46 protein-coding genes (2 of these 46 cut by a window edge) are annotated in these 57,671 nt (G+C 58.8%); 17 read left to right on the top strand and 29 right to left on the bottom strand.

The window, feature by feature from the left end:
• A protein-coding gene (locus HA399_RS06335; protein WP_404326472.1) for a hypothetical protein crosses the window boundary here: on the top strand, window positions 1–2,597 show its 3' portion. It extends 1,441 nt beyond the left edge of the window; the window shows 2,597 of its 4,038 coding nt (coding positions 1,442–4,038); its start codon lies beyond the left edge, outside the window; it ends in the stop codon at window positions 2,595–2,597.
• A gap of 528 nt (window positions 2,598–3,125) precedes the next feature.
• On the opposite strand, the gene HA399_RS06340 is transcribed toward HA399_RS06335, so the two are convergent.
• The 3 genes from HA399_RS06340 to HA399_RS06350 form a co-directional block, all read right to left on the bottom strand.
• Entirely contained in the window at window positions 3,126–3,650 is a 525-nt protein-coding gene (locus tag HA399_RS06340) for a flavin reductase family protein (RefSeq protein WP_404326473.1), read from the bottom strand.
• 272 nt (window positions 3,651–3,922) lie between these two features.
• The gene (locus tag HA399_RS06345) at window positions 3,923–4,957 is read right to left on the bottom strand and encodes a methionine synthase (RefSeq protein ID WP_107335139.1); all 1,035 of its coding nucleotides are present in this window, start codon (window positions 4,955–4,957) and stop codon (window positions 3,923–3,925) included.
• A 97-nt stretch (window positions 4,958–5,054) separates the two neighbouring features.
• Window positions 5,055–6,044, bottom strand: coding sequence for a DUF1852 domain-containing protein (locus HA399_RS06350; protein ID WP_153635466.1), 990 nt, complete (start codon window positions 6,042–6,044; stop codon window positions 5,055–5,057).
• A gap of 686 nt (window positions 6,045–6,730) precedes the next feature.
• Here HA399_RS06350 and HA399_RS06355 point away from each other — a divergent pair.
• Genes HA399_RS06355 through HA399_RS06370 form a run of 4 tightly spaced genes read left to right on the top strand, consistent with a single transcriptional unit; the run spans window position 6,731 to window position 9,784 of the window.
• Window positions 6,731–7,831 carry a hypothetical protein gene (locus HA399_RS06355; protein WP_404326475.1) on the top strand — a complete coding sequence of 367 codons (1,101 nt, stop codon included), beginning with the start codon at window positions 6,731–6,733 and terminating at the stop codon, window positions 7,829–7,831.
• 59 nt (window positions 7,832–7,890) lie between these two features.
• Window positions 7,891–8,400 carry a hypothetical protein gene (locus tag HA399_RS06360; RefSeq protein WP_404326477.1) on the top strand — a complete coding sequence of 170 codons (510 nt, stop codon included), beginning with the start codon at window positions 7,891–7,893 and terminating at the stop codon, window positions 8,398–8,400.
• 47 nt (window positions 8,401–8,447) lie between these two features.
• The gene (locus HA399_RS06365) at window positions 8,448–9,518 is read left to right on the top strand and encodes a hypothetical protein (protein WP_404326478.1); all 1,071 of its coding nucleotides are present in this window, start codon (window positions 8,448–8,450) and stop codon (window positions 9,516–9,518) included.
• A complete protein-coding gene (locus tag HA399_RS06370) occupies window positions 9,503–9,784 on the top strand; it encodes a YkgJ family cysteine cluster protein (RefSeq protein WP_192837962.1) in 282 nt (93 codons plus the stop codon). The genes HA399_RS06365 and HA399_RS06370 overlap by 16 nt, the downstream gene beginning before the upstream one ends.
• Window positions 9,785–9,913: 129 nt before the next feature.
• Here the strand turns inward: HA399_RS06370 and HA399_RS06375 are convergent, their stop codons facing one another.
• Both HA399_RS06375 and HA399_RS06380 read right to left on the bottom strand, forming a co-directional pair.
• On the bottom strand, window positions 9,914–10,036 hold the full coding sequence (locus HA399_RS06375; RefSeq protein WP_404326479.1) for a putative oxygenase MesX: 123 nt from the start codon (window positions 10,034–10,036) through the stop codon (window positions 9,914–9,916).
• A 303-nt stretch (window positions 10,037–10,339) separates the two neighbouring features.
• Window positions 10,340–12,391, bottom strand: coding sequence for a sigma-54-dependent Fis family transcriptional regulator (locus tag HA399_RS06380; protein ID WP_404326480.1), 2,052 nt, complete (start codon window positions 12,389–12,391; stop codon window positions 10,340–10,342).
• Between the two features lie 420 nt (window positions 12,392–12,811).
• Here HA399_RS06380 and HA399_RS06385 point away from each other — a divergent pair, with 420 nt between their 5' ends.
• Entirely contained in the window at window positions 12,812–14,608 is a 1,797-nt protein-coding gene (locus HA399_RS06385) for an NAD(P)-binding domain-containing protein (RefSeq protein WP_404326481.1), read from the top strand.
• Between the two features lie 84 nt (window positions 14,609–14,692).
• Complete coding sequence (locus HA399_RS06390; protein ID WP_404326483.1) at window positions 14,693–15,469, top strand: SDR family NAD(P)-dependent oxidoreductase; 777 nt, start codon at window positions 14,693–14,695, stop codon at window positions 15,467–15,469.
• A 195-nt stretch (window positions 15,470–15,664) separates the two neighbouring features.
• On the opposite strand, the gene HA399_RS06395 is transcribed toward HA399_RS06390, so the two are convergent.
• Window positions 15,665–16,138 (bottom strand): META domain-containing protein, encoded by a 474-nt coding sequence (locus HA399_RS06395; RefSeq protein ID WP_404326484.1) that lies wholly within the window; start codon window positions 16,136–16,138, stop codon window positions 15,665–15,667.
• A gap of 213 nt (window positions 16,139–16,351) precedes the next feature.
• Between HA399_RS06395 and HA399_RS06400 the strand changes: the two genes are divergently transcribed.
• The 6 genes from HA399_RS06400 to HA399_RS06425 all read left to right on the top strand — a co-directional run bounded on the left by HA399_RS06400 (window position 16,352) and on the right by HA399_RS06425 (window position 22,262).
• Complete coding sequence (locus tag HA399_RS06400) at window positions 16,352–17,347, top strand: ion transporter (protein ID WP_024953446.1); 996 nt, start codon at window positions 16,352–16,354, stop codon at window positions 17,345–17,347.
• 214 nt (window positions 17,348–17,561) lie between these two features.
• Window positions 17,562–18,599, top strand: coding sequence for a TauD/TfdA dioxygenase family protein (locus HA399_RS06405; protein ID WP_404326485.1), 1,038 nt, complete (start codon window positions 17,562–17,564; stop codon window positions 18,597–18,599).
• A 288-nt stretch (window positions 18,600–18,887) separates the two neighbouring features.
• On the top strand, window positions 18,888–20,207 hold the full coding sequence (gene egtB, locus HA399_RS06410; RefSeq protein ID WP_404326486.1) for an ergothioneine biosynthesis protein EgtB: 1,320 nt from the start codon (window positions 18,888–18,890) through the stop codon (window positions 20,205–20,207).
• A 78-nt stretch (window positions 20,208–20,285) separates the two neighbouring features.
• Window positions 20,286–20,627 carry a DUF427 domain-containing protein gene (locus HA399_RS06415; RefSeq protein WP_404326487.1) on the top strand — a complete coding sequence of 114 codons (342 nt, stop codon included), beginning with the start codon at window positions 20,286–20,288 and terminating at the stop codon, window positions 20,625–20,627.
• A 111-nt stretch (window positions 20,628–20,738) separates the two neighbouring features.
• Window positions 20,739–21,278, top strand: coding sequence for a DUF4823 domain-containing protein (locus tag HA399_RS06420; protein WP_404326488.1), 540 nt, complete (start codon window positions 20,739–20,741; stop codon window positions 21,276–21,278).
• Between the two features lie 309 nt (window positions 21,279–21,587).
• Window positions 21,588–22,262: an NERD domain-containing protein gene (locus tag HA399_RS06425; RefSeq protein WP_404326489.1), complete on the top strand. Its 675-nt coding sequence runs from the start codon at window positions 21,588–21,590 to the stop codon at window positions 22,260–22,262.
• 424 nt (window positions 22,263–22,686) lie between these two features.
• On the opposite strand, the gene HA399_RS06430 is transcribed toward HA399_RS06425, so the two are convergent.
• The 6 genes from HA399_RS06430 to HA399_RS06455 all read right to left on the bottom strand — a co-directional run bounded on the left by HA399_RS06430 (window position 22,687) and on the right by HA399_RS06455 (window position 32,496).
• Complete coding sequence (locus HA399_RS06430) at window positions 22,687–25,299, bottom strand: hypothetical protein (RefSeq protein WP_404326490.1); 2,613 nt, start codon at window positions 25,297–25,299, stop codon at window positions 22,687–22,689.
• Window positions 25,296–27,893, bottom strand: a complete 2,598-nt coding sequence (locus tag HA399_RS06435) for a hypothetical protein (RefSeq protein ID WP_404326492.1) — start codon at window positions 27,891–27,893, stop codon at window positions 25,296–25,298. Before HA399_RS06435 ends, HA399_RS06430 begins: the two co-directional genes overlap by 4 nt.
• Window positions 27,894–27,919: 26 nt before the next feature.
• Window positions 27,920–28,744, bottom strand: coding sequence for a hypothetical protein (locus HA399_RS06440; protein WP_404326493.1), 825 nt, complete (start codon window positions 28,742–28,744; stop codon window positions 27,920–27,922).
• A gap of 364 nt (window positions 28,745–29,108) precedes the next feature.
• Window positions 29,109–30,056: a site-specific integrase gene (locus HA399_RS06445; protein ID WP_024952250.1), complete on the bottom strand. Its 948-nt coding sequence runs from the start codon at window positions 30,054–30,056 to the stop codon at window positions 29,109–29,111.
• 332 nt (window positions 30,057–30,388) lie between these two features.
• Entirely contained in the window at window positions 30,389–31,954 is a 1,566-nt protein-coding gene (locus tag HA399_RS06450) for a DEAD/DEAH box helicase (protein WP_404326494.1), read from the bottom strand.
• A complete protein-coding gene (locus HA399_RS06455; protein WP_404326496.1) occupies window positions 31,951–32,496 on the bottom strand; it encodes a hypothetical protein in 546 nt (181 codons plus the stop codon). The genes HA399_RS06450 and HA399_RS06455 overlap by 4 nt, the downstream gene beginning before the upstream one ends.
• A gap of 771 nt (window positions 32,497–33,267) precedes the next feature.
• On the opposite strand from HA399_RS06455, the gene HA399_RS06460 reads away from it, so the two are divergent.
• A complete protein-coding gene (locus tag HA399_RS06460; protein ID WP_404326497.1) occupies window positions 33,268–34,167 on the top strand; it encodes a DMT family transporter in 900 nt (299 codons plus the stop codon).
• Here the strand turns inward: HA399_RS06460 and HA399_RS06465 are convergent.
• The 7 genes from HA399_RS06465 to HA399_RS06495 form a co-directional block, all read right to left on the bottom strand.
• Window positions 34,145–34,894 (bottom strand): ABC transporter ATP-binding protein, encoded by a 750-nt coding sequence (locus HA399_RS06465; RefSeq protein ID WP_131431749.1) that lies wholly within the window; start codon window positions 34,892–34,894, stop codon window positions 34,145–34,147. The genes HA399_RS06460 and HA399_RS06465 overlap by 23 nt on opposite strands.
• Window positions 34,888–35,955, bottom strand: a complete 1,068-nt coding sequence (locus HA399_RS06470) for a FecCD family ABC transporter permease (protein ID WP_404326498.1) — start codon at window positions 35,953–35,955, stop codon at window positions 34,888–34,890. Before HA399_RS06470 ends, HA399_RS06465 begins: the two co-directional genes overlap by 7 nt.
• The gene (locus tag HA399_RS06475) at window positions 35,948–37,072 is read right to left on the bottom strand and encodes an ABC transporter substrate-binding protein (RefSeq protein WP_043335820.1); all 1,125 of its coding nucleotides are present in this window, start codon (window positions 37,070–37,072) and stop codon (window positions 35,948–35,950) included. The genes HA399_RS06470 and HA399_RS06475 overlap by 8 nt, the downstream gene beginning before the upstream one ends.
• 496 nt (window positions 37,073–37,568) lie before the next feature.
• Window positions 37,569–38,021 carry a carboxymuconolactone decarboxylase family protein gene (locus HA399_RS06480; RefSeq protein ID WP_404326500.1) on the bottom strand — a complete coding sequence of 151 codons (453 nt, stop codon included), beginning with the start codon at window positions 38,019–38,021 and terminating at the stop codon, window positions 37,569–37,571.
• 363 nt (window positions 38,022–38,384) lie between these two features.
• Window positions 38,385–38,771 (bottom strand): DUF1360 domain-containing protein, encoded by a 387-nt coding sequence (locus HA399_RS06485; RefSeq protein WP_404326502.1) that lies wholly within the window; start codon window positions 38,769–38,771, stop codon window positions 38,385–38,387.
• 72 nt (window positions 38,772–38,843) lie between these two features.
• The gene (locus HA399_RS06490) at window positions 38,844–39,956 is read right to left on the bottom strand and encodes a flavin monoamine oxidase family protein (protein WP_404326504.1); all 1,113 of its coding nucleotides are present in this window, start codon (window positions 39,954–39,956) and stop codon (window positions 38,844–38,846) included.
• The gene (locus HA399_RS06495; protein WP_404326505.1) at window positions 39,953–40,672 is read right to left on the bottom strand and encodes a cupin domain-containing protein; all 720 of its coding nucleotides are present in this window, start codon (window positions 40,670–40,672) and stop codon (window positions 39,953–39,955) included. Before HA399_RS06495 ends, HA399_RS06490 begins: the two co-directional genes overlap by 4 nt.
• Window positions 40,673–40,829: 157 nt before the next feature.
• Here HA399_RS06495 and gcvA point away from each other — a divergent pair, with 157 nt between their 5' ends.
• On the top strand, window positions 40,830–41,771 hold the full coding sequence (gcvA, locus tag HA399_RS06500; protein ID WP_404326506.1) for a transcriptional regulator GcvA: 942 nt from the start codon (window positions 40,830–40,832) through the stop codon (window positions 41,769–41,771).
• 114 nt (window positions 41,772–41,885) lie between these two features.
• On the opposite strand, the gene HA399_RS06505 is transcribed toward gcvA, so the two are convergent.
• Window positions 41,886–42,881 (bottom strand): helix-turn-helix domain-containing protein, encoded by a 996-nt coding sequence (locus HA399_RS06505; RefSeq protein ID WP_404326508.1) that lies wholly within the window; start codon window positions 42,879–42,881, stop codon window positions 41,886–41,888.
• Window positions 42,882–43,172: 291 nt separating this feature from the next.
• Here HA399_RS06505 and HA399_RS06510 point away from each other — a divergent pair, with 291 nt between their 5' ends.
• Entirely contained in the window at window positions 43,173–44,231 is a 1,059-nt protein-coding gene (locus tag HA399_RS06510) for a phosphotransferase enzyme family protein (protein WP_404326509.1), read from the top strand.
• A complete protein-coding gene (locus HA399_RS06515; protein WP_404326510.1) occupies window positions 44,231–45,565 on the top strand; it encodes an aspartate aminotransferase family protein in 1,335 nt (444 codons plus the stop codon). The genes HA399_RS06510 and HA399_RS06515 overlap by 1 nt, the downstream gene beginning before the upstream one ends.
• A gap of 189 nt (window positions 45,566–45,754) precedes the next feature.
• Here the strand turns inward: HA399_RS06515 and HA399_RS06520 are convergent, their stop codons facing one another.
• The 9 genes from HA399_RS06520 to HA399_RS06560 form a co-directional block, all read right to left on the bottom strand.
• On the bottom strand, window positions 45,755–46,747 hold the full coding sequence (locus tag HA399_RS06520) for a nucleoid-associated protein (RefSeq protein ID WP_404326512.1): 993 nt from the start codon (window positions 46,745–46,747) through the stop codon (window positions 45,755–45,757).
• Window positions 46,748–46,827: 80 nt separating this feature from the next.
• Window positions 46,828–47,883, bottom strand: coding sequence for a LacI family DNA-binding transcriptional regulator (locus HA399_RS06525; protein WP_404326513.1), 1,056 nt, complete (start codon window positions 47,881–47,883; stop codon window positions 46,828–46,830).
• Window positions 47,884–48,027: 144 nt separating this feature from the next.
• A complete protein-coding gene (locus tag HA399_RS06530) occupies window positions 48,028–49,746 on the bottom strand; it encodes an alpha-amylase family glycosyl hydrolase (RefSeq protein WP_404326515.1) in 1,719 nt (572 codons plus the stop codon).
• A 136-nt stretch (window positions 49,747–49,882) separates the two neighbouring features.
• Window positions 49,883–51,154 (bottom strand): ABC transporter substrate-binding protein, encoded by a 1,272-nt coding sequence (locus tag HA399_RS06535; RefSeq protein ID WP_404326916.1) that lies wholly within the window; start codon window positions 51,152–51,154, stop codon window positions 49,883–49,885.
• Window positions 51,155–51,279: 125 nt separating this feature from the next.
• Window positions 51,280–52,944, bottom strand: coding sequence for an alpha-amylase family glycosyl hydrolase (locus tag HA399_RS06540; protein WP_404326516.1), 1,665 nt, complete (start codon window positions 52,942–52,944; stop codon window positions 51,280–51,282).
• A 41-nt stretch (window positions 52,945–52,985) separates the two neighbouring features.
• A complete protein-coding gene (locus tag HA399_RS06545) occupies window positions 52,986–54,635 on the bottom strand; it encodes an alpha-amylase family glycosyl hydrolase (protein ID WP_404326518.1) in 1,650 nt (549 codons plus the stop codon).
• 151 nt (window positions 54,636–54,786) lie between these two features.
• A complete protein-coding gene (locus HA399_RS06550) occupies window positions 54,787–55,893 on the bottom strand; it encodes an ABC transporter ATP-binding protein (protein ID WP_248379032.1) in 1,107 nt (368 codons plus the stop codon).
• A gap of 45 nt (window positions 55,894–55,938) precedes the next feature.
• A complete protein-coding gene (locus HA399_RS06555) occupies window positions 55,939–57,579 on the bottom strand; it encodes an alpha-glucosidase (RefSeq protein WP_404326918.1) in 1,641 nt (546 codons plus the stop codon).
• 26 nt (window positions 57,580–57,605) lie between these two features.
• On the bottom strand, window positions 57,606–57,671 hold the 3' end of the coding sequence (locus HA399_RS06560) for a carbohydrate ABC transporter permease (RefSeq protein WP_373456552.1). It continues 792 nt past the right edge of the window; only the last 66 of its 858 coding nucleotides appear in the window; its start codon lies off the right edge, out of view — the gene reads right to left on this strand; its stop codon occupies window positions 57,606–57,608.

Consider the following 57,671-nt stretch of genomic DNA (forward strand, 5'->3'; position numbering starts at 1 on the left):
TCGACGCGACCGATGCGGATTTGCCAATCGAGTTCTTGCAGCACCCGTTGACGCTGAGAATCTTCTGCGAGGTGGCGAACCCTCAGCGCCAGCACCTTGTCGGGGTGGAAGTGCTGCCCAGTTCGCTTACAAGCCTGTTTGAAGCGCACTTCGACAAGGTCGCAGCACGAGTTGCCGAGCTTTCTCCGGCAACGCATCGTATCTATCAGGAGGAGGTGCAAGATGCGCTACTGACGATCGCGGGTCTTCTTTGGGAGCGCAACGCGAGAAGCGTGGAGTTCCAGGCTGCACGGGAGGCAGTTGGAGACGTGGGCCGATGGGATGTCAGTGTCATTCGCGCGCTTGAGTCCGAAGGTGTCCTCGTTCGAACAATTTCTGAAGACGGCGGCCAAGGACTTTCATTTTCATACGATTTGATGGCCGGATATATGATGGCGCGCCACCTGCTGAGCAGGCCGGCCTTGGCGCAGTGGCTGCAAAGCGATGAAGGACGTGCGCAGTTCCAATTCCGTGAACCTGGGTCGCATACCTTCGCCTTTGACGTGTTCAGGGCTCTGGTTGGCCTGTATCCCCAACGCTTTGGCAGGCGTCAGCTTTGGCAAGACTTGTCGGACGAGAAGCTCGTCATGAACGCTCTGTTGTTGACGGCCCAATCAGACCCAAGGCACATAGGGAGGGAAACGGTAGAACGGTTCGCGCGTGCAATGCAAGAGTCGAAACGGTTCGCACAGATTGCATTCGGGAGACTTCGGAGTACCAGGGCAGCACGAGCGCATCCATTTGACATGGACTTCTTGCACGGCGTGCTCTCAGCGATGCCCAATACGCAGCGTGATCTTTTCTGGTCAGAGTGGGTTCGCGAGAAGTCTGAGGAAATTGAAGACGACTGCAAATTCCTAACGGCCAGATGGAAGTCGGGTGCCCTCGACGAGCGAGAAATTCGGCGCGCGCGCTGGGTGATGTGGACGCTGACGTCTACGTCCAGACATCTACGCGACGTGGCCACAAAAACTCTGTACGAATTTTCCATCAAGCGGCCCACGGAGTTTTTCCGGCTGGCAGTAAATGCAATTGCCGTTTCAGACACATACGTCCCCGAACGGATGTTCGCCGCGGCCTATGGTGCGGCGCTGACCACCTGGTCGGATATTAATGCTGTGGAGATGCGTGAGGTATTGCCAAGAGTTGCTCGTGAAATTTATCAAGCGATGTTCGCGCCTGGCGCGACGCATCCTACTTGGCATGCCCTGTACCAGCAGTATTGTCTGGGACTCATCGCCATCGCAAGGATGGTTGATCCGTCTTGCTTGTCTGAGGACGAGGCTGCGCACCTTCTTCCACCATTTAGTCATCTAGCTAACCCGTTTCAGAACATGCGGCACTATGACCCGGCAGTGATCGAGGCTGCGAAGCGTGCGGCGATTCGAATGGACTTTGGCAACTACACGATTGGAACATTGGTTCCAGATCGATCGAACTACGACGACAGTAACCCAGAGTACCAGCGGGTGCTGCTGGCAATCGTTTCGCGAATGCTGGTGCTTGGCTATGACCCCGAGCAGTTCGAAGCTGTCGATCGCCAAATGAACTCCGGCCCACGTATTGGAGGTGATAAGCACAAGGTCGACCGATACGGGAAAAAATACGGTTGGATCGCTTACTTCGAGATGTGGGGGTTCCGTTACGCGCAGGGTCTCCTTGCCGAGTGGCACAGCGCTCGCCCCTCAGATGCGGACATCGATCCGACGTTTCCACTCGAGGCCGCAAACATCGATTTGCAACTACCAGACTTGTTCACCAATCAGCCTACGGGTACTGGTGACTGGATAGTGAACGGTACGCAACCAGACTATCGCGACATCCTCGAAATTGCGGAGATGGATGGCTTGGATGGGTCGTGGGTATTACTTGACGGGTTCCTCAAACACAACGCTCCCGCTGATGACCGCCAGGTCTTCACCTTCCTCCGAAGTGTACTCGTTGACAGCGAAGACGTCGACCGCTTGTGCACGTTGTTCAGTGGTCTTGAATACCCCGGAAATTCCGCCATCCCCGATGAGCCAAGCTACTACTACACTTATGCGGGTGAGATGCCTTTCGCCTCGATTCCTGGACTCCCTGTTTCTGATGAGCAAGAGGGCGACCACGACGAACAAATGGTGTCCGCTAATAGGTGGACAAACAATGGTGTCGCGGTCGACATCCCAGTGCAGAAGTACAGCTGGGAGAGCTACCACAGTGCGTTGAACCAGAGCAGCGGTGTGAGTCTGCCTTCTAAACTGCTTTGTGAGGCTTTGAGTCTCAGGTACCACTCCAACCGATGGGACTTATACGATGCTTCAGGTGTGGCATCTCTTTATCGAGAAGTCGGAGAGTATGGCTCACAGATCAGCGGCTCTTTAAGCTATCTGCGTCGTGACCTTCTTGATAGTTACTTGAGCCAGACCGGAAAGGCATTGGTCTGGCTCATGTGGGGAGAGCGTGGCTTTCATTACCGGTCAGCCGAGGCACGCAACCTGTACGAGTACTATGAGAACCACCAGCATATTCACAAGCGTACTCACGTCTATCAGCCCGCTTCGAGCACTCAATCGTAGGCTAAATCAGGGAGGAGGAGTCGCCATTCTTGGGCGCAGTAGGCGTTTATGCAGTGCGTGGAACTGGCAGCGGATTCAATATTCAGTATGGATGCTCGGTTCGACGGCCTGACTAGGTCGAGGCACGTTAAAATCAGCGCCTAGAATGTCAGCTATCCGGCGAACCATTTTCTGGTACGACCAGAGAATGCAGTAAGTTAATATCGCCGGTGCCAGCCCTCTAACCACATCGGACTTGAGTGTGTAGCACAAGCGGTCAGCATGCCTTTGAGAGAAGCAGTTTTACGCCCTCTCAGAGGTATGCTATTCGAAAGTGGGGAGAGAGCTCTAAAACGGTACACCTCTGGTACACACACCAGCTTCGGATGCTCTCTTCAACTTTCGCTAACCCACTGATTCCAAAGAACTGCACCTTTCGCTCGATTACGGTTGCTTCCCCTTTTATGTCAGTGGATTATTGTTTTAAAAACGAACTCATAACCCCCTGGTCTGATCCTGAAGATTTCAGCCAGCCAATATCTTCCAGTCTTACTTTTCTCCTCCAGCCAAGCCCCCATACTTCCCCTTGAAATACAGCAGTGGCCGCGCCGTCCCCGCAACATCCAGATTCAGTCCCTTCACTTCCCCGATCACGATCAGGTGATCACCTGCAGGATGCTCAGCGTGAATTTTGCAGTCGAGCCAGTGCAGGCTGTCATTGATCACGGGGTTGCCGAGGGGAGAGAGCTGCCAGTCGATGCCTTGCCATTTGTCCGCGCCACGCATGGCGAACTGGTTGGAGACATGGCTTTGCTCACTGGAGAGGATGTTGACGGCAAAGCGCTCTGCCTGGCGGATCTTCGGGTAGCTGAAGGAGCTAGCCTTGACGCTGAAGGAGACCAGCGGCGGGTTCATCGAGACGCTGTAGAACGACTGGCAGGTGAAGCCGATCGGTTCGTCGTCGACCTGGGTAGTGATGATCGTGATGCCGGAGGCGAAGTGGCCGAGGGCTTCACGGAAACTGGCGGGGTCGATGATGGTGTCAGCTTTGGTGTCGGTATTGGAGAGTGGCATGGCAGGTCCTGCAAAAGTGGGGAGGTGGTAATGATCAGCCGTGGGGGAGGGGCTGCAGCGATAGCGCGAGACTGGGGCTTGAGTGACAAGGATGTGAGTGATGAAAAAATGGCCGTCGTGAATCCTTCACGATGGCCATTTTTGTTTGCGGCGGTATCAGCCGCTGCTGCTTTCACTTTCGAGCACTATCGTCGGGCCAACTCGGTTTGGAACTAGCTGGACGCTATCTGTCAGTGCTGTGCCCTAGCCCGCGCTCTGTCTCGGCCAAGCGATCAGCGCTGTGCTTCGAGTTCCTTGCGCACAATGGCGGCGCCAGCGCTGAGTGCCTGCAGCTTGCCGCGGGCCACTTCACGGGAGAGCGGGGCCATGCCGCAGTTGGTGCAGGGATAGAGCTTGTCGGCATCCACGAACTGCAGCGCCTTGCGCAGGGTCTCGGCGACCTCTTCCGGCGTCTCGATGGTGTTGTTGGCGACATCGATGGCACCGACCATCACCTTCTTGCCACGGATCAGCTCGATCAGCTCCATCGGCACATGGGAGTTGTGGCATTCCAGCGAGACGATATCGATGTTGGATTGCTGAAGCTTGGGGAAGGCTTCTTCGTACTGACGCCATTCGGAGCCCAGGGTGTTCTTCCAGTCGGTGTTGGCCTTGATGCCGTAGCCGTAACAGATATGGATGGCGGTCTCGCACTTGAGGCCTTCGATCGCACGCTCCAGCGTGGCGATGCCCCATTCATTCACTTCATCGAAGAACACGTTGAAGGCCGGTTCATCGAACTGGATGATGTCGACGCCTGCCGCTTCAAGTTCCTTGGCTTCCTCGTTGAGGATCTTGGCGAATTCCCAGGCCAGCTTCTCGCGGCTCTTGTAATGGCCATCGAAGAGGGTGTCGACCATGGTCATCGGGCCAGGCAGCGCCCACTTGATCGGTTGATCAGTCTGCGAGCGCAGGAACTTGGCATCTTCGACAAACACCGGCTTCTGGCGGGAGACCGGGCCGACCACGGACGGCACGCTGGCCTCGTAACGATCACGGATCTTGACGGTTTCGCGCTTCTCGAAATCCACGCCATTCAGGTGTTCGATGAAGGTGGTGACGAAGTGCTGACGCGATTGCTCGCCATCGCTGACGATATCGATCCCGGCGTGCTGCTGCTCCTGCAGGGAGACGCGCAGGGCATCCTGCTTGCCCGCGACCAGTGCCTCACCTTCGAGCTTCCAGGGGGACCAGAGGACCTCCGGTTCGGCGAGCCAGGAAGGTTTCGGCAGGCTGCCAGCGGTGGAGGTCGGGAGTAATCTCGTCATGATGAATAACCTTGTCCTTGGAATGGTTCAGATAGCGAATGTCGTTCGTCGATCAGCGCGCGCTGTTTGCGGATTGGTGAGCTGACCGATGATGGAGTTATCGGTTGGCGGACCAGTTGGCGGACCACTGCTCGAGCAGACTCTGGTAAGGCTTGATGAAGCTCTCTTCCACGAACTTGCCTTGCTCGATGGCGAGCTGGCTGCGCTCTTCGCGGTCGTACACGATGCGCGTCAGTGAATGGTCCTGCTGCTTCAGGCTCGCCTGATAGGATTTTCCGGCCACGGAATTGGCGTTGTAGACCTCGGGACGATAGATCTTCTGGAAGGTGTCCATGGTGCTGATGGTGCTGATCAGTTCCAGATTGCTGTAATCGTTGAGCAGGTCGCCGGTGTGGTAGAAGGCCAGCGGCGCAACGCTGCCCGGCGGCATGAAGTAGCGCACCTTCAGGCCCATCTTGCTGAAGTACGCATCGGTCAGGGAATCGTCGTCCTGGCGATATTCCACCCCGAGGATCGGGTGCACGTTCTCGGTCTGCTGATAGGTCTTGGTGGTCGAGACGCTGATGCAGATGATCGGCGGCTTCTTGAAACATTCCTTGTAGGCAGCAGAACCCACGAAGGCCTGGAACAGATTGCCGTGCAGCTCGCCGAATTGCTCCGGCACGCTGAAGGAGTCCTTGCCCTTGTTGTGCTCCAGCAGGCGCACGCTGAAGTCATAATCGCGCACGTAGGACGAGAAGTTGTTGCCGGTCACGCCGTCAATACGCTGATTCGTCTGATGGTCGACGATGGTGGTCTGCAGGATCTCGATGATCGGCAGGGCATTGTCAGAACGCGCGGCATCGAGATTCAGCTCGACGGAGATGATGTCCAGCTCGACGGAGTAACGGTCGCCCTTGGGGTTGTCCCAGTTGGCCAGCGCATTGAATCGGTTGTTGATCATGTTCAGCGTGCTGCGCAGGTTCTGCTGACGGCTCTCACCACGCGCCAGGTTGGCGAAGTTGGTGGTCAGGCGGGTGTTTTCCGCCGGAACGTAGTTCTCGTCGAAGCGCAGACTGTTGATGCTGAAACCGAATTCGTTGCTCATGGCGTTCACCCTGATCCTGAGAGAGAAAATTCACTGTGTCGTCGACATCTTCCCGTGATCTTTCAGGCGTCTCGTGAGCGGGTTGCTCTCTGTGAGAACGCATCCATGCCGGGAGAGGCACGCTGCTCGCCATCACGTTCCGTGTGCTGGCTGTGAAGTGCAGCGTCATGGGAAGTCTTCATCAACGATCTGATGGAGGTGAGTATCTAGTGCCTGGCTTCATGAGACAAACTGGATTTTTTAATGTTCAAGTTGAGAGAGATTCATGATGGTGGCGGGCGTCATGTTGGCCGCTGTGAAAGCCGGCGAAACGAGCGGGGATAGGCGGGCTCAGCTAGCGCGCAACGTGAGCCGCTGAGACGTTGATGCGTCGTGCACCGGAGCGATTGGGTCGTACGCCCTGCAAAGATGCTGCACGGCGAAGGAATCCAAGCTGCGACCAGGATTGTCGTATCAGTAATTCAAGCTAATTCTTATGACAAGAAGTGAAACGAGTGCCTGTATTATGAAAATATGCCTCAAGAATCATCGCTCTCGGTCGATATGCATAGGGTAATACCTAGGTCTTGGCGGATAGCTGCGATATCTGATGTGATCAACTTGTTATATCGATCATAGTCTATATGGCCAAGGTCGCATTGAAATTTGGGAATTAATTTTTATAGCTGATCAATAAGGATATTGTTATGCCACTTCCCTTAATCCTTGCTGGAGCAGCCCTGGCTAGCGCCGCCTACGGCGCGAAGAAAGGCTATGACGGTTATCAGAGTCATTCGGAAGCCGACGAAATCGTTAAGAGTGCCCAGCAGCGCTATGACGAAAAACGAGAAGTGTTTAAGAAACAGGAGAAGACGACAACGGGGGCACTCGAAGCGCTGGGAAAAAAAGAGCTGGAGATTGGCAAGCGTCTAGGTGAGTTCAAGGTTTTGGCTGACAAGCTTCAGCAACAGTTGAATGAGGGTCGAAAGAATAAGCTGAAAGTTAATATTCCCAAGCATAAGCTCCAAGAAATTAGGGAATATAGCTACACAGCCGTTGGCGTGCTGGGAACGATCGCAGGAGCCGGCACCGCCGGTGCTGCTGCCGGGTTTGCAGTCTACGGTGGCGTTATGGCTTTGGGCGCAGCGTCAACGGGCACTGCGATATCCTCTCTGGCAGGGGCTGCCGCCACCAACGCCACCCTGGCGGCCATTGGTGGTGGCTCTTTGGCAACGGGCGGTATGGGCATGGCTGGTGGAACGGCAATTCTTGGGGGCGCAGTAGCTGGCCCTGTATTGGCGATTGCAGGCTGGGCTTATAATAGCCATGGTAAAGAAGCGCTCAGGAATGCTCGCAAGGCCGATGAGGAAGCCAATGAATCCATCAAAAAGCTGGAACGAGCTATTGAGCATCTTAGTCAGACCACGGCTTATGTGCGTAAGATAAAAAGTGCACTCACATTACTTGATGATAAGTTTATTTTGTATTTTGATAAACTTAAAGAAATTGACGGTTATCTGCAGTATATTAAAAGCCATGATCTCGGTGTGGCGAAAGAAATAAGTAAGATGAATGAAGAGATCATGCGTACTATCGAAAATGGCTATGCATTGGCAGCCATTATGGTTGATTTGATCACTACTCCGATATTTAAGGTCAAAGCTGTAGATAGTGGAGTACTCCTGGATGAGAAAGGTGTGCCTGTTATGGAGGCAGATGCAGAGGGCTCTATGATACTCAATCATAGTGAATTGGATAATCAGCTTGAAGAAGCGACATCCAGTGCGGAAGGCATCAAGGAAGCTTGATGTCGCCAGTGGGGAGTGAAAGCTCCCCACTATCACCTTTTCTTTTCATGAGTCTCCCTATGCACACTTCAGCGCAGGATTTTAACTGGGCGAAAGAGCTCGAAAAAACCGTCGTCAATAGTTTGACAACCAGTTTCGGTTTGGACTTTCTTCTGTTTGAGGACAAGATAGGTGGAAACGTCGACACCGTTCATAACGCTCGCCAAGGGGTTTGGGCCACAGACAGAGAAAAGCAGCGCTATCAAAATCGAGAAAAGTATAATAGCGGCTTATATCATAAGGACGCTAGGTTTAAAAAGACCGGGAGTGATGACAAGCTACGACATCAAGCCGGGGGTCTTCACGATCCTTATCGAAATACCACCATGGGGCCGGGAGAGAAGCGTAATCTCGATCATGTGATCAGTGCCCAGGAAGTTCATGATGACCCAGGGCGCACCCTAGCGGAGATGGATGGGGTAAAACTGGCCAATCAGGATAGCAACCCCAATCCACGCAGGAAACAGTCAACAAGTCGAAGAGTGCGACCCCCATCAATGCATACCTGGAAAAGCTACCGAAGCTCATAGAGCGTAAGGAAGAAAAGCGGGAGAGGGATATCCATCGGCTGGAAAGTATGCCAAGAAACACTCCCGAGGAGCGGCACAAAGCTCGAGAACTTGAAGACAGGATTCGTCAGAAGGAAAATGCGATCAAGGAGCTTAAGTCCATTGACTCCGAGGAGATGCGGAAAAGGGACGCGGAAGCCAGAATGCCCTACGAACAGCAGATCAATCGCTCTTATTACACTAGCAGCAAGTTCGTAAAGCAGACCGCTAAGGCATCGGGTATGGCGGGGGTGAAGATGGGCACCCGCCAAATGTTGGGGTTGATAATGGCTGAGGTCTGGTTCGAACTGCGCGAGCAAATTCCAGCCTTGGTAGAGAAGAATAGAGAAAACTTCGATTTTTCATCATTCATCGACAGTATCAACAAGACACTGAAAGGTATCTGGATACGAGTAAAGGCACGCTTCAAGGACTTTCTTACGGCCTTCAAGGATGGCGTCTTCGGCGGCGTATTTGCCAGCCTCACAACCACGCTCTTCAATGTGTTTGCTACAACGCAGCGCATGGCAGTAAAAATCATCCGAGAGGTCTGGGGTCAGTTTGTAAAGGCCTTGAAGTTGCTGATTTTTAACCCCGACCAGTTAGGCTTTGTTGATCTGTGTAAGGCTGTCGTCTCCGTGCTGTCCATTGGGGCTGCTACGGTGGTGGGATCTGTGGCCTATATCCAACTATTGCCGATGTGCAATTTTCCGCTGGGTGCCGAGCTGGCGGCTTTCTGTAGCGCGCTGGTAACTGGCGTCGTCACTTTGGGGCTGAGCTACTTCATGCTCCATAGCGGCATAGCAAAAAAAATATGGGCGTTTGTTGAGTCGATCATGCCGCATGCCGACATGATCGCGAAATTCCAGTCCATCAACGCTGAGCTGGATCAGTATCTTATAGAGCTGAGCAAGCTCGAGTTTAATCTTGATGCAGATGAGCTGGAAGACTTCTCGCAACAGTTAGTAGCTTGTAACAATGAAATTCAGAGGGGGTCGCTCTTACAAGACGAAGTTGATAAGAGAGGTATAGAATTGCCCTACGAGATGGGGAACTCTGAGAGCACGCGGAAATGGTTGGCATCATGCATCAAGGGATAAGCACGTTTCCATGCACCCAATGTGGCCTTTGTTGTCAGCATGTTAATTTGGCGAACGAGACTAAGCCTCTTGATCGGGGAGATGGTACTTGCAAGCATTACAGTGATGCTGATAAGAGATGTAACATTTACGCCGATCGACCTGATATTTGCCGGGTCGATCGGCAGTATGAGTTGCATTATGCTGATCAATATAGTTGGAATGAGTTTGTAGATATTAACTTGGAAATATGTAGTATCTTATGGGAAGTATCTGAAAAAAGTTAATCATTAAGTCGGTGCTGTCTAAGGGGGGAGCACCGGCGTATGTCGTGGTTTTCGTTCAGATGTATTCCCTTTCAGCAAAGATCTGGCATCCCCCGCGACCCACCATGATGTAATCAATGACTCGAAACTCTACTGACGGCTCTCACCACGCGCCAGGTTGGCGAAGTTGGTGGTCAGGCGGGTGCTTTCCTGCGGCGTGGAGTTCTCGGCGAAGTGCAGACTCTTGATGCTGAAACCGAATTCATTGCTCATAGCGTTCACCCTGATCCTGAGAGAGAAAATTGACTGTGTCGTCGATATCTTCCCGTGATCTTTCAGGTGTCTCGTGAGCGGGTTGCTCTCTGTGAGAATGCATCCATGATGTGAGAGGCACGCTGAGCGGGGTGAGGCGGGCTCAGCAAGCACGCAACGTGAGCCGTAGAGACGTTGACGTGAGGAGTGGGAAAGAGGGGTAAGAATAGAAACACACACGCAAGCACCTGACGCTTCAGAGCACGACACCCTCATGCACTCTTCACGTTCTCCATACTCGGCCATGAAGATGCAGCTGGCTCATCATGAGGCGAGTGGCTGGTGATTGGGGGCCACCAGGCCGTGGCGGCGCATGCGGCGGTAGATGGTGGGCCGCGAGACACCGAGTTGGCGGGCGACCTGGCTGACGTTCCAGTCCGTGTGGCGCAACAGCTCGAGCAGTTCGTTGGCGTCCGCATCAGCCCCCGCATCAGCCCCTGCAGACGCGGGGGCTGGAGAGGCCGGGTTCGAGGAAGCACCGGAGGCAAAGGGGGTGGCAGCGGCAAGCGGGCTGGCAGCCCCGCGGGCGCTGCCGGTGTGGGTCTGGCAGACCTCCGGCAGATCATGCAGGGTGATTTCATCGCCTTCCGCGGTAGCCATCGCGAAGGCAATCGCATTGCGCAGTTGGCGTATGTTGCCCGGCCAGTGATGACTCAGCAGCGCACTGATGGCATCGGCGCGCAGGTGGAGTGTCTGGTCGCGTTCGGCCTGCAGCTCCGCATGCAGCTTGCGAATGAGGTAGTGGCGGTCGGCGCGCTCACGCAGTGCAGGTAGCAGGAGTTCGGCGCCGTTGAGTCGGTAGTAGAGGTCTTCGCGGAATTGCCCGCTGGCGATCAGCTCCGTGACATCACGATGCGTGGCAGTGATGACGCGAATATCCACCTTGATGGGCGTCTCGGACCCCAGTGGCGACACCTCCCGTTCGGCGAGCACGCGCAGCAGGCGTGACTGGAGCGGCAACGGCATGTCACCGATCTCATCCAGAAAGAGCGTGCCGCCGTCGGCCTGTTGGATCAGGCCGCGCATGCCCTTGGGCCTTCCTCCCGTGAACGCGCCCGGCAGATAGCCGAAGAGTTCACTTTCAATCAGCGATTCCGGAATGGCGGCGCAGTTCACCGCCACGAAGGGCGCCTTGGCGCGTGGCCCGCTGTCATGCAGTGCTCGCGCCAACACTTCCTTGCCGGTACCCGTCTCGCCACGAATCAGGATGCTCACGTTCTCGTGGCGCATGCGGCGCGCCAGCTTGAGCAGCCGGTGCATGGAAGGGTCATCTCTCGCGAGCTGATCCAGCTCAGGTACCGGGTCTTCCAGCTGACTGACGGTGGGGAGGGCCCGCACCGGATAGCCGCGCGGCTCGATCAGTGTCACGAAGACGATGGCGTCATCCGCCCGCAGACGGAAGGCGCGAATCTGATCCAGGCTGGCGTGCGGAATGCTCAACAGCTCATTGAGCTCCCCATCGAACAGCTGCGTGACGGCGGGCAGGGTGGAGACCGTCCACGGTGGCCAGCGCGCCAGATGCGCATCGATCAGGCGTCGGCCTTCGTGGTTGGCGGCGACCACCTTGCCATCTTCCTGAATGGCAAACAGGCCACGACCATTCAGGTGCACGAATTCCCGCGCCGTGTCGAAGCGCAGGATCAGGCAATCCCGATAGCGATGCAGGAAGTAGGCGTCCTCGATCATGCGGGCGTGCAGGGTGACCAGGGAGAGCGCAAAGGTCTGGCTCTCCTGCGGGCGAGGCGATTTCAGCGCCGAGATGTCGAGGGCAGCGATTACACGGCCCTGGGGGTCGGTGATGGGGGCCGCGGTGCAGGTCAGGTCGATGTGGGTGGCATCGAAGTGCTCACGCTGATGACAGGTGACGGCTGCACCATCGTGCAGACAGGTGCCCGCCGCCGAGGTGCCGGCATAGCGCTCGTTCCAGTCCGACCCAAGATAGAGGCCCGCGCGCCGCAGCTCACTCAATTGATCACGCTGACCCCGGAAATCCACCGCGATGCCGCGTTGATCGGTGAGGATCAGCGCATAGCCATGTTGTGCGATCTGACTATAGAGCCGCTCCACGCCGGCACGCGCCACATGCAGCAGCTCATCCGCCGATTCCTGATGATCGCGCAGCGCCTGCTGGGTGAGAACGCGGACCGGGCGAGGGCGGCTGGGGTCGAGCTGGTATTCCTCCAGACAGCGCTGCCAGGAGCGACGGATGACATCGCGCTGCGCCTCAGGGAAGGCGTCGCGGCCTTCGCCCAGCTGCATCAGGGTCTGGATATGCTGCCGCTTGTCGGGCTGCATCGTTTCGAGTTGGCGGATCATGGCTGCCTCGGCGCTGGCCGTCTCGGGACGGCTCTTTTGATAGTGGCTACGGCTCTTTTGATTGTGGCTATGGCTCTTGTGCCGGTGGCAATCGCGGTTGTCACAACAGCGTCCATAGCGAAAGCGGCGTGTGCTCCTTCAAGCGTATGCGGTGTGGCGGGAGCGTCAATCACCCTGTCCTGCATCCTTGGTCGGGGCGTTACAGGTGTAACGCCCCGTGTCAGGCGTACGGCGTACAGTTGTCACGAGGAAGGGGGAGAGCCCGGCGAGGCGAGGAGGTTGGTGATTCGGTAGTGGCGAATTTTGTCATTCACGACAAGTGCTTACGAGATTTGTCAGTCGTGCATGACGAAGCTGGCATGCTTGATGCCTTGGATGGGAGGCGTGACTACAACATCCAACAACACGCGGAGAGACGCCATGACCGCACGCACGCCAACTCAGATCGCTCAGCAATGGCTCGATGATTTCGAGTCCTCCCTGACTCAGCGCGATATCGCCCGGGTTCTCTCGTTGTTTGGCGAGGAATGCTACTGGCGCGATTTGATCGCCTTCACCTGGAATCTCAAGACGTCGGAGGGCAAGGACGAGATCCAGTCGATGCTCGCGGCGACCCTCGAGCATGTCGCTCCCTCTCGCTGGCAACTGGATGGCGAGGCCAGTGAGGCCGGCGGCATCGTCGAAGCCTGGTTCACCTTCGAGACCGCCGATGCACGCGGCAAGGGCTTGTTGCGCCTGAATGAAGGGCGCTGCTGGACGTTGTTGACCGCCATGCGCGAACTCAAGGAATTTCCCGAGCCGCTGGGCATGCAGCGCCCCAAGGGCGCCGAGCATGGAGCCAACAAGCAGCGTGAGACCTGGCTTGAGTCGCGTCAGCGCGAAGAGGCCGAGCTGGGCTACGAGCGCCAGCCGTATTGCGTGATCATCGGTGGCGGTCAGGGCGGTATCGGTCTGGCCGCGCGGCTCAGACAGATGGATGTGCCGACCATCGTGATCGACAAGAATCCGCGCGCGGGCGATGCCTGGCGCAATCGCTACAAGTCCCTGTGTCTGCATGATCCGGTGTGGTACGACCACATGCCCTACATTCCCTTCCCGGCAAACTGGCCGGTGTTCGCGCCCAAGGACAAGGTCGCGGACTGGCTGGAGATGTACACCAAGATCATGGAGCTCAATTACTGGAACTCCACGGCTTGTGAGAGTGCGCACTTCGATGAGGCGAGCGGCGAATGGGTGGTCGAGGTGGTACGCGACGGCAAGCCCGTGACCCTGCGTCCCAAGCAACTGGTGCTGGCCACGGGCATGTCGGGCATGCCCAACGTGCCGCACTTTCCGGGGGCCGAGACCTTCGAAGGCGAGCAGCAACACTCCAGCCAGCACCCGGGGCCGGATGCCTATCGTGGCAAGAAGGTGGTCGTGGTGGGCGCCAACAATTCCGCTCACGACATCTGCGCCGCGCTGTGGGAGCACGACGCGGATGTGACCATGCTGCAGCGCTCCTCCACGCATGTGGTGAAGTCCAACTCTTTGATGGAAGAGGCGCTGGGTCCGCTCTATTCCGAGCAGGCTTTGCAAAACGGCATCGATCACCACAAGGCGGACCTGATCTTTGCCTCGATTCCCTACCGGATACTGCCTGACTTCCAGCGCCCGATCTTCGAGGCGATCCGCAAGCGTGATGCGGACTACTATCGTCGGCTGGAGGCGGCAGGCTTCCTGCTCGATTTCGGCGATGACGACTCTGGCCTGTTCCTGAAATATCTGCGCCGCGGCTCCGGTTACTACATCGATGTGGGCGCCTGTGATCTGGTCGCCAATGGTGACATCAAGCTGCGCAGTGGCGTTGGCATCGAGTGCATCAATCCGCGCTCGGTCACTCTGACCGACGGCTCGGAGTTGCCCGCTGATCTGATCGTCTATGCCACCGGCTACGGCTCGATGAATGGCTGGGCGGCACGAATCATCTCGCAGGACGTCGCCGACAAGGTCGGCAAATGCTGGGGCATGGGCTCCGATACGCTCAAGGACCCCGGGCCCTGGGAGGGCGAGCTGCGCAACATGTGGAAGCCTACCCAGCAGCAGGCGTTATGGTTCCACGGCGGCAACCTGCACCAGTCCCGCCACTACTCCCAGTATCTGGCGCTGCAGCTCAAGGCGCGGCTCGAGGGTATCCCGACGCCGGTCTACGGCCTTCAGGAAGTCCACCACCTGAGCTGAGGCCAGTGGCGCTGGGCAGTGCTCCAGCGTCATGGCAGCAGCGCAGCTTTTGCAGATTTCAGTGAGAGATTCAGGAGACGACTCATGCAACTGAACGACAAGATTGCACTGGTGACAGGGGGTGGGCGCGGTATTGGCCAGGGGATCGCGCTGGCATTGGCCAAGGCGGGCGCGGATGTCGTGGTGGCGGATCTGGATCTCGCCATCGCCCGCGAGACGGCGGAAAAAGTGGAGGCACTGGGTAGACGGTGTCTGGCGCTACAGGTCGATGTCGCGGATGCGGCGTCCGTGCGGCGCTTGATTGAAGAGGCAGAGGCCGGACTCGGCCCGCTCGATATCGCCGTCAACAATGCCGGCATCATCGGCATCCATTCCATCGATGCGCTGACGGTGGAGGAGTGGGACCGCGTCATGAACGTCAACGCCCGCGGCACCTTCCTGTGCACTCAAGCCGAGGTCGCCGTGATGCGCTCACGCCGCGTCGGGCGGATCATCAACGTGGCCTCGATGGCCGGCAAGGTCGGCTTCCCTGATCTGTCGCACTACTGTGCCTCGAAGTTCGCGGTCATCGGCTTTACCAATGCCGTCGCCAAGGAAGTGGCAGCGGAAGGCATCACCGTCAATGCGATCTGCCCGGGCGTGGTGGGTACCGGCATGTGGCGGGGTGAGAGCGGGCTCTCGGCACGCTGGAGTCAGGAAGGCGAAAGCGAGCCCGCTGCATGGGAGCGCCTGCAGAAGAGCCTGCTGCCCCAGGGAGTCGCCCAGACACCTGAGGACATGGGACAGCTGGTGGTCTACCTCGCCCAGGCCGAACACGTGACAGGGCAGGCCATCGCCGTCGATGGTGGCTTCACGCTGTGAGTCAGCAATGAGCCAGCATTGAGCCAGCATTGAGTCAGCACAGAGAGCAAGGTTGAGCTCAGTGGCTGACGGCAAGGGCTGATCGCATGACACAACGCCGCCTTCCGGCAACGGGAGGCGGCGTTGTGGTGTCTGGTCTGTTGCGCAGAGTATTCAGTCCAGCTTCACCCTGCACTGAGCGGCCAGCGATAGGGATCAGTAGAGGTGAACGGCCTCCAGGCGGGCACGCGACACACCTTGCTCATCGGTCAGCGTCAGTGTCTTGCCTTCTATCTGCCAGCCCGACACGTCATTAAGTGTCGCGAGGAAATCGCGTTCGAGCGTTGCTGCTTCACCGGGGCATGCCATGCGCGTGGTGGCCAGACGGCCGAAGCCGAGTTCTTGCTCATCATGGTGATACTCCCCCATCAGGCGATTGCAGCCGGTGGAGCCTGCCACTCGCGAGCCTTGCGTTTGAGAGTCTGGGCTGTGCAGGACGATGTGGGCTTCACGCTTGCCTTCCATCACGGGTGTCGGCTGCTCATCGAGTGCCACCAGCTTCCAATAGGTGTTCTCCAGCGGCTCATCCACGCCTTGATAATCCTCTGAGGATTGAGCGCCTGCGCAGCCGCCCAAGGTGAGTGCTGCGCTCATCATGGCGGCCCATGTCATCACTTGCGCTTGTTTCATGCGGGTGTCTCCCTCACTAATAGGTTGTCTACGGCGATTTCGGGGCTGTGCTTTCAAGGGCCGTGCTTTTCGGTCTGTGTTTTTCGGGGCTGGGCTCCGGGAGCGCTGGAAGCCCTCGCAGACAGCGACATCGCCAGCGTGGTCATCTGAAGAGTTGTAGGCTGAGTCAGGAAGACGCGTTACGTATTCTGAAACAATCGCCAAGGAGTTGTCATGCCAGCCACCCGCACGCCCTCGTCCGCCAGGGAGCGGATACATCTGTGGTGGGATCTGTTCATCATCGTGCTCGTGATCGCCAATCTGGCATTGCTGCTGTTCGATAGCCTCTTCCTGATTCCCCCGCTGAACACGGCCTTCGAGGCCGTGACACCCGGGTTGCATGCGGCCTATGAGCAGAACATCCACGCCAATTTCCTCTCCATCGACCTGGCGTTCGTCGCCGTCTTCCTGCTCGATGTGCTGGCGGGGTGGGCAGTGGCCATCGCGGAGCGGCGCTACCATCGCTGGTTCTTCTATCCCTTCGTGCACTGGTATGACGTGCTGGGGTGTATCCCGCTGAGCGGCTTCCGCCTGTTGCGTGTATTGCGTGTGATCTCGCTGTTGTTCCGCCTGCAACGTCTCGGCTTGATCGATGTTCGCCGCTGGTACCTCTACGGCGTGGCGGCAAAGTATCTCGATATCCTGCTGGAAGAGCTGACGGACCGTATCTCCCTGCGCATGCTCGACAACGTGCAGCAGCAGTTGCGCGACAGCGATGACCTCTCATCTTCGGTGATCGAGCGTGTCGTGGAGCCTCGCAAGCAGGCCTTGATCCGTGAAATTACCCAGCGCCTCGAGACCATGGCGGGGGATGTCTATACCCAGAATCGCGACGATACCCTGCGCTATGTGCGGGGCCTGGTCAGCCGCACTCTCGCCGAGAGTCCGGAGCTCCAGCGTGTCTCGCGCCTGCCCATGGGCACCCAGCTGACCAAAGGGCTCGAAAGTTCGCTGTCGGATCTGGCCTGTCACCTTGTCGATGAAGCGCTGGTCGGCCTGCGCTCCAAGGAGTTCTCGGCACTGGTGGGGCATCTGGCAGAGAGTGGTTTCGATGCCTGGTCGCGCACTGACCCGAGGACGGAGCAGATCACCGAGCAGGTGCTGATCGACATGCTGGATCTGCTCAAGGAGCGGATCGCCGTGAAGAGTTGGCAGAAGAAATACGAGTGACGTGATGCACCAGCCTCATCCTGATGAGCCACTCGCGGCGTTCGGGATGAGAAGGTTCGATGTTTGGCGCACGGGAATGTGTTTGCGAGAATGCTGATACATTCATCCCACGCTGAGAGTCTGTGAACTGCGGGTGTCGTCACGCAGCGATAGCGCGGCCTGATGACATATCAGCATCTCGCCAGCGTGGGAGCCGCGACAGGAGGACAGTGTCATGGCGAATCCAACACGCACTGAGGTAGCCGAGTCAGCACCGGGCGTTCCGTTCGACCCGGCACAGGTGGCTGTCATCGAGCAATTCGGCGGCAGCATCACTCCGCTGGAGCCGATTGGCGCCGAGGTGAGGGGGATCGATCTGTCCGCTCAGGACGCGCCGCCCGCGCCAGTGCTTGAGGCGCTGGAGCAGATCATGGCCGAGCGCGGCTTCCTGGTCTTCAAGCGCGATACGCCCCTGGAGGCCGATGACTTCCTGCGCGCCAGTTGCTGGTGGGGCGGCAAGGAGCTGCACAGTACCCATGGGATGCATCCGGCCACGCCCGACGGCAACCGGCACATCTTTCGGCTGTCGAACGATCGCCGTCACGGCATCCCCGGCGTCGGGCCGCAGTGGCATAACGACGGCAGCTTCAATACCGATACGTTTTCGCACTCCGGTTACCACATCATCCGCCCGGCCGAGAAAGGCGGCGGTACCTGCTTTGCCCATCAGGGCGCGGCCCATGACGCCTTGTCTGCCGAGCGTCAGGCCTTCTGGCGCCGTCTTGCTTCGGTGAATTCCTCCTCCGGGGCCGTACATCCTGTGGTACACGAACACCCCATCACCGGTCGCAAGTGCATCTGGCTTCATCTGGGCATGACCGGCGCAGTGATCGAGAAGCTACCCGACCAGGAAGCCTTCCGGCTGCTGACCGCCGAAGAGCTGACGCAGCTCTGCCGTGAGTACAACGCCATCCTGAATGCCGGTTTCACCGAGGGTTACGCCCTCGACTTCGAGTACCAGGAAAACGACTGCGTGTTCATCGATAACCTGGCGGTGGCCCATCGGGCCGCGCCCGGCGCGCACTTGCCGGCACAGGAGCAAGGCCTGCGGATCATGCATCGCAGTACCGTGCGCGGCACTCAGGATCTGGCACCTGGTTTTGGCCTGCCGCTGCAGGTGGATATCCATGGCCCCAGCCCGCTGGAGAATGGTGTATGGCAGGGCGGCGGTATCGGCTTTCGTTGGGAAGAGAACATCCCGATGCAGAACTGAGGCTGGCGCGCTCAGGCAAGACACTTGCAGCGGGACGTGCGTTACGGCGAAGTGAAGGCCAGGGCAGATCAGGGCAGATCAGATCAGGGGGAGATCAAGGTGAAGATCTAGTTACAGAGGAAAGACCAGAGCCCTTGAAGAGTTGGCATCAGCCGCACGAGTGATAGGGTGGGGACATCATCCCGGCCAAGCGTTGATGGGGCAGGGGAGGCGTGTCAGCCGTGCTGGCCGCCCGAGCCTGTCCGATCACGTTTCAGGGAGAGAACCAGACTCGCAAAGGAAGCCATCATGTCATCTGCCCATGACACCGTCATCGAAAGACCCGATAGCCTGCATGCCAAGGAGTGGCTACGCGCGTACCAGCGGGTACGCGCCGCCACCGAGGCGATCTGTGCGCCGCTGCACAAGGAAGACTACATGGTGCAGAGCATGGCAGATGTCAGCCCGCCCAAGTGGCACATCGCCCATGTCACCTGGTTCTTCGAAGCCTTCATCCTGAAGCCGTTTCAGCCGGACTATCAGACGCTCGACCCCGCCTACGACCACCTCTTCAACTCCTACTATGAGACACATGGCATACCGTTCCCGCGCGCCGAGCGTGGCACGATCTCGCGCCCGACCGTCGACGATGTCTATCGCTATCGCGCGCACGTCGATCAGGCCATGCAAACGCTGCTTGAGAATCCGCCACGGGAATATCTGCCCGAGATTCTTCGCCGCCTGGAGCTGGGGCTGCCGCATGAGCAGCAGCATCAGGAGCTGCTGTTGATGGACATCAAGCACATCCTGGCGCAGAACCCGCTGTGTCCGGCCTATCGAGATGATCTGACTCCGGGATTGGCACCGACATCTGCGCAGAAAGTGCCGCCGCTCGGCTGGCTGGCCTATCCAGCCGGGATTCGCGAGATCGGTCATGATGCAGCCGAAGGTGGCTTCGCCTACGACAACGAGATGGGCCGTCACCGTCAGTTCGTCGAAGCGTTCCAGATGGCCGATCGTCCGGTGACCAACGGCGAGTTTCTCGCGTTCATGCAGGACGGCGGATACGCCACCCCCGAGCACTGGCTGGCGGATGGTTGGGCGACGGTCAAGGCGGAAGGCTGGCGGGCGCCGCTTTACTGGGTCGAGCGCGACGGCGTCTGGCATCACTACACGCTGGGCGGCCTGGTGCCGGTGGATCTGAGCGCGCCGGTCTGCCACGTCAGCTTCTTCGAGGCCGATGCCTACGCGCAGTGGGCGGGCGCGCGTCTGCCGACTGAAGCCGAGTGGGAAACGGTGGCCCAGGATGTTCCCCTCACGGGTAACTTCGTCGAAAAGGATCATCTGCAGCCAGTCGCGTCAGAGAAAGCCGAAGGCATGCCGAGTCAGATGTTCGGCGATGTCTGGGAGTGGACGGGCAGTGCCTATCGTCCGTATCCGGGCTTTCGCAAGTTGCCGGGCAGCTTGGGCGAGTACAACGGCAAGTTCATGTCCGGTCAGATGGTGCTTCGTGGAGGCTGTTGTGCCACGCCCGCCGACCACATCCGCGCGACCTATCGCAACTTCTTCCCGCCCGAGGCGCGCTGGGCGTTCTCCGGCTTCCGGCTCGCCAAGGATGATGGTGAGTGATGGAGCCTGGTCTTTCATGACGCGCCTCCAAGCACCTTCATCTGCCGCTTCTATCTTCTAACCCGTAAAGGAGTGTTCATGGCCGACCACCCCGAACCGCGTATCACGCTGCACCCGCTATCCTCGCGGGTGCGAATCCTGGTCGGTGAGACAGTGATCGCTGACACCGGCAACGCACTGGAATTGCGCGAGAAGGGCTATCCACCGAGGCTCTACCTGCCGCGCGCCGATGTGGCGATGGCGAAGCTTTCGGTCTCTCACACCGTCACCCATTGTCCCTTCAAGGGCGACAGCACCTATTACTCCTTGCCCGATCTTCCTGATATCGCCTGGAGTTACGACCAGCCCATCGAGGAAATGCAGGCGATCGCTGGGCGACTGGCGTTTGATGGAGGGAAGGTCACGTTGGAGGTGGAGTGATGCCACTCAGGGCACCAGGCTAGCAGCCCTGGCTTGACCCGCTGATCCAAATCACCGCATGTTTAACATGAGCTATAGCTTGATAACTCCAACTCGGACGGAGATGACAAGATGCGAAAAATGATAAGAGCGCTGTCATTATTCTCGGCAATGTTGCTGTTAGCGGCATGTGCGGATAGCCATCAGCTCACGAAGTCGGCTGGTTCACCGACATTTTCCCTGGATTCCTCTGACACTATCTATGTATCAGTGCCAAGAGATGGTGTTTATGGCTCTCAGCGTTATACCGGCTCTGGCATGACGACCGCTCAGATAATTCAAGGCGCGTTTCTCAAGCACGTAGATAGCGTGAATTACGGCAACTCAACGCAGTCAAGAGACGATGCGTGGGAAGCTGCTATGGAGGCTGGCGCTCTCTATCTGGTCTATCCCATTATCTTGCACTGGGAGGATAGGGCCACTGAGTGGTCGGGCAAGCCTGACCGAGTCGAGGTCAAGATGCAGGTGATAGACGTTGCGACGAATACCACGGAAGCCACCGCGATAGCCAAGGGCAAGAGTGGGCTGGCCACCATGGGAGGGGATCATCCTCAGGATCTCTTGCCAGACCCGGTCAATGAATTCGTTTCATCGCTGTTTAATGCCCAATAAGTTAATGAAAACAGTGGCTTGATCGCTGGTCAGTCATTAGAATCCTGCGCTTGCTGCACCGCGCCCAGCCATCGGGCGCGGTCAGTGTTCATCTGCATTGGCCTGCCGCAAGCGCGCCGCAGCCTTATCGCTCTTTCATCACGACTCAGTACTCTCGGTTGGACGAATCACCCCGCTTGATTCCTTTCCGTAAAGGCTGCACCAGGAGTCAAGACAGTGGTTGTCTCTTCGAACATCGCGCCAGTGATGAGTGTACTGCTATGCCTCGTCCTGGCGTCCTTCGTCAGTCGTTACCTCAAGTCCCCCCGCATGAAAGGTCGCATCGGCGAGTGGCGGGTGCGTTGGATGGCACGTCGCCTCGGCAAGCAAGGCTACCGAACGCTGCACAATGTCACCCTCAAGACCACGAACGGCACCACCCAGATCGATCATGTGCTGCTGTCGCGATTCGGCTGCTTCGTGTTGGAAACCAAGAACATGAAGGGCTGGATCTTCGGCAGTGAGCATGAGGCGCACTGGACCCAGCAGTTTCCTCGCCAGTCGTTCAGCTTCCAGAACCCATTGCGTCAGAACTACCGGCACCTCAAGGCGCTGGAGACGACGCTTGGCGTGACTCCCGAGCATCTGCATTCGGTGATCGTCTTCGTCGGCAGCGCCAGGCTCAAAGGTGAGATGCCATCCAACGTGACGCGCGGGACTGACTTCGTTTCCTTCGTACAGTCATTTCAGAACCCCGTCTTCAGCGAGGTGCAGCTCGAGGCCATGCATGAGGCGCTGCTGACGGGGCGTCTGGCCCCGACTCGGGCGACCCAGCGTGCCCATATGCAGCATCTCAAACAGCGCAATGAACCACAGGCGAGGCGTGAATGCCCGAAATGCGGCAGCCGGATGGTGCTGCGCACTGTCAAGGCCGGTGCGCGAGAGGGCCAACAGTTCTGGGGATGCTCGGCCTATCCGGAGTGTCGTGCAACACAGGCGGTGTGATGCTTGGATTTAGGGAACAAGTGCTGCAATTATTCTATGAATCCAGAAAATTATCCCTATAGGGATAATTAGCCAGACATAGCGAAGCTAACCATAAATTTTCCCTGCAGGGAAAATGGTTAGTATGCGAGCTGTGAGCGCTTTGATTTTTCTCTTTAAGGACAATTTGGGGCGATCAGTCTTTCAAAGTATCAAGGAGATCATCGCACCACGCATGAACTGCTAATGCCCCATCCGTGTGTACAGACTCGGACGGCCTACTGCACCTCCTGATTCATTCCGACCGCCGGCCGTGAGATGGCGCAGGTGGACTCAGAGTGCAACACCGCAAGTGATGGAGGGTGATGCATCGGGGTTGGGCTATCTCTAGCCCGTCGACCACCTGCGCTTCGGCTTCGATAGACGACAGCCAGTATTCGAGTATTCAGCGTCGCTTCATCAGCTCTAGAAGTACCTCACCATGTATCTCACCCAGCACATGCGTGTAGTGATGTGTCAGTGTTTGAGAGTTGCGGTGCCCGATCAACTTGGCGAGTAACTCGAGACGGTGACCTCGTGCCTTGGCATCTCTTTCCAGTACGTCGTAGGCCGCTCGGCGGCAGTTCGCCAGTGCTGGGGGAGTGAAGGACCAATGCCCTCGGCAGGCGGAGGAAAGACGATCCAGGAGCTGAGGGTAGTCGTCGCTGTAGAGACGAAGTACGAGCCACGAGATCGCGTTGTGCCTCAAGAGATGAAAATCGAAGTGGATGTCCTCCAACTTCAGTCCGGGCGTGAGGGCACCTCGGAGAGACTGCCGGGCCCATGCCATGAGCGGGGTCAGCAGGCTCTCTCTTGAATAGCCCAGCGGAGAGCTTTCTGGCCCCAGCAAGGCAATGTTCTTCAAACGATGCTGGCCAGCAAAGGACTCTCTGCGTCTATCAATCCATTCTTTCACCAGCGTCATCAATTCTGGGGATATCAGAAGATGAAGAGGAACGCTGCGACGAGCATTTGCGGTCTTCCCAGCATGGATTTCTACGTAACAGTAGGTGGGTCCGTCATCTCCTGGCTGATTGATGATGACGTCATGCAGTGTCAAGGCCATGACTTCTCCTGCTCGCAGGCCCCCATAGTAGCCAAGGAGGAAGGCGATCAGCCAGCTGCGCCGCAATCCACTCCGCCTTCGGGAGAGCGCCCGGGTCAGATGTTCTGCCTCGTGTGGCATGATCAGATGTGTACGCAACGTACTGATGAAACGGCCTCCCTCACCCTGCACGGGGGGAATACCCGTTAATCGATCGTTACCTTGGCAGAAGCTGATGAACTGATTGAACGTCTGGAAGAAGTTGTGGGACGTCGAAGTGTCCCAGCCTTTCTGAGTCGGTAGCTGTTCGCTGATCGCCTCCATCAGTTCTCCATCCCAGAGCGTCAACCATGGGATATCGGGCAACATCATCATGGAGGTGGGCGTCAGTCGACTCAGGTAAGTTCTGAGCGTGCTGGCTTTGTTGCCTTGAGTGCTCGATTGATAAGACAGCCATAGCAGTATCCAGAGTGGGTAGCTGTCTTCGCCCAGCATGTGTATCAGCTTCTTCGCGTAGCGAGACGTAATGGCGTCATGACGCTGGATCGCGGATTCCCCTCTGGGGGTTATCAGACCTTCATGCTCCAGTTCGGTGATATACGCATATAGTTGGTTGCCTGCTTTCACATACCAGTCTGTTGATAGTTGATCCTGCCTGTATCGAGGGGAGGTTGATGGTGACGATTCGTTACTCCTGTCGCCTCCTCCCATAAGAAGTTCAGGGGTGTGAAGATCGGTCTCGATGTCTTCCGGTTCAGAGGCATCCATGGCGCCGGAAGCGCTTGACGTACCGGAGGTAGGGCGGGATGCCGCCGATAAAAAGAGGCTTTCGTCATGCTGCCAAGGAGAACGCCAGCTACACACCGGCAGGGGATAGCGCCGAAGCAGCTGTGACCAGATGGGCGCAGGGCCCAACAATGTCGTGCACCGGAAGGCATGACGAAGCAATGATCGGACATTCTTCAGCGAAGCGGAGGAACCAGTCCTGCGTGATGCCTGGCTATCTAGTAGCTGTGAAAGACCGGTGACCAAGAGCTGATCCAGATGGGCAGCTCGTGCTTCCAATGGACTGTTCAGATCCAGCGTAGCATCCGAGGAGAACCACCATACATCTGCTTGCTGGGAAGAGGTGGCTGGTGATGGGACAGGGGACTGACGGCAAGCCCTGAGTAGCCTCCTGAGATGATTCGGGATTTTTAGCCGGTAATGGGCTGGATGTGTTCGAGATAACCCTGGCAGACAGCCGATGAACCAATGGTGGGGGCCGCGCTTGGTGTTCAGGCGTGGCAGGTGCTCTGGGCTCAAGTTCAGCAAGGTATGGCGAATCACTTCTTCCTCCATCCCTAGCAGGGTACCCATGCTCAGGGCCAGGAAGAGAAGAGACTGCTCTGGCGTGCATTGGTTAGCGGGAATGCTCTGCAGGGCGCGTACCGAATCCAGCACCCGTTGCTGAATCTTGATATCTCGTGATGAGGTAGCCGCGGATGAGGGTCTGACCGGACGCTTGATACTGGTCGGAATCGTAGCCTCGAAGTCAGGCTCTCGGTTGAGATGAGTCAGTACAAGCGCGACTTCCTTGGTGACCTTTCGGGAGCTGAAGTCGAGTTCAGCTTCCTTGGCAAGCTGGATGGCGTTGCGAATCAAGGCTTGTACAGCTCGCTGGTTCAAGCGTGTGGCATTGTGTCGAGCGCGAGACGGCTTGGTGGAAGGCGCACTTTGCGCTCTAGCCTGTGCTCTGGTTACCTTTTTCTTATGCCGTCGCCAGGCGTAGCGTGCGACATTCTTGCGGAAATGTCTGAGCTCTTCAGATGAGGAGAAAAGGCGATGACCTGGATCATCCCAGCGACGGAATATCCTACCCAGTGTTTTCGAAAGCTCGATCGGAGACAGCTTCGGAGTTGTAAGCTCTTGGTGCGTGGCCTGGGCAGGTACATCGGTTTTCTTCCGAAGATCAATGGTGGTAACAGCGCTCATCCTCTATCTCCTTGAATGGCTGGTCCGGCGTGCTCAATGGGCCATGGGAGGTCGTCTCTGTGAAGCAGATCCGGTGTCAAGCCGCATAGTCTGGCGATATCGGTTAGTGCGCTTCGTGTCGCCGATTGAATCAGGCTCCGATCACTGGCCGGGGATTGGAGTGAGTGCCCCTGGGTGGTGTGCCCAGCGAGTGCGCTAAATTCAGCGTGAGAAAGTCGCGATTGGAGCGCGGTGAGCATGCTGTGGCGCGTGATATTGGAAGGCTGGTGGCCCCACTGGCTCAATTCAGTTGCCAAAGGCGAAGGCATGAATGTTGGAAGATCCTTGAGCCACTGTCGCCAGTCAGCATGCTGCATGCGTTGCTGCGTCAACATCATTGTCGAGGCATTGAACTTCCATTGAACGGGGTAGGCGACTTGTTCATGCCTAAGAAAGTCTGCTTTGCCACCGTGGCGTTTCCACCATCGTTGCCATTCCTCCCGCCACTCATGCTGAAGCCGGAGCAATGCGCCAAGGGCAGGGACAAGTGGAATTTGGCGGCTTTCCTGTGCCCGAGCCGAATCCTTGTCGCGTAGCCAGAGCGTATTTTCCAGCTGCTCACATTGGGTTTTGGATCCAATTGGGCGAGCCAAGGTGCAGAGCTGCCATGCAAGTAAGGTCAGCGCTCCCAGTATCTGACCTTGCCGGGCAATGGCTTCGCCGACTGCCCGTAAGTCGCTACTACGATTCCCTTGTGAGGTAATCAATGAGGTAACCAGCATGGCGTGGTTCTTGGTAAGTTGCGTCAGCAAATGAAGCGGACGTTTGAAATAGCTCGGCTCCTGGGCTTTTGTGGATCCCACGGTGTGATCTTCGCGAGGTGTACGACAGTCTTCTTCTAATAAGGGAAATAGGCCAAGCGCAGCTTGAGCCGAGAGAAAAGCCTTCTGAATCTTGTGCAGAGGTATCGTTCGATACGTTGCCGGGGCAGAGAGTGAGAGCGGGAGCTCGCCTCGCAACCAGGTCGCGATCACTTCATCTTCACAGGCAGGCACCACCCAATGATGATGACTGGCAGACACGCGCCTCAACGTCAGGGTGCTTCCCGGGCGATTATCCCCCCAGCGCTTGAGTTTTTTCTCGATTATTGATTTCAGTGCTTTGAAAGGCTGGGCGCCGGGGAGCCATACCTTTTCGGCCATGAGTGAGTGATTGAGAGCGTTGGGCAAGGGCAACGTGATGATGGTTTCGGTAGGTGCCTTGTTGACAGAGTAGTGGAGTAGCCCCTCCTCCGGTGACCAGCTGGGAATTTGATCCAGCGTCTGGCAGATGATCCACTCACGATTGCTGTCGCTATTGAGGGGCAGCTTGGGGGATCGGGAGATTACCGTCGTCTGCAGCAAGCGCTCAGGTGCTATTCCACTGCAAAGTAGAATGCTAAGAAATGCCAAGGCTTGTCGGTTTGCAATGGCACTCTCAGATTCTATGAGAAATTCCTCATCTTTCGGTGGTTGGAAGATACGTAAAGCTGCTAGAACCTCTTCTTGTGGGCGTAGGCTGATGTCTGCAGATGTCTTGAGACTGCGGGCCTGTTGCAAGAGCTGTACGCTCTCAAGGTGAAGCGCCTGATCGCCTTGTGAAAGCAGCGTGTTATGGAATAGCTCTTTCACTGGGTCGAGGGGTGAGATACTGCTTTGGTTCAGATCATTAGATGATGATTCATTCTGATGTTCATTGTCATCCGTGAGCTCTTCATCATCCTCTATTAAGGCATGGTCAAGTGCTTGGATTGACCTGTCAAGGGAGCGATAGTCGGTATATTCAGCATGAATTTTGTAAGATTTGTCACTGGCCCAAAGTGGCGAATCACGAAGAATGGTATCGACATGTTGGCGTCTTTTTTGATTTTCATTGCGAGCTCTATGCTGTTTTCTTATTGGGCTACGAGTGAGCTGGCTCGACTGATAAATTTCGTCAAGCAAAGCGCGTGTCGCTTTCTTATTGCGCAGCTGGTTGGGATGCTCCGATGGACGATCAGTTGCTGTATCATAGGCATGAAGAAACTGTTCGAGCAGCTCCAAATCAGCATCGGAAAAATGCTCGGGAGGGGGAACTAACTGCTCTCCCAGGGTAGGGGAAATGGGTCTGGGGAAACTGTTGTGAATATCATCCAGGTCGCCCCAGTCAAGTAGCCGCTTAAGCGTCTTTCTAAGCTCAAGTATCTGGGTGTAATATTTGATGGCAGAGCCACGTCTCACAGTACGACGAGGCTGACAAAAAATCAGTCTGAGCAGCTTTCGGATACTGCTTACGCGAGGATCAGTGAGCGATGTAAATCGGTAGTTCACCGTGTAATTAAGGCAGTGAGACATTCTATGATTTCGATGTGACTCATCTTCCATAAAAAATTGGCTTTCTAGAAACTCTTCTACTTGGGGCACAAGGTCTGGCACCGAGTAATCGGCGGCAAAGAGGCGAGCATTGAGGCGATATTCTGAGGCAATCAAGGGTGGGAGGCACCTCTTGAGCCACTCCGGTATAAGGGGCCAGCGGGACCCGATCGCATTGAGGTCGTAATTAGCCAATATTTGGTCAGGTAGTTGATGTTCACTCACGTGAAAGCCTCCTGTTTATCAATCAATCAAAGCTCATAAAGCCAATCAATTTGCGAATCTGAGTCGTTTTCCTTCTTATTGTTCGAGTACTTGTTTTTTTCTTTTATATTGCTTTGCTTGTTGGTATCTGATTCCTGCTTCCTATTATCTTTTCTTTTGCTATGGGTGTTCTTCTTACTTGTTTTAGCGACAGTGGCGCCGTTTGCTATATTTCTATCTTTAGATGCATTACTCTGACTTTTATTAGCACTATCTATTATTGTGTTAATAAACTTTCTGATCGAGTCAATGGAATAGCGATGCTTGAACATTGATGAGATTTGCTTGTGTGTTATTGGCAAGTTTCGTTGAGTGACTACATTACTCCATGCGTATTGTAACCTTTCATCACTAATGAAGTTTGTAAGTATATGGTTCCATAATTTCTTTTCGTTTATGTTGATATCGCCATTGGTATGTAGGTTGTGGATATTGATCCATTCCCAGCCAAGCTCGAGCAGAGGCTGTAGCACCTGGTAATAGAATCTCACCACCTGGACTTCATCTTCGTTGAGTCTGCCGATATCGATCTCGATGCAAAATACACTTTGTGAGACGGGCACTTTCTGTGTGGATACGATGGCATTGATGACATGAAAATTCACGAACTCCTCGGAAGTGTGAGTCGATTGAACATTGCTGCGGAAGCGGACAGGCGCTAGGGGCAGGCTCTCTGTCGCGACCGTTGGTCGAAAAGCATACTCCTCGTTCATAAGCTCGGCGGTGTCCACCTCGAGTACTCGCTGATAGATGACAAGCGTCTTGTCAGCGCTGATTTTCACTAGTGACGGTGTATAGGTAGCATCTGGCATATTGATGACTCCAACGATAGGCAAAGGGGGGCCGAGACGTATGAGAGAATCATTCGTCGAGTTCATGTCCAGCAAACGCGAGTAACTTTGAGTAGTGATGATCAGTCGAGTAATACACCCGACCTGTAGAACGATATCTCTGGGAGTGCCGCCTCCTGATATATCCAAGCTGAATCAGTGTGTACTAATAGCATAACTCAAGTGGTAAGAATCTAAGGTATCTTTTAACCGTCAAAATCGACCGTTTCGAGAGCATTAGGGATTCTTGGCGTCAAACTTGGTAGGTATTTTGTATTACGAGTCCTCGAGCGATTGCTTTTGTCAATTCATCGATTATTGAACGGTAATGCATTGCTCATGTTTATCAAAAGTCGTTGGCGCTGTTTTCGAAAGGGTCTGCGACCCGAATGTACTCCGTCAAGGTGCTGAGATGCCTGTGACCTGTCACGCGTTGTATCTGCTCCAGGCTCTTCCCCCGCAGATGAGCTTCAGTGATCAGGCCAGCACGCATGCTATGTGTGCTGAATCCGCGTGAAGCCAGGTTTGACCGCTCAAGCCCCCTGATCAACGCATTCTGAAAAGCAGTTCGAGAGAGTTTCGAGCCTCCTGGCCTGCCGCCCAGCGAGACGCTGCGAAATACCGCACCTCTCTGGATATGGGCGGCTTCCAGCCAGCGATACAGGAGATTGACGGGGCAGTAGGGGAGCGAGGTATCAGCATGGTGAATAGCTTTGACTTCATGACGTCCTTCTTGATTGGTCTTGCTGCGGGAGAGCCTGACCAACACGCCTCGTGTATCCCATGTGAGGTGCTCGACACGAAGGTTGAGGACTTCGCTGTAACGAAATGCTCCATAGAACGTCAGGCAGAACATGGCGGCGTCGCGCAGATCTCGCAACTCGCTCAAATCCAGGCTATTCAGCAGCTGATGCAGATCGTCTCGCATCAAGGCTGGTGCACGTTTCACCGGCACTTCATTGAGGCGTGCACAGCCGCGCATGACCCCCTTGATCATTTGCTCATTGCCCAAGGTGGGGCAATTCATGACAAGGTGCCAACGCCGTAACGAGCACAGCTGTCGCTTGAGCGTATTCGGTTTATAACCGTCCTCGAAACACCGGGTGAGGTAGTTGGCAATCTCCGTGTCGGTGCTGGGGAGGGTGCCGCCACGTCTGAGAAACATCCGTATGTCGCTTTGGAAGGCTCGGATGGTACTCGGTGCAAGGCTTGCCATGATCAGCTTTCGTGCCGAGACCGTCAGGCAAAGTCCCGGCAGAGAGTCCTGGTTTCCCTGATAGGGGATCACTTGCATTGCCTGATGTCTCCGTCTTTGAGGCGGGTGGATGCCTGTCGGTGGTCTGGACACCATGAGGGATCTCCATCGAGTCGAAAAGTTGGAATGAGGGCCGATATGCGCTGTGAGGTGGCCATCGAATTTCACGCTATCACCCTTCGTAAATCAGCCAACCCGAAATGCATGCCCTAGAAAGTATGGAGAGTTGAGAGTCGCGCATACGCAGGTTTTTTCGAGTAATCCTACTGTTAAATGTGCGATTTGTAGATGTTATACTTAGGGTTAAGCTATAAAAAAAGTGAAATCATCTGGTGATCGCGCGGGCGTGGCTGCCGAGCCGCCTCCTGTAATCAGAGCGATACCAGGCGCGCCAAGAAGGCGTTGGAGAACGCCACATCATTTGCCAGATCGAGAGTTATCTCTCGTATTCCCTCTGACAGGCTCACACACTCACTCATGGGGGCCTGAGCATGTAGCGCGCCATTCATTTCAATCGTGGGGAGTTCACCGCTTGTGCCAGGATCGTTGGAGCCTATCGAATCATTGGCTGGATAGACGTTTGGGGCGGGTACTGTCGGGTAAGAGAAGGGATCCAGTTGGATCGCAGCATGCTCGTCAGGCAAGTCGTCAAACAGCCGGTAGGCGTAGTGCCGTAACGTGCTTTCGTTGAGCGCATAGAAATAGCACACATCATCCTGTGCATGTCGACGCCGAATGATTCGGCCCAGTACCTGGCGAAAATACTGCTCGGTTCTGACGTGGCTGAGGTAGCAACATACTTGCAGGCGGGGAATGTCGATCCCTTCACTGACCATGTTGACAGAGACAACCCACGAGGTATGGCCGTAGCGAAACGCCTCAAGTCGGGCGTGCGCTCCTTCCGTCTGGCTGGTTACCAGGCACACCGTCTGACCCATCTGTTTCAGACAATCAGCGATGTCTTCTGCATGAGAAATGTTGGATGCCACCACCAATCCTGCGGCGGTCGGGTCTTTCTCCTGAAGCTGTCGCAAGCGTTGGCAGCTGACGTCCAGCAAATGCTGCTGAGGCCCGGGGTGACGCAGCAAGGCGGCGTAATGCACCCCTGGGTGACGCAGCAAGGCCGGGATGCTTTGGTAATACAGTGTCTCGCGCTGCGCCTGCTGCTCAGCCACCAAACGTATGTCGTCGTTATCTATTAAATAGATCTGGGGAGTACGGCAGACATCATCCTGGATGGCATCACGCAGGGGATAAGTGAAGTCTGGGATCAGCGCGAGGCGGTCACTGTCCGCCGATGGCAGGGTTGGCACCGATGGCTCGGACGCTGAGGCGTCTTCATGGCTCGGTGCCATATAACGCAGCATCGGAAGGCAACTGCCATCAGTGCGCCAAGGAGTGCCTGACAAGGCGAGCGTAAAGCGAACATCGCGCTCCAATGCCAAGAGCGCCAACCCCCATTGATTGGCGCCGGTGGCTGCTGAGCTGGTGTAGGCGTTTTTTGCGGCGCATGCTGTCGCGCCGGCGGCATGGTGGCTTTCGTCCCAGACCAGCAGGACACGCCCTTGGCGACAGAGTTGCTTGAGGTCCTCCAGGCGGAAGCTGAGCGCTTGATAGGTCAGCGCGATACCGATGTCCCCCAGCCTGCCCTGCATGGGCCGCCCCAGAATTTGCGAAAACGTCTCGCGTGCACGCTCCACCACGGCAGAGGTGGGGCCGAGATAGATGACGTGATCAATGCTCCCGTTGAGAATCAGCTCCTCAGCCAGGACGGCGGCCATCAGCATCTTGCCCGCACCCGGGGTGGCCTGGCACAGGAAATGGGGCTGCTGATCCGAAAGCCGTTGAAGTGCTGTCTCAATACAACGCGCTTGCCAAGCTCTGAGTGTCGGGCTTGTCAGAGAGGGCAGTAATCGATTGATCTGACGCGGTGTCATGAGGCACCTCCAGCATGGCGTTTTGCAGAGAGCGCCAGCACGGCAGCCAGTAGTCCCTGGAGTTCGCAGGCGCGCTGAATTGCATCCTCCTGGAGTGGAGCGATGTCGGGTTTCGCCTCCGGATAGTCCTTTGCCAATTGATAGAGGTGCTCGGCTTCCGCGCTCGCGGCCCGCATGGATTTTTTCAAGGCTCGACGTTGTTCCTGCAGTGCTGCATCGAGCGGTAGATGCGATGTGCTATCGGTTTTCGACGTGGCAAGATCCTGTCGATTGCTCTGCAAGGGGATATCCGGTGAGCGCTCCGAAGTGCTATCGATGAGTTGATAGACGCGGCGACGCTTGCCGATGGTGTCGGATTGCACAACGTGACCATCAATGACCAGGCGATCGATCAGGTCACCGACCCGCTGCAGGACAATAATGGGTTTATAGCCCGCCAACTCTGGATGTTTCATCAGCTCGTTGCGGCAGCTGACTTTCGTGAAATGAGTCGGTTTATCCTTCAAGGCTTTCAGCCACTGCTGGAAGTGCTGTTTGATCAACTGTCCTCGCCGATAAGCTGCGGCAGTCGAGGAATCCTGGAATGTGGGAGTGCTCGAGGTGTGAGGGGGAGGAGAGCGACGCTGGCTCTCTGAGGTGATGGTAGGTGACGAGTCGTGTGACACCGAAGTCTCAGGCGTCTGGGAAGACTCGGCTATTGCCTTGCCCGTAGCAGAGGGCGCAAGAGGAGTAGATGAGGGTGTTGGTGTGGTGTGAGAAGAATTCGAGGTCATGACAGCACCTCGCTGCAGTCGCCAATGACGCGTGAGCGACAGTCTTGGGAAGGGGGATCGGGATAGCCGCCATAGGGGGTAGGCAGATCGGGGCTACGCGGAGATGCCGTAGTCTGAATGACCATGGTTGAAGCTCCTTGGATATGGGAGCCGCTCCCGCTGTCGCCAAACAGTGATGGGGGCGGCCGTACACGGGTTGGCGAACCGGCATCCAAGAAACCGGCAGACCCGGAGGTCTCCCGCGCACGACCGCCATAACGCATGGCAGCCACAAAAAAAGCGCCAACCATGGTCTGGGGCGCTTGTGCGCCTTGGATGATTTCGAGTCGCCAAACCCGACCGAGGATTTTGCCTCGATAAACCGAATTTAGCAGATGAATGAGAGGCCGTAAATATCACACGCCGGGAAAAGAGGCGTCTATTCGAGGTTGTCCTCAATATCGCGAAAATTCGCCTCTGGCGTGGCACGTTGCCATGGCATTCCGTCGAGGGAATCGGGAGAATGCTGCCTTTCTTTCAGCCGCGTAGCGAACCCCTGTCATGACGGAGTTGGTGGATCGGCCCTTGGCCGGAATTGTTCTCAGATTGCTGTCCGGTGTGTTGTTCACCGGGATGATGGTGTGTGTGAAGGCGGTCAGCGAGACGGTGGAACTGGGGCAGGCGGTGTTCTTTCGTTCGGCCTTTGCCTTGATTCCGATCATGATCTTCATGATGTGGCGCAAGGAGTTCCCGCGTGGTCTAGCGACCCGTCGACCGGGAGGGCATCTGTTGCGCTCCGGCTTCGGTGCGGCCGCGATGTTTGCCTCCTTTGCGGCGGTTGCCTTGCTGCCCATCTCGGAGGCGACGCTGCTGGCACAGCTGACGCCGGTCATGATGGCCGTGGGCGGTGTGGTATTGCTGGGGGAACGGTTCAGTCGCCAGCGGGCATTGGCGCTGGGGTTGGCCTTGGCGGGAGTATTGGTGCTGATTCTGCCGTCGCTGAGCTTCGAGAGCAGTACCGGCAATGTGACCGGCTACGTACTGGGAGTACTCTCGGCACTGCTGACGACTGGCGCGTTGCTGACGGTGAGGCGTATTTCGCGTACCGAGACGGCTGGGGCGATCGCCTTCTACTTCATCCTGGTCTCGGCTTTGGCAGGCTTGGCGACGCTACCGATGGGATGGGCGCCGCTTTCCCAGGAGGCGCTGGGGCTGTTGGTGCTGTCGGGATTGTTCGGGGGGGCCGCGCATATCTGCATGACACTGGCATTGCGCTACGCCGAAGCGTCCCGTCTGGCACCCTTCGAGTATGTCGCATTGCTCTGGCCGATACTGGCGGACCTGCTGATCTTCCATGCCCCCATCTCGAGCGGTTTCCTGTTCGCCCTGCCCCTGATGCTGGCAGGGGCAGGGCTGGCCGCCTTCGAAGGGCGTCAGATCAGATGGCCTCTTCGACGATGAGCTGTGGCTGCCCCTGGGAGCAGGGCTCGATGCGGGCAGCCACGCGATAGACCTCACGCAGCCGCTCCGGGGTGACCACCTCGGCGGTCGGGCCGCTGGCGATGAGGCGGCCGTTCTGAAGCAGCATGGCCTGGTCCGTGAAGCGCAGTGCCTGGCCCAGGTCGTGCAAGGCGGCAATGATCAGCATCCCTCGCTCGCGGGCGAGGCGACGCAGAATGGTCAACAGCTGCAGCTGGCGATGCAGATCCAGCGCAGAGGTTGGCTCATCCAGCAGCAGGATCTCCGGTGATTGCACCAGCGCCTGGGCGGCACCCACCAGCTGGCGCTGGCCTCCACTCAGATCACCGATGTCCCGCTCGCCCAGCGCGCTGATTCCCAGATCGTCGAGTGCGCGCTCCACTTCGGCCATGTCCTCGGGCTGGACCTTCAGGCTGCGCCCCTGCATGCGTGCCAGAAGTACCGATTCATAGACCGTCAGCACGGCATTGACCCCGGTGTCCTGTGGCATGTAGCCGATGGGGCGCTGACGAGTCGCGCCCTCGACGCGCGCCTCCCCACCGCCGTCGATCAACCCGAGGATGCGCCGGAACAAGGTCGACTTGCCGGCGGCGTTGGGCCCCAGCAAGGCCACCACCTGGCCCCCTTCAAAGCAGGGCGTCGTGACCTCCGCCAGAATCTGGCGGCGACCATAGTGGGCGGACAAGCGATCAAGCGTGAGCGTTACCATGAGGATGACTTCTGTCGCAGGGTGAGGAACAGGAAGAAGGGAATGCCGACCAGTGAGGTAATGATGCCGATCGGGATCACCGTACCCGGCAGGATGATCTTCGACAGCACCGAGCCGATCGAGAGAATCAGCGCCCCGCACAGGGCAGAGCCGGGCACGAAGAAGCGTTGATCTTCCCCCAGCAGCAGGCGTGCGATATGCGGACCGACCAGACCGATGAAGCCGATGGTGCCGACGAAGGCGACGGCGATGGCAGCCAGTAGCGAGACCAGTACCAGCACTTCCAGGCGCAGCGCCTTGGGTTTGACGCCCATGCTTTCCGCCTTGGTATCTCCCAGGCGCATGGCCGTCAGTGCCCAGCCATGACGTGCCAGCAGCGGCAGCACGATCGCCAGAACGCCGAGCGAGACCCAGAACTTGGGCCAGGTGGCCTTGGTCAAGCTGCCCATGGTCCAGAAGACCACGGCGGCCACGGCCTGTTGGCTGGCGAAGAACTGGATCAGGGCCATCAGTGAGTTGAAGATGAAGACCATGGCGATGCCGAGCAGCACGATGGTCTCGATCGTCACGCCTCGCTTCATGCTCAAGGCGTGGATGAAGAAGGCCGTGATCATGGCCATGACGAAGGCATTGATAGGGACCACATAATCGATGGCGGCGGGAATGATCGCGACGCCAAAGGCCAGTGCCAGCGCAGCACCGAAGCTGGCCCCGGCCGAGATGCCCAGGGTGAAGGGACTGGCCAGGGGGTTGCTCAGGATGGTCTGCATCTGGGCACCGGCCACCGACAGGCTGGCACCGACCACCAGCGCCATCAGCGCAACGGGCATGCGGATTTCCCACAGGATGACTCGCACCTGATTACTGACGGAGTCCGGTGAGATCAGTGCCGCGAGCACCTCATCGAGAGGGAAGCGCGCCGGACCAAGTGATAGATCCAGGCATAGGCTCAGGAACAGTGCCACCCCCAGTGACACCAGAATCAGCTGCCGCTTGACCACCGAAGAACGGTAGTGACTCCCCCCTTGAGAGAGGGGAGTGGAAGAGGTGACATCATTCATCTTTCAGCGATACCCAGTAGCCAGGTGCATAGTCCACGGGCAGGAAGCGTTCGTGCAGCTCCTGCATGGTGGCTTCAGGGTCAAGATCGGCAAACAGCTCCGGATGGAACCACTTGGCCATCTTCTGGACCGCCACGAAGTAGTAAGGGCTGTTGTAGAACTGATGCCAGATGGCGTGGAAGTTGGCGTCGTCCACGGCCTGAATGCCCGTCATGGCCACGCGCTGGGTCAGGGCCTGAAGCTTCTCGCGAGCAAGCTCCTGATCGGCCCCCGGGCCGACACCGACCCATTTGCCGCCCGGCACATAGGCGTCCCAGCTTCCTCCTGTCACGACGACATGCTCAGGATTGGCGGCGATGATCTGCTCGGGGTTCAGGGTGCCGAAGGTGGAGGGAATGATGCCTTCGGCAATGTTGTGGCCGCCGGCCAGATCAACGTATTCGCCGAAGTTGCCCGGCCCGAAGCTCATGCAGCAGTCGTCGGAGTAACCGCCGGCGCGATCGATGAAGACGTCAGGACGCTGTGGGTCCTGCTTCGCGATGACTTCGGTGACGCGTGCCATCTGTTCTTCGGTGTAGGCGATGAACGCCTCCGCCTTGTCTTCCTTGCCCAGCAACTGGCCCATCAGGCGCATCGACGGCGTGGTGTTCGCGAGTGGATCCTCACGGAAGTCGACGTAGACGATCGGGATGTCCAGCTGTGCCAGCTTGTCGTCATAGGCTGCATCCTCGGTTGCCTGACGCGCTTCCAGGTTCATCAGCACCACATCCGGCTTCAGGGCTGCCGCCTGCTCGACATCGAAGGTGCCATCCTTGAAGCCACCGAAGGTCGGAATCTTCTCGAGTTCGGGGAAGCGCTCGGCATAGTGGGCATAGTTATCGGGATCCGCCTGAGAGAAATCTTCTCGCCATCCGACAACGCTTTCGAAGGGGGCTTCGGGCTGCAGAGCCCCCAGCAGATAGACCTGACGGCCTTCACCGAGAATCATGCGCTTCACGGGAGCATCGACGGTAACCTGACGGCCAGCGATATCAGTCAGAGTGATGTCCTGGGCCGAGATGCTACCGCTGGCCACCAGTAACAGGCCGCAGGCGGCCGTAGGGAGAAAGGTCTTCATGGTGTGCTCGTTGAGAAGTGGAGGGACAGCGCTAGCGATGGGGAGATGCTGACTTTTGCACAGGAGTTCACATCACCAGCAGTTGCATATCATTATCATCAGCGTTGCGATTATGAAGTAATTCCCAATGAGCGTCGATATGGTCCCTGTTGTCTCGATTTGTCGTCAGTACCGTTCCTAAGTGCTCCAAGAGGCAACGACGTTGTCTGGGGGCCGGCGAAGGGGGAAGAGGGAAAGAGAGAAAGAGAGAAAGAGAGAAGAGCGGTCGGCCATCCGCTTCCGGGCTGTCACTACGCTCAAGACTGCGATGACGCGCTGGAAGGGTGGTGTTATAGCCCGCGGGGCGAGATGGCTGAGGTCGTTTTGCTGCGAAGGTTCTCTCCACTCCCTTATCGCGTACTTTCTGCGCCATGCCGGTCAGCAGCACCTCTCATCACGGGCATGGCCCCTGTCACGACGAGCACTGCTTGCTGAGCGTTTCGTGTTAGTAACTCTCTCAGATCGCCAAGGCCACCAGGAAGCGAGAGACCATGTTATAGGCGGCAACCGTGGCGACGGCTTCGACCGTCTGTTGTTCACCGAACAGCGTCTTGAGTGTCTCGATGATGTCGCCATCGACTTCCACTTGGCGGGTCGATTGATCGGTCAGCGCCAGCAGTGCACGCTCTTCTTCATTGAAACGAGATGAAATGCCTTCCTCGCGCAACGCGTCACATTTTTCCTGTGTGCCGCCGGCATCGAGGTAGGCAGGTTGGTGCACCTGCCATTCAAACTCGGCCCGATTGAGCACGGCCACTCTGCACATGATCAACTCGCGATATTCCAAGCTGAGCGTGAAGTCCTTGCGTACACGACCCAGCAGGCCATTCCATCCCGTGGCCAGGGGCACGCTCTTGAGCAGATAGCGATCGATACCGGTCAGCTCTCGGTTGGGGCGGCGTGCTTGCATGCTTTCCAGTAGATCGGCAGAACGGCATCACCGTCTTGCCAGGGAGTGACACGCGGTTTGGCCTCAAGACCTGCCGCCAAGGGGGAGTTTGCGGCTAGGGTGGTGCTTGATTGTGAGGAGGAGCTTGACTGCGAGGAGGAGCTTGACTGTGACATGGGGCTTCCTGTGTCTGGAAAAATGCCATGCCTCGGGTCGCACGCACGATGCAGTGGTGCCTGTCGCTGGGTGAGGCAATGATGGTTGGGAGACGCAATATGCGGGGAGGGCGATGCAGTGGGAGCACCGCCACGTGTGAGGTCTGAAACGGACTACCTGGCGGTAGAGGTCAGTTGGTGTGATGCGGTCAGGGTCATGATCAGGCGATCATTTGGCAGCAAATATCTCTTTCACTTCCTTGTCGCGTACTTTCTTTGCCATGCCGGTCAGCAGCACCTTGAACAGCAGGCCACTCACCAGGGTGGAGAGCGTCAAGGTGAAGAAGCCGGCCAGGATCCAGTCCACCAGCACGAAGCCGCTGTGCGTCAGGGTCGGGTGATAGAACACCATGCCAGCGAAGACCACCCAGTGGCTGATGCAGAAGAAGCATTGGAAGAGGTGGCCGGTCATGTGGCCAAAGCGTTGTGCGTACTGACGCAAGGGCGCGAACAGTTCACCTTGGGTGATCGAGATCGCGATGCTGCTGGCCGCCAGGGCAATGACGATGCAGACCCAGAGGGAGTTCAAGGTGTCGGGAGAGAATACGGTAGTCATGAGAGTCCTTGTCGTGTGTTCGCCATTGGGGCGAGTGGGGAAAGTCGAGTGTCTAGCGGACTGATTGTCTTGCTAGCGAGCGGCCAATATCTGTTCGACGCCGTAGCGTGCGGCGTCGATGGCCCCCGCGACATGGCCTGGAAACTGGGGAGACCATTCACTAGCAATGCCGGTCAGGCATTGGCGCCAGGGGCCATCGCTGGCCCCTGGTCTGGGGACCTCCTGGAATGACGTCATGGAATCAATATCTGCCGGGCTTGCTGTGAAGGGGGCAGTCGCCCAGTCCTTGAGGACATCGCTTTGGGGGCTGGCCGCCTGAGGGCCGAACAAGCGGCCCAACTGTGCGCGGCAGTGCTGGCGTAATACGTCCTGCGTGATCTGGCGGCGATGGCCAGCCGGGACTCCCACGAATCCGAAGAGTGCACCGGGGCCCTCCAGTGGGCTGGCATCGTGTATCTCCACCATCGGGCCGCGTGCACTGCGTGCGGCACCGGACAAGCCGGCCTCGCGCCAGAAAGGACGCTCGTAGACCGCGAGATACTTGGCGTGGGGCGCCATCCAGGTCGCGGTCTGCTGCCACTGTGCCGCCAGCGCGCTCGGCAATGCCGGCGTGAACTGGATATGCTGGAGTGCCTGACGTGGCGGAAGAGCCAACAAGACCTGCTCCACTTCGCAGCTCATGCGTTGCCCGCTGTCATCCTCGGCACTTAGCGCAATCCTGTCTGGCAAGCGCTCGAGATGACGGACAACCTGCCCAGTCAGTATCTTGTCCGCAGGGATATCGCGACGCAGTCGCTCGATCAGCGTCTCCATCCCTCCCGCTACCCGCATGGCGGTCAGCGAATCACGGATGCCAGCGGTGCGCAGTGGGCTCTTGTCCGTGGCGCGCTCGAGGAGGCTGTCGCCCGTCACATGTTGTGCAAAGCATTCCAGGCCCAGTGTCTGCATCAGTTGCGCCATTTCGCGCTGATGCTCCGGCCAGAACCAGGTAGGGCCTAGATCCAGGCGGTGCTGTGCCCCTGTCTCGGCAAGGGACGGCACTGCGGAAGCGATACGGCCTCCCATGACGTGCTGGGCTTCGAACACCCGATAGTCATGAATGCCATGCTGCTCCAGTTGCCAAGCGGCATAGAGACCTGAGAGACCAGCCCCGATAATGGCAACGCGTGGCGAAGGCGTGTTCATTCACCCTCCAGGGCGATCAGATGCCCCGTCTTGAGGTAGAAGGTCGCTCCCTCTGCGCCGGCGGAGAGCGCCAGCGGTTCGCTGGCTGGCAAGCGCAGCCAACTGCCGGCAGGGCAGGACCCGTGCCCTGGATGCAGGCAACCCTCCAACACCAGCAGTTCGGCACCGCCAGTGTTGACCAACAGCGGAAGCTCGGCATGTGGCGCCAGGCGCTGCAGGCTCACCTGCTCGGTGGCACTGGTATACAGTGAGCAGATCTCGCGGCCATCCTGCTCATGCCAGTTGGCCGGGTCTCGAGTGTTGATGCGTACCGCCTCATGCTCCTCTGACGGCATCTGTCGTAGCTTGACGAAGATCACGCAGCCGTCGGTGCTGCTGGGGGTGTGGCGCGAGTCTGGCGGGTTGCGCAGGTACCAGCCAGCAGGGAAGTCCCGCACGCCATCTTCGGTGAAGGTGCCGGACAGCACGAGAATCTCTTCGCCTTGTGGATGCTCATGTGCTGAAAAGCGGGAGTCTTTGGCATATCGGACCAGGCTGGTGGCCCGCGCCTTCTCCTCCCCGATACGATCTAGCATCATGCGCTCGACCCCTCCCTGGGGGGACGGCACCCACTGGTAATGGTCCGGTGTGATGCTGGCACGTTGTGAAAAGTCGGCATTGAGGCGCATGTAGGACATCTCCACGAGGGCGAGAGAGGGAAGAAAACCTTTTTCCATGTCTGGCGGTCATCACACTCGAGCGCCATGGCATGAGCAGGGCAGGACAGACACCTATGAGCTGTCACGATTCGTCTATGCGGCGTATTCTGGAAGCTGACTGAACATTCAACAAACGAGATTAACTAGGCAGTAGGGAAAGAAAAACTTTATCGCCATGACATCGCCCAATCATCTGAATGCCTTGCGTGCCTTCGAAGCGAGCGCCCGCCACAAGAGCTTTGCCGCTGCGGCAGAGGAACTGCACGTGACCCCTGCCGCTGTCGGCCAACTTGTGCGGGGACTGGAGGAGTGGCTGGGTGACTCGCTGTTTCATCGTGCCAGCAGTGGCAAGACACGCCTTGTCCCGACAGAGCTTGCAGAGCAGGCACTACCCGATATCCGCGCCGGATTCGAGAAATTGTCACTCGGGGTGGAGCGCCTCAAAGATGGCACTCGGCGTAGCGTGCTGACGGTGACAGTCAGCCCCGCCTTTGCCGCCAAATGGCTACTGCCGCGTTTGCACCGGTTTCAGGCGGCGTGGCCGGACATCGATGTGCATCTGGATACCAATCACAAGCCGGTCGATTTCTCACGGGAGCGGGTAGATATCGGGGTACGCTACGGGCCAGGCAAATGGAGGGGGGTGGTAGCGCAGGAGCTGATGCACGAAGAGGTCTACCCCGTCTGCTCGCCCCAGCTGCTGCGTGACCCCGGAAGCTTGAAGACCCCCGCAGCCCTGTTGGAGGAGACACTGATTCACGACTTGTCCATGGAAGGCTATGACGGCTTTCCGTCATGGAGTGGCTGGTTCAAGAAGGCGGGTCTCACGGATGTCGATTCATCGCGCGGTCTGCAGATCAACAACTCTGCCGCAGTGCTGCAGGCCGCGATCGATGGTCAGGGCATTGCGTTGGCGCGTGGAGTCATGGTGCATGACGACCTTGTCTCGGGGCGCCTGGTCAGGCTATTTGATGAGGTGATGTGTGCCTCCTCTCTGGCCTATTACGTGATCTACCGGCCCGAGGTCACTCATGTGGCCAAGGTACAGGCATTTCGGGAATGGTTGCTGGAAGAAGCCGGGCTCAGTTGCCGAATACCTTCCATCCCAGCGTCGTGAATGGCTCTGTGGTCAAGCAAGCCTACCTGGCGGGTCATCAGCCAGTCACATCAACGAGCAGCCATTCCGAGAATGGTTGCTGCTTGGTCTGTACCGGGGTAGCTATCGCACACCTCATCCTGCCCGATGGCGCGCCAAGGTGCTTGAGGGGCTCTCACCAAAGAGGCGACGATAATCCTGAGCAAACTGGCCCAGGTGATAGAATCCCCAGTCGCTGGCGATCTGACCGACCGTGCTCGTTGACTGTGGGTTACACAGCCGCCGTCGTACCTGATTGAGTCGGTTGAGGCGGATGAACTGCATGGGGCTGATGCCGAGAATGCTGGTGAAGCTGTTGCGAAGCGTCCGCTGACTGACATGCGCAATACGGCAAAGGCTCTCGATGCTGACCGGTGCAGGTTCTGTGCTGTTCACATGTTCTCGTACCCGCTCCACTACCTGCCGTCGGTGATGATAGCTTGGGTAGCGGTCGGTCAGGGGAGTCCTTTTCTCCAGAATGGCGGCGACAGCCAGCGACAGAATGTCCTGGTGGACTTGCACCTCGAATCCTGTTTCCTGACGCTTAATCAGGCGGTCCATCAGGAAGGTGACGGCTTGCCGAGTTCCTTGCGGCATGCCGAGGCGCATCGAGCGCTGCGGATCCCCTTCCAGCAGCGAGAGAGCCGACTCTCCCACGATCTCGAGCAGCCAGTCACGCCGTAATACGAGAGAGTGGATCGCGAAGCTATCGGGTGTCGTCAGCGCGAAATCCTGCCCGCCTGGCTGACACATGATGTCGCCTGCCTCAAGCGCGTAGCCATTGATCCGACAGGGCTGGTGCTCGCTTGGAATACCAATCCACAGTGAATCCGGCCAGACATGACATTGCTGGTCCAGTGCCTGGCTGGTGTATTCCTTGAATACCTGCATTCCCGGTAGATGAAGCTCATCAATGCGCCCATAGAAGGCGCCATGACCGTATTGATCATAATGTTGTGACCATTCGGTGATGTTATGCGCCTGTTCATTGACGTCCCAAGCCTCCCGTGTGCACTTGCCTGGTGCATGCTCGAACCCCTTGTTCTGCCAGGTGGCATCACTGTCGTCCGTTCGTGATACATCTTCGTGCATTGATCAATCAACTCATTGTTATTGTTGGTGTTTTCAGGTTTGCCGGATGCTGATAACGCATCACCTCACGCTGTCGTTAGTCTGAGTCATGCAACTTTCGCGCACAGATCCATGCCGTGAGCCAGATCGTGGGTCGTGAGATTGGCCACTGGCTTCTGACCGCAGACGAAGTGTGACACCGAGACCGCAAGATTCCCGGTCTTCCCATGTCAGCGAGGTGGTGAGATGTATACGGAAACTCTGATAAATCAAACAAGACACGAGTTGGTCGCTTGCCTGACGACATGGCGCATGCCCGAGACGTCACGGATCTCGTTGCTGACCATGTCCGAGAACCTGACCTTCCTCGCCGAGGATGCCGAGGCGGGTCACAGAATCATCATTCGGGTTCACCGACCGGACTATCACTGCCAGGAAGAGATCGAGTCCGAGCTGGCCTGGATCGATGACCTGCGCACGACGGCGCACGTCAATACGCCGGCGCCGGTCATGACCACGACCGGCAGCCCGGTTCTGACGATCTCGGCTGACGGACAGTCTCTGCACGTGGTGGCCTTCGAACATGCGGCCGGCCGTGAGCCGGATATCGACGAGGGCCTGCCGCAGTGGTTCGAACGATTGGGCGCGGTGAATGCCACGCTGCATGAACACAGTCGGCGCTGGCAGCCGCCGGTAGGCTTCGTGCGCAAGCGCTGGGACCTGGAAAGCATGATCTCGCCCCGCGGGCTGTGGGGAGATTGGCGAAATGCTCCGGGGATGACGGCTGTCGAGGCCGCGACCATTCATGACGCCATTGTCTATCTCAAGTCGGAAATCGCGCTCTATGGCACGGCGCCAGAACGTTTCGGGCTGGTCCATGCCGACCTTCGGTTGACCAATCTGCTGGTATCGCGCGACAGCATGACGATCATCGACTTCGATGACTGTGGCTTCTGCTGGTATGCCTATGACTTTGCCGCCGCGATCAGCTTCCACGAGACGGATCCGAGCGTCCCGCAGCTCAGAGACGCCTGGATCAAGGGCTATCGTTCGGTAGCCGAATTCTCGGCGGCAGATGAGGCCATGCTGGATACCTTCGTGATGCTGCGTCGCATTCTGTTATGCGCCTGGTTGGCCACGCATCAGGAGAGCAAGGAAGGCAAGATGCTGAGCGAGGGTTTCAGCCGAGATACGGCCGGCATGGCGCGGCGCTATGTTGAGCAGCGAAGGGGCCAGTCACGAGAAGGCCAACAAGGTGTCGTGCAGTCACTTTGCGGACACGAACACGACAAGCAAGCGAAGGGCGATCAGACAGGTATCGATCGACAAGTACGAGATCAGACAGTCAACGACAAGGTGAGGATGGCGTGATGGAAAAGGTACGCGGGATTCTGGATCAGAACGCCTTCAGCTTGGCGCACATCGACAAGGCAGATGCGCGAATCGGCGCCCTGGTGCGCAAGCGGATGGAAACGGTCGGGCCGACGTCCATGCTCTTCTATGAGGAGCCGTTGCACATTGTCCGGGGCGAGCGGGTCTGGTTGTTCGATGACCAGGGCAAGCGCTACTTGGATGTCTACAACAATGTGCCATCGATCGGCCACTGTCATCCTCGCGTGGTCCAGGCGGTCGCCGAGCAGATGGGGACCCTCAACGTGCACAACCGCTATCTGCACGAAGGCATCCATCGCTATGCCGAGCGCCTGCTGGACACGCTGCCGCGCGCGCTCAATCGACTGGTGATGATGTGTACCGGCAGTGAAAGCAACGACATGGCGCTGAGGCTGGCGCGTGGTTGGACAGGGCGACAGGGGATCATCGTCACCGAGGCGGCCTACCACGGCAATACGGCCGCCGTGACGGAAGTCTCACCGTCTTCCTACAAGCAGGGCACGCCGCCGGATCATGTGCATATCCTGCCGATCTCCCGAATGAGTGAGCAGGCAGACCCGGCTGCCTGGTTCGCCGAGCAGGTGCGGTTCGGCATCGAACAGTTGGAGGCGCGAGGCCATGGATGCGCGGCGCTGCTGGTCGACTCCATCTTCTCGAGCGATGGCATCTATGCAGACCCTGCAGGTTTCCTGAAGCCCGCGGTCGAACTCCTGCAGGCTCGGGGCGGCCTGTTCATCTCCGATGAGGTACAGCCCGGCTTCGGGCGCACGGGGCAGGGAATGTGGGGCTTCTCGCGTCACGGCGTGACGCCGGATGTGGTGACCATGGGCAAGCCGATGGGCAATGGCTTCCCGATGTCCGGACTCGCGGCACGCGAAGAGTTGCTGGCTGTGCTGAACGCCGATGTAGGCTACTTCAATACCTTCGGCGGCTCACCTGTGGCCGTGGCGGCAGGCACGGCGGTGCTGGACGTGATCGCCGAAGAAGACTTGATGGCCAATGCAGAGCGTCAGGGTGAGTACTTTAAGCGACAGCTCCAGGATATTCAGGCACGTTTCGAGGAGGTAAGTGATGTGCGAGGCGCCGGGTTGTTCCTGGGACTGGATCTCTGTGACCCGACGCGTGACGGCGCGCCAGACGCCCAGCGCACCACGGCGTTGATCAATGATCTCAAGCGCAATGGCGTGTTGATCGGCGGGGCCGGAAAGTCCGGCAGTACCTTGAAGATCCGTCCGCCACTGTGCATCGAGCGTTCGGAAGCCGACCTCTTTCTGGACAGGTTCGAGCAGTCACTGAAGGCAACGGCGAAATGAGCCAGACAACACGATAGGGTAGCGGGTGTCAGTTGGTGTCCGAGTGGCGCGGCGCTACAGGCAGGTGCAAGACGGTGGGCGCAAATATAGCCTCGACCGGGTGCGATAGCTTGAGACACTGACGACAAGGCCCCACTGGAGGATTCCGTGGGGCCTTGTCATGTCTGGCGCGAAGTGGAGGGAAGAACGTCAGCGCTGCTTGAGCTGATCACGCAGGCCCGTCGGGACCTGTTTGATGATCAGACGGTCACTCGCTTCATCGTATTCCACCGAGTCGCCCAGCAGGTGCGAGTCAAAGCTGATCGAGACACCCGCGGCGCGCCCGGTGAAACGCTTGAACTGGTTGAGCGTCTTCTTGTCCGGCGGGATTTCCGGCGACAGTCCGTAGTCACTGTTGCGAATGTGATCGTAGAAGGCCTGCGGGTGCTCTTCATCGATCAGCTCAGACAGCTGGTCCAGCGTGATCGGCTCGCCGAGCTTGGCCTGATCGGTGGCGTAATCGACCAGGGTGTCGGTCTTCTGCCGGCTGGCTTCCTCGGCCATGTCTTCCTTCTCGACATAGTCGCTGAACGCCTTGAGCAGGGTGCGAGTTTCCTGGCCGGCATCCCGCTGCTCCTGTGCGCCCAGCGTCTCGGCGAAAGCTTCGGCGAGCTTGGTGCGTCCGCGATCGCGCGCCCAGGACAGATAAGGGTGAGACGTCGAGCTGCCTTGCCACTGACTGATATCCAGTCGTGCGGCCAGCGACATCTGGGTCATGTTGAGCTGTCGGGCGGGCGTTACCGCGAGGGACTCGTCGATCGCGAAGCCGTCACGATGGTGCAGCAACGCCATGAACAGGTGGCGCGTCTCGCCCTGCTGGTGATCCACCACCAGCAGATGGCCGCCTGTCGGGAGGTTGTCATCGATCAACGGCATGAGTCGACCGGCAAGCGTCTGGGTCAGGCTCGCGAAATCGCTATCACCTGCGAGGAAAGACGCCAGCTCGGAGGGGAAGGCAGCAGGCGCGTCTTCATTGAAACGGCCCCAGTTCTTGGCCTTGCCGTGGTAGGCATCATTGAGCCCGGACACCAGATCCTCCAGTGCATCGGATGCCGGCAGGGCGGTGGCGGCAGGCACCAGCTGGGCCGGCGTCTCGCTATTGCCCTTGTCGATACGGTGAATGATGCTGTGCAGGATCGGCATGGAAACCTCCCTCGGCTGCGATGAACGGGCTGGGGATGATACCTGCCACGTCCTGAAGCGTCACTCCTGGCGACGTCTCCTTACGGGCAGGTCTCGCCCTGGATCAGCTGTGTCGAGAGCCGGTGTGATGACGCGGGCTCCAGCCCCAGAATCATTCGCGCGGCAAGGCGGCCTTTCTCGGTACTGTCCTGGTGGACGGTGGTCAGGCGCGGTGACCGATATTGTCCTTCCTCGATGCCATCGAAGCCGGTGATACGCAGATCCTCGGGAATTCGGATGCCACGTTGTTCGGCCAGGGTCACGGCGGTCAGAGCAATGCGGTCTGACATGCACAGAAGGAGGTCTGGCCGCTCGCTGGCCGGCAGGTCGAGTATCTCTGCCAGCACCGGCGCGCAGACCTCATAGGTGTTTTCCTCGATGTTCCACATCGCGACGTCTTGCAAAGACACCTCTCGCTCTGCCAGGGCGCGATGAAACCCCGCCAGACGCGAGCGAGTAATGGTACGGCCGGCCGGAAGTAGCGTATGGGCATCGGTGATGGGGCCATTGCAGGGCGTGTCGGTCAGGCGCAGGTTGACGATGCCGATACGACTGGCGGGTGTCTGCAAGGCATGTTGCGCGATGGTGTAGCAGGCGGGCTCATCATCCACATGGATGGCGGGGTGATCGCCCAGATCGAAGTCGACCGCCACGATAGGCTTGTGACCCGCACTCTGGAGTTCTTCTACCAGCGCCATGCTGGCCATGAGCCCGTAGACGATGAAGCCATCGGCGATGCTGGAAGATCCGGGCACTTGGGAGGCATTCTGGCGGCCTGAAAGCAGCAGTAGGGTATGGCCGTGAGCATCCAGCACTTCCGCGATGCCCGACAGCAGTTCGCTGGCGACGGCGTCCTTGAGGCTGTAGGTCAGCGTCTCCGCGAGTACTACGGCGATGATCCGTGAACGCCCCGTGCGCAGACTGCGCGCCTTGGCGTCCGGACCACGGTAGCCAAGGCGTCTGGCCTCCTCGAGCACCCGCTCGCGCAATGCTGGCGAGAGCTGGTCGGGGCGGTTGAAGGCGTTGGAGACGCTGGCGGTGGAGACGCCGAGTTGAGCGGCTAGCTCCTTGAGAGTGATGCGGCGAGGCGATGACACAGGCGTCGGGTTCCTGAAGATGAAAAGCTTGAACGATTAAGTGCAGAGATAGCATATCGCCACGTACCAGAAATGCCCAGAAAGTGACGGAGTTGGCCGAACGAGCGGCCAACTGGCACAAGGCGTCCAGCCGGGCAACGCCTGCTAGCAGTCCTGCACTTGCGAGGTATCGGCTGGCACGACCAGCCAGGCTGCCATCCTCGGCGCCAGGCTCAATTGGCCTGCTTCAAGCGAGGGCGTGGCCATGCCGGGCAACGAGACGACCTCTATCGGGTCATGATGCTGGCCATGAGGCATTCGCGAGCCCATCAGGGTAGGCAGATCGAGCATGACGGGAGCGTTGTCGTGTTCCGGGGCGTGACCTGCCTCGTGTTCCAGATTGGCCAGGCACACCATCTGCTGGTGAGGAGTGTGACGTATCACGCCAAAGACACCCTTCGGCAGCACGGACGGGGAGATGAGTGTCTGTTGCCCCGTCTTCAGCGTCGCATTCTCACGTCGCAGTTCCAGCAGCCGGCGAACGCGATTCAGCAGACTCTCGGGCACCTCTTGTTGCAGCGAGACCGCCTGTGACTGGTGTTGGGCATTGACGGGAAGCCAGGGCGACAGGGAGTCAGCGCAGAAACCACCATTGCGTTGGGGCTCCCACACCATGGGCGTGCGACAGCCATCGCGTCCCTTGACCTCGGGCCATAGCGCGATTCCGAAGGGGTCCTGCAGCTCGGCGTAGCTCAGCTCCGCTTCCTCGAATCCAAGCTCTTCGCCCTGATAGAGGCAGAGGCTACCCCGCAATGAGCAGAGTACCGTCAGAGCCAGCAAGGCGCGTGCGCTCCCCCAGCGGCTGGCACTGCGCGGAACATCATGATTGGACAATGCCCAGCACGGCCAGGCGTCTTCGCCATGCTCGGCAAAGCGTGCCAGAACGGCGTGCAAGTCCACGGCATCGCCCGTGCTGTTGAGCAGGTCGAAGGTGTAGGCCATATGCAGGCGGTGCTGGCCCGCGGTGTAGGCTGCCATGGCGGGAAGCGGGTCGCTGCCCCCGACCTCGCCGACGCTGGTGGCGCCGGGGTATTCCTCCAGCAGGGCACGAATCTCTTCCAGATAGTCGAGATTCTCTGGCTGATCTGCATTGTGTTTCAACAGTTGATAGCTGCGGGGATGACCACGGCTACGGTAGTCGTCCGAGGACGGCGGATTGTCCGTCAGCGCCTGGTCATGGAAGTAGAAGTTGGCGGTATCGAAGCGGAACCCGTCGACGCCCAGCTCCAGCCAGAAGCGCAGATTGTCGAGCTGTGCCTGGCGTACCTCGGGATGATGGAAGTTGAGGTCCGGCTGGCTGGCGAGGAAGTTGTGCAGATAATACTGGCAGCGCCGTGAATCGAAGGTCCAGGCCGGGCCACCAAAGGCGGCTAACCAGTTGTTGGGCGCACCGCCATCCGGGCGCGGGTCTGCCCAGACATACCAGTCAGCCTTGGCATTGTCCCGGGATTGGCGACTTTCCCGGAACCACGCATGCTGATCGGAGCTGTGTGACAGCACCTGATCAATGATGACGCCCAGCCCGAGCTCATGTGCGCGGGCGACGAGCCGCGAGAAGTCCTCCAGAGTGCCGAACAGGGGATCGATGTCACGGTAGTCCGAGACGTCATAGCCGAAGTCCTGCATGGGCGAGGTGAAGATGGGGGAGACCCAGATGGCGTCTACCCCCAGGGTCGCGAGGTAGTCCAGACGTTGGATGATGCCGGCAATATCGCCGACACCATCGCCATTGGCGTCCATGAAGCTGCGCGGATAGATCTGATAGAGCGTTGCGCCGCGCCACCAGTCGTGTGCGGCATGGCGATGGAGTTGGGTAGATGTCATTGCACGATCCTTGTTATTAAGGCGCTACGGGTCACGGGCATGCTAGAGCGCCGGAAAGGCCCCGCGTCTCTGCGCGAGACCTTCCGGGCGTCATCAGTCTGCAGGCGCAAGGCCTGGCGGGGTGAGGCCGTTGGCGTTACCAGCCGCGGCGTCCGATGCGGGTGAGTTCTCTCCCGAGCGCTTCCACCGCCTGAGCACCGGTCTCCTCGCCCGACAGCACCTGATGGGTGCGGTTGAAGAAGGCATTGGAGACGCGAGCGTAGGCATCGCCCGTCACCGAGGCCGGGCGCGCGACGCCGGTTCTGAGCGCTTCATAGAGCTCGCCCATCGAGGGGTTGCTCGCCAGCACCTCGTCATCCTGATAGAGGTGTTCGATGGTGGGGTTGCGCCCCATCTTCATGGCGTGGGCCTTCTGCTGCGGAGCGGCGGTGATGTAGGCGACCAGCTCCGCTGCGGCCTGTGGGTGCTCCGAGTAGCGTGATACCGCAAGATTCCAACCGCCCAGGGTTGCGCGTGACTCGCCCTGCGGGCCATGCGGGAGGGGCGCCATGCCGACCTTGCCTGCCACCGGGCTGCCCTCGGCCTGGCTGAGCTTCCAGACATAGGGCCAGTTGCGCAGGAACAGCGCATTGCCCGACTGGAACAGCCCACGTGACTCCTCCTCGGTATGATTCAGCGCGCCTTCCGGAGCGATGCTGCCGATCCAGGAGGCGGCGAGGTCGAGTGCCTCGGCGGCGCGCGAGTTGTCGATGGTGACCTCACCGGCATCATCCACCAGGGTGCCGCCGCCCTGGCTTGCGACCCACTCCAGTGCGTTGCAGGTCAGCCCCTCGTAGGCTCGCCCCTGGAAGCTGTATCCCCAGAAATCGGCATTGCCGGCGTCACGTTCCGCCGCCTGGATCGTGCGCGCCGTCTCGGTGAGTTGCTGCCAGGTCTCCGGCACCTGCTGGTCGTATTTTTCCAGCAGGTCCTTGCGGTAATAGAGCACGCCTGCGTCGGTGTACCAGGGCATGGCCACCAGACGTCCCGCTACGGTGCCGTTGTCGACCAGCGCGGGGAAGAAGCCCTCGGTGGCATCGTCGGGCAGGTAACGGGAAAGATCGACCAGGTGATCGTCGAGCAGCCCTGGCCACGCCATGTCGACGATCAGCACGTCGATATCACTGGAACCGCTGCTCAGCAGCTGCTGATACAGCGAGAGCTTCTCGGTGGTGTCGTTGGGAGTGGAGATCACATTGACACGATTGCCGGACTGCTCGGCCCATTGCTGGGTGAGCTCCGGGCACATGTCGGAATCTCCGCCAGGGCCACAGGCAATCGTGACCTCGGTGGCCAGTGCGAGGGGTGCCGTCAATGAGGCCCCGCTCAACAGCAGGGCACCGGCGCTACCCTTGAGGGTCGTGAGCATCCGTTGGCGTGGGTTGCTGATAACAGAAGGCATGGCGTGCGACTCCATCATTGTGATTGTTGTTGCGGCGTCCGGGATGACCGTCATCCACCGAGCATCCCGTGAAGCATCGAATCTGCCAGGCGTCAGTTGAGGGCGAGCCACATGGCGCTGCCTGGCATCAGCGACAGGGGGTGGTGAGAGGCGTGTGTCGCCGTGACACCGGCGATCTCGAGGGTGGTCCAGGTGGTGATGTCTGGCGCGAGTTGACTCGGAGCGATCACGCTCGGCGTGTCGCCTGTCCCGAGGTGTGCCAGACACAGCAGGCGTTGCGCTCCATGCTGGCGCACGCTGGCGAAGACGTCGTCCGGGAGCCGCTCGGGGGCAATTAGGGTCTGATCACCCTCGCGCAGCACCTGGCTGGTGGCGCGATAGCGCAGCAGGCGACGCGCTCGCGACAGGAAGCTGTCATCACGGTTTTCCTGCTGCGCCACCGACAATGGCAACTGCCGTGGGGAGACCGGTAACCAGGGCGTGCCCTCAACGCCGGACTTCGTCGCGCAGCGGCTGAACCCACCGTTCAGGCTGTCATCCCAGACCATCGGCGTGCGACAGCCATCGCGGCCCTTGATCTCGGGCCACAGGTTGATGCCGAAGGGGTCCTGCAGGTCCTCGAAGGCCAGCTCCGCTTCGGGAAGCCCCAGTTCTTCTCCCTGATAGAGGCACAGGCTGCCACGCAGCGAACACAACACCGTCAGGGCGAGCAGGGCGCGCGATTCTCCCCAGCTGGTCGCACTGCGTTCCACGTCATGATTGGACAGGGCCCAGCAAGGCCAGGTGTCTTCGCCTTGCTCGGCAAAGCGCGTCAGCACGTCGTAAAGCGCGCGGGCATCGCCATCACTGTTGAGCAGGTCAAAGGTGTAGGCCATGTGCAGGCGGCGTTGGCCGGCGGTATAGGCAGCCATGGTCGGGAGAGGGTCATTGCCGGCGATCTCGCCGACACTGGTGGTGCCCGGGTACTCATCGAGCAGGTCGCGGATGCGCTCCAGATACGCCAGATTCTCCGGTTGCTCGATATTGTGCTGCATTCGCTGATAGCTCTGCGGGTTGCCCGGGTTGACGCCTTCGCGTGGCATCGCCGGGTTGTCGGTCAAGGCGCGGTCATGGAAGTAGTAATTGACGACGTCGAAGCGGAAGCCGTCCACCCCCAGATCCAGCCAGAAGCGCAGGTTGTCCAGCTGCGCCTGGCGCACCTCGGGATGATGGAAATTCAGGTCCGGCTGACTGGCCAGGAAGTTGTGCAGATAGTACTGGCGGCGCTTGGCATCGAAGGTCCAGGCGCGACCACTGAAGGCCGCCATCCAGTTGTTGGGCGGGTTGCCATCCGGAAGCGGGTCGGCCCAGACATACCAGTCGGCCTTGGCGTTGTGGCGGTCCTGACGGCTTTGCTGGAACCAGACGTGTTGATCGGAGCTGTGAGACAGCACCTGGTCGATGATCACGCGCAACCCCAGCTGGTGGGCTTGCGAGACCAGGTGCTTGAAATCCTCCAGGTGGCCGAACATCGGGTCGACATCCCGATAGTCCGCGACGTCATAGCCGAAATCCTTCATCGGCGAGGTGAAGAAAGGGGATAGCCAGATGGCATCCACGCCGAGACTGGCCACATGGGGCAGGCGCTCGATGATGCCGGCCAGGTCGCCGATGCCGTCGCCGTTGGCATCCATGAAACTGCGGGGGTAGATCTGATAGATCGTGGCACCACGCCACCAGTCGAGGCGTGCGTGAGGATCGAGTTGAGACAGGGTCATCATGACCTCCTTGTGAGTCGCGTGATCGGCAAGCGGGAGATTCAGTGCGCCTCGCCAACACAGCGCGCGATGGCAACGCCGTGGGGCGGCAGCGTCAGGCGACCTGCCTGCCAGTGACCATTGATCATGCCGGGGGCATCCTCGAGGGCTTCCGCTCGCCAGGCGGTCTTTAGAGTCAGGGCCTGGGCAGAGAAGTTGAGCGCGATCAGCAACGACTCGCCGCCTGAGTGACGCGTGAAGCAGATGACCTCCTCATGCAGCGAGTGGAAGTGGATCTCCCCTCGGCTGAGGGCGGGGTGACGGCGGCGGAAGGCGAGCAGCTCCCGGCTGGCATTCAACAGCGATGCCGGATCGTGTTCCTGATGGTCGACGGCCAAGGCATGGTGGAAGTCGGGAACCGGCAACCAGGGAGACACGCGAGAGAAGCCCGCATGTGACTCACCGGCCTGCCACGGCATGGGCGTCCGGCAGCCGTCGCGTCCCTTGTAGCGTGGCCAGAAGGTGATGCCGGCGGGGTCCACCAGCTGGTCATGGCGTAGCTGGGCTTCACTCAGCCCCAGTTCTTCGCCCTGATACAGGCAGACGCTGCCGCGCTGGGTCAGCAGGAAGGCGAGATAGAGGCGCAGGCGCGCCGGCGAGGCTTCGGCGTCCCAGCGCGTTGCCAGACGTGTGACATCGTGGTTTCCCAGCGCCCAGCACGGCCAGCCGTCCCCGATCTGTGCTTCCATCGTCTGCAGGGTCGCCAGGAGGTGGTCGGGTGAGGAGTTCTCGGTCAGCAGATCGAAGGAATAGGCCATGTGCAGCCGCTGGTCGCCCCGGGTGTACTCGGCCATGACGCGCAAGGAGTCATCGTCGCCGACCTCGCCAACGCTGGTGGTGCCGGGGTATTCATCGAGCAGACTCCGCAGCCGTTCGAGAACGGCGAGGTTCTCGGGTTGGGTCTTGTCGTGAAGATGTTGTTGATAGCCGTAGGGGTTGTCTGGGCGCACGCCAATGAAGCCCTCAGCGATCTCACGCCGCGGCGGGTTATCCTTTAGCTCACCATGTGTGCAGAAGTTGATGGCATCCAGGCGGAAACCATCCACCCCCCGCTCCAGCCAGAATCGCACTTCTTCAAGAATGGCCGTCACGACCTCGGGATGATGGAAGTTGAGGTCCGGCTGCTCGATCAGGAAGTTGTGCAGGTAGTACTGGCAGCGGCGAGTGTCCCATTGCCACGCGGAGCCCCCGAAGATCGATTGCCAGTTGGTGGGCGGTGCGCCATCGGGTCTGGGGTCTGCCCAGACATACCAGTCGGCGCGCGGGTTATCGCGGCTCTGGCGGCTTTCCTCGAACCACGGGTGGGCGTCGGAGGTGTGTGATAGCACCTGATCGATGATGACTTTCAGGCCGCGCGCATGCGCTGCCTCGACCAGACGGTCGAAGTCCTCCAGGGTGCCGAACATCGGGTCGACATCGCGATAGTCGCTGATGTCATAGCCGAAGTCCTTCATGGGCGAGGTAAAGAAGGGGGATAGCCAGATCGCATCGACATTCAGCGAGGCGATGTAATCCAGGCGCTCGAGGATGCCCGGCAGATCACCGATGCCATCGCCATTGCTGTCCTGAAAGCTGCGCGGGTAGATCTGATAGATGACGGCGCCGCGCCACCAATCGTGGGCTGACACCTGGGTGTCTCGAATCGTGGACATGCGAGTCTCCTGGGCGGGAGCCATGGCTCCCGCCCGTGCGGTCCTTGCGGAGAATGAAGCGGTTGGCCTGAGGCGCCGTGAGCAGGCGCTGGATACTCAGTCCTGGCTGCCAGGTCCTCGAGGAAAAGCCCTGCAGAACAGGCCCTGAACGTCAGGCTGCCTGGCGTTGCTGGGTCAGGCTCAGCGCGCGATCCTGGCTGTCGAAGAGATGCACGTGCTCCAGGTCCGGCACCAGCGCGACGCGTTGGCCGATCTTCCACTGACTTGGGGCTTCACTGCGGTGGATCAGCAGGCTGTCGCCGTCTTTCGGATCCAGATAGACATAGACTTCGTTGCCCAGGTACTCGACGTTGACGATCTCGAAGGCGTTGTCGCCACGGGCCTCTTCCAGGCAGAGGTGTTCGGGGCGAATCCCCAGCGTCAGGCGGCTGCCGGTGCGTTCGTCGCCGGCATCGCGAGGCAGATCCAGTTCGCCGATCCCGGGCGTCGTGATGCGACAACCATTGCCCTCGCTTCGCAGCAGCTCTGCCGGCAGGAAGTTCATGGTCGGGGAGCCGATGAAGCCGGCCACGAAGCGGGTCGCCGGCGCCTGATAGAGCGTCTGGGGGCTGCCGACCTGCTCGATACGCCCATCACGCAGTACCACGATCTTGTCGGCCAGCGTCATGGCTTCGACCTGGTCGTGGGTGACGTAGACCATGGTGGAGCCCAGGCGATGGTGCAGGCGGGCGATCTCGTTGCGCATCTGGACGCGCAGCGAGGCATCCAGATTGGAGAGCGGCTCGTCGAACAACAGGATCTTGGGCTCACGCGCCATGGCGCGCCCCATGGCGACGCGCTGGCGCTGGCCACCGGAAAGCTCCTTGGGCTTGCGATTCAGCAACTCCTCAAGCTGGAGGATGCGCGCCGTTTCCATCACGCGCTGTTCGACGTTGTCCTTGTCGGCCTTGGCAAGCTTGAGGCCGAAGGCCATGTTCTCGTACACCGTCATGTGCGGGTAGAGCGCATAGGACTGGAAGACCATGCCCACGCCGCGCTCACGCGGGGGGAGGTCATTGACCAGATCGCCGGCGATATGCATCTCACCCTCGGTGATCGATTCCAGCCCGGCGATCAGGCGCAGCAAGGTCGACTTGCCACAGCCTGACGGCCCGACGAAGACCACGAATTCTCCGCTGCCGATCTTCAGGTCCAGATCCTTGATGATGTGCGTGCTGCCGAAGGTCTTGTTGATCTTGGAGAGGGTTACGCTTGTCATCTTGCGACTCCCAGCCGGTGCTCGGCACCGGCATTCGAAAGAAGGTTAGTCGAGTGCCAGGAAGGCAGCCTGATAGGCCGGCAGTACCAGGTGCGCTGCCTGGGACTGAGCCTCATCCAGTTCGGCAGTGAAACCCGTGCCCTCGAGAAGGCGCGCGTCGCTTGCGTAGGCTTGCGGCAGTGCGGTGGTCCGTTCGCTGCCGGTCAGGTTGAAGAGACACAGCATGCGCTGGCCATCGTGCTCGCGCTGAAAGCCCAGCAGCTCGTCACCCACGTCCACCAGTTCAATGTTCCCCTCGCGCAGGACTGGGTGTTGGCGGCGGAAATTCAGCAGGGTGCGTGTGGCATGCAATACCGAGTTGGTGTCGTCTTCCTGATTGGCCACGGCCAGCGGCAGGTGGCGTTCATCGACCGGCAGCCAGGGCTCGACATTCGAGAAGTCCCCCCGGGCCGTCTGACGCCAGGGCATGGGAGTCCGGCAACCGTCGCGGCCCTTGAATTCCGGCCACAGCACCTTGCCGTAGGGGTCCTGAATGCGCTCGAAGGGCACCTCGGCTTCCGGCAGGCCCAGCTCCTCACCCTGGTAGAGGCAGACGCTGCCGCGCAGTGACAACACCATGGCCAGGGCGACCTTGGGATAGGCCACCGGGTCTTCGTCGGCACCCCAGCGTGTGGCGCTACGCACGACGTCGTGGTTCGACAGGGCCCAGCATGGCCAGGCATCACCGGCCAGGCGCTGGAAGCGCTCGATGACTTCTCGCAGATAGCCTGCGGAGTGCGGGGCATTGAGCAAATCAAACCCGTAGGCCATGTGCAGCTTGTCGCCCCCGGCGGTGTACTCCGCCATGCGCTCCAGCGGCTTATCATCACCAATTTCGCCCACTGTGGTGGTGCCCGGGTATTCATCCATCAGGGCGCGCAGGTCTTTCAGGAAGTCGAGGTTTTCCGGACGGCTCAGGTCATAGACGTGTCGCTGCCAGGTATAGGGGTTGGAATCCGGCGCGCCCAGTGTCTTGGCCTCGCCCGCCGGTACCGGCGGATTGTCGCGCAGGGCCTGATCATGGAAGTAGAAGTTGACGGTATCCAGGCGGAAGCCATCGACGCCCAGCTCCAGCCAAAAGCGCATGTTGTCGAGCTGTGCCTGCCGGGCTTGCGGGTGGTGGAAGTTCACGTCGGGCTGGCTGGTCAGGAAGTTATGCAGGTAATACTGCTGGCGGCGTGAATCGAAGGTCCAGGCCGAGCCGCCGAAGATCGACAGCCAGTTGTTGGGCGGCGTGCCGTCGGGCTTGGGGTCTGCCCACACGAACCAGTCGGCCTTGTCATTCGTACGGTCCTGACGGCTTTGCTGGAACCAGGGATGCTGATCGGAGGTGTGACTGATCACCTGGTCGATCATGACCTTGAGATTGAGCGAGTGAGCGCGCTCCAGCAGCACCTTGAAGTCCTCCAGGGTGCCGAACATCGGGTCGACATCACGGTAATCGCTGATGTCATACCCGAAGTCGAGCATCGGAGAGGTGAAGAAGGGCGACAGCCAGATGCCATCCACGCCCAGGGAGGCCACGTAATCGAGTCTGGCGGTGATGCCCGGCAGATCCCCGATCCCGTCGCCGTTGCTGTCCAGGAAGCTGCGCGGGTAGATCTGGTAGATGACGCCACCGCGCCACCAGCTGGAGGAGGTCTGCATTTGGGCTTCGAGCAATGACATGAAGATTATCCTTTGACGGCGCCGGCGGTCAGGCCGGATACGATGCGGCGCTGGAAGATCATCACCAGGAT

This window comes from Cobetia sp. UIB-001, assembly GCF_044789135.1.
Taxonomy (GTDB): Bacteria; Pseudomonadota; Gammaproteobacteria; order Pseudomonadales; family Halomonadaceae; genus Cobetia; species Cobetia amphilecti.

Excerpts from the sequence above, each read along its gene's own strand:
- HA399_RS06340 (WP_404326473.1), bottom strand. The coding sequence starts at position 3,650 with ATGCCACTCTCCAATACCGACACCAAAGCTGACACCATCATCGACCCC.
- HA399_RS06345 (WP_107335139.1), bottom strand. The coding sequence starts at position 4,957 with ATGACGAGATTACTCCCGACCTCCACCGCTGGCAGCCTGCCGAAACCT.
- HA399_RS06350 (WP_153635466.1), bottom strand. The coding sequence starts at position 6,044 with ATGAGCAACGAATTCGGTTTCAGCATCAACAGTCTGCGCTTCGACGAG.
- HA399_RS06355 (WP_404326475.1), top strand. The coding sequence starts at position 6,731 with ATGCCACTTCCCTTAATCCTTGCTGGAGCAGCCCTGGCTAGCGCCGCC.
- HA399_RS06360 (WP_404326477.1), top strand. The coding sequence starts at position 7,891 with ATGCACACTTCAGCGCAGGATTTTAACTGGGCGAAAGAGCTCGAAAAA.
- HA399_RS06365 (WP_404326478.1), top strand. The coding sequence starts at position 8,448 with ATGCCAAGAAACACTCCCGAGGAGCGGCACAAAGCTCGAGAACTTGAA.
- HA399_RS06370 (WP_192837962.1), top strand. The coding sequence starts at position 9,503 with ATGCATCAAGGGATAAGCACGTTTCCATGCACCCAATGTGGCCTTTGT.
- HA399_RS06375 (WP_404326479.1), bottom strand. The coding sequence starts at position 10,036 with ATGAGCAATGAATTCGGTTTCAGCATCAAGAGTCTGCACTTCGCCGAG.
- HA399_RS06380 (WP_404326480.1), bottom strand. The coding sequence starts at position 12,391 with ATGATCCGCCAACTCGAAACGATGCAGCCCGACAAGCGGCAGCATATC.
- HA399_RS06385 (WP_404326481.1), top strand. The coding sequence starts at position 12,812 with ATGACCGCACGCACGCCAACTCAGATCGCTCAGCAATGGCTCGATGAT.
- HA399_RS06390 (WP_404326483.1), top strand. The coding sequence starts at position 14,693 with ATGCAACTGAACGACAAGATTGCACTGGTGACAGGGGGTGGGCGCGGT.
- HA399_RS06395 (WP_404326484.1), bottom strand. The coding sequence starts at position 16,138 with ATGAAACAAGCGCAAGTGATGACATGGGCCGCCATGATGAGCGCAGCA.
- HA399_RS06400 (WP_024953446.1), top strand. The coding sequence starts at position 16,352 with ATGCCAGCCACCCGCACGCCCTCGTCCGCCAGGGAGCGGATACATCTG.
- HA399_RS06405 (WP_404326485.1), top strand. The coding sequence starts at position 17,562 with ATGGCGAATCCAACACGCACTGAGGTAGCCGAGTCAGCACCGGGCGTT.
- egtB (WP_404326486.1), top strand. The coding sequence starts at position 18,888 with ATGTCATCTGCCCATGACACCGTCATCGAAAGACCCGATAGCCTGCAT.
- HA399_RS06415 (WP_404326487.1), top strand. The coding sequence starts at position 20,286 with ATGGCCGACCACCCCGAACCGCGTATCACGCTGCACCCGCTATCCTCG.
- HA399_RS06420 (WP_404326488.1), top strand. The coding sequence starts at position 20,739 with ATGCGAAAAATGATAAGAGCGCTGTCATTATTCTCGGCAATGTTGCTG.
- HA399_RS06425 (WP_404326489.1), top strand. The coding sequence starts at position 21,588 with ATGAAAGGTCGCATCGGCGAGTGGCGGGTGCGTTGGATGGCACGTCGC.
- HA399_RS06430 (WP_404326490.1), bottom strand. The coding sequence starts at position 25,299 with ATGAGCGCTGTTACCACCATTGATCTTCGGAAGAAAACCGATGTACCT.
- HA399_RS06440 (WP_404326493.1), bottom strand. The coding sequence starts at position 28,744 with ATGCCAGATGCTACCTATACACCGTCACTAGTGAAAATCAGCGCTGAC.
- HA399_RS06445 (WP_024952250.1), bottom strand. The coding sequence starts at position 30,056 with ATGCAAGTGATCCCCTATCAGGGAAACCAGGACTCTCTGCCGGGACTT.
- HA399_RS06450 (WP_404326494.1), bottom strand. The coding sequence starts at position 31,954 with ATGACACCGCGTCAGATCAATCGATTACTGCCCTCTCTGACAAGCCCG.
- HA399_RS06460 (WP_404326497.1), top strand. The coding sequence starts at position 33,268 with ATGACGGAGTTGGTGGATCGGCCCTTGGCCGGAATTGTTCTCAGATTG.
- HA399_RS06465 (WP_131431749.1), bottom strand. The coding sequence starts at position 34,894 with ATGGTAACGCTCACGCTTGATCGCTTGTCCGCCCACTATGGTCGCCGC.
- HA399_RS06470 (WP_404326498.1), bottom strand. The coding sequence starts at position 35,955 with ATGAATGATGTCACCTCTTCCACTCCCCTCTCTCAAGGGGGGAGTCAC.
- HA399_RS06475 (WP_043335820.1), bottom strand. The coding sequence starts at position 37,072 with ATGAAGACCTTTCTCCCTACGGCCGCCTGCGGCCTGTTACTGGTGGCC.
- HA399_RS06480 (WP_404326500.1), bottom strand. The coding sequence starts at position 38,021 with ATGCAAGCACGCCGCCCCAACCGAGAGCTGACCGGTATCGATCGCTAT.
- HA399_RS06485 (WP_404326502.1), bottom strand. The coding sequence starts at position 38,771 with ATGACTACCGTATTCTCTCCCGACACCTTGAACTCCCTCTGGGTCTGC.
- HA399_RS06490 (WP_404326504.1), bottom strand. The coding sequence starts at position 39,956 with ATGAACACGCCTTCGCCACGCGTTGCCATTATCGGGGCTGGTCTCTCA.
- HA399_RS06495 (WP_404326505.1), bottom strand. The coding sequence starts at position 40,672 with ATGGAAAAAGGTTTTCTTCCCTCTCTCGCCCTCGTGGAGATGTCCTAC.
- gcvA (WP_404326506.1), top strand. The coding sequence starts at position 40,830 with ATGACATCGCCCAATCATCTGAATGCCTTGCGTGCCTTCGAAGCGAGC.
- HA399_RS06505 (WP_404326508.1), bottom strand. The coding sequence starts at position 42,881 with ATGCACGAAGATGTATCACGAACGGACGACAGTGATGCCACCTGGCAG.
- HA399_RS06510 (WP_404326509.1), top strand. The coding sequence starts at position 43,173 with ATGCCCGAGACGTCACGGATCTCGTTGCTGACCATGTCCGAGAACCTG.
- HA399_RS06515 (WP_404326510.1), top strand. The coding sequence starts at position 44,231 with ATGGAAAAGGTACGCGGGATTCTGGATCAGAACGCCTTCAGCTTGGCG.
- HA399_RS06520 (WP_404326512.1), bottom strand. The coding sequence starts at position 46,747 with ATGCCGATCCTGCACAGCATCATTCACCGTATCGACAAGGGCAATAGC.
- HA399_RS06530 (WP_404326515.1), bottom strand. The coding sequence starts at position 49,746 with ATGACATCTACCCAACTCCATCGCCATGCCGCACACGACTGGTGGCGC.
- HA399_RS06535 (WP_404326916.1), bottom strand. The coding sequence starts at position 51,154 with ATGCTCACGACCCTCAAGGGTAGCGCCGGTGCCCTGCTGTTGAGCGGG.
- HA399_RS06540 (WP_404326516.1), bottom strand. The coding sequence starts at position 52,944 with ATGACCCTGTCTCAACTCGATCCTCACGCACGCCTCGACTGGTGGCGT.
- HA399_RS06545 (WP_404326518.1), bottom strand. The coding sequence starts at position 54,635 with ATGTCCACGATTCGAGACACCCAGGTGTCAGCCCACGATTGGTGGCGC.
- HA399_RS06550 (WP_248379032.1), bottom strand. The coding sequence starts at position 55,893 with ATGACAAGCGTAACCCTCTCCAAGATCAACAAGACCTTCGGCAGCACG.
- HA399_RS06555 (WP_404326918.1), bottom strand. The coding sequence starts at position 57,579 with ATGCAGACCTCCTCCAGCTGGTGGCGCGGTGGCGTCATCTACCAGATC.